This window comes from Alkalisalibacterium limincola (genome assembly GCF_008017755.1).
Taxonomy (GTDB): Bacteria; Pseudomonadota; Gammaproteobacteria; order Xanthomonadales; family Xanthomonadaceae; genus Alkalisalibacterium; species Alkalisalibacterium limincola.
This window is the reverse complement of sequence record NZ_VRTS01000001.1, coordinates 1-57,671: the sequence shown is the minus strand read 5'-3', so window position 1 is coordinate 57,671 and position 57,671 is coordinate 1. Positions and strand designations below refer to the sequence as shown.

Genomic DNA, 57,671 nt, shown 5'->3' with positions numbered 1-57,671 from the left:
GCGTTCCGGGCACCGGGCTGGCACACTGCCATGCATCGCCCGCCGCCCGCTGAAGCCGTGTCCAGACGCTGGTTCTACCTTCGTGATGATCAGGCGCACGGCCCCTTCGCCGAGTCGGAGATCCGTGCCCGGCTTCGCCGTGGCCAGCTGGCCACCGACACCCGCGGCTGGCACGAGGACGCCGAGGGCTGGCTGCCCCTGCCACGGTTGCTCGAACACGCCGCCCAGGACACGGCGCCGGGGCAGGGTGCCCGTCGCCGCTGGGACGATGCCGCGCCGCATCCGGTGCGCCGCTACCTGGCGCGGCTGGTGGACATCGGCGCGTTCGGGCTGCTGGCCATGTCGGCGCTGTTTTTGGTGCTGTATGCCGCGGCTCCGGAAACCGGCGTGCGTTTCACCGAGGCGCTGGGCTCCACCGGCGGCCGCACCGTGGACCTGCTGCTGACCGTCGTGCTCAGCAGCCTGCTGGCCGCGCTGCCGCTGGGCCTCACCGGCAGCACGCTGGGGAAATGGCTGTTCGGCATCCGCGTGGTCGATGCGACGGGCACCCCATCGGCGTGGCCCTGGCCTTGAAGCGGGAGCTGCGGGTGTTGTGCCAGGGGCTGGCCGCTGGCCTGCCGGTGGTGTCGCTGATCACGCTGGGCCTGGCCTACCGCCGCCTGGTGCGGGTCGGGCGGACGCGCTGGGACGAGGACCTCGACCTGCACGTCAGGCACGGCCACTGGGCCTGGCGCAGGGACTGCTGGCCGTGGCCGGGCTGGTGGCGGTGGCGGCGCTGTTCGTGGTGCAGCGCGGATGAGCGAGCCCTGCTGGCACGTGCGATCGCCGCGCGGCCGCTGGGGCCCGCTGCGCGATGGCGATGTCCGCGAGGGCGTGCGCCTGGGCCGCTTCGGTCCCGGTGCGCTGGCCTGGCGGCGTGGCCTGCCCAGCTGGCAGCCGCTGGTCATGCACTTCCCGCCGTTGCCGCGGCGCTCGGACACCTGGAAGCTGGTGGCCGGGCTGGCCGGCGTCGGCGTTCTGGGCGCGGCCAGCGTGGGCCTGCACCTCACCGGCCTGGAGCGCTTCGGCAGCCTGCGGCTCGGGCTGGCGGTGTGGGGCGCCACCTTGCTGGTGCTGCTGCCGCTGGCGTTCTGGGTGGCGTGGCGCGGCTGGCGTCGGCCCGTCGCCTGCAACCCTTCCGGCCACTGGCGGCGCGCCCCAGCGCATGGCCTCGCTGGTGGTGCTGATGCTGGCCGCCGGTGTCGCCCTGGTGCAGGCGGTCACCATGCCGGTGCTCTATCCCACCTTGCTGCTGCGCGAGGGATTCCGCGACTACCGCATCGAGGTGGTCGACGACGGCGATGGCCGGCAACTGCAGGTAGCCGGATTGATCGGGCCGGGTTTCAGCCAGTCCCTCTCGCAGGCACTGGCTGCCAGCCCCGGCGTACACACCGTGGTGCTGTCCAGCCCGGGTGGCCTGGTCGACGAAGCCCTGCTGGGCGCGGGCGTGCTGCACGGGGCCGGGGTGACGGCCATCGCCCGGCGCGAATGCGACAGCGCCTGCGTCATCCTGCTGCTGGGTGCCCAGCGGCGCCTGGCCGACTGGGACCTGGCCCTGGGCCTGCACGCGGTCAGCGACCTGCGCCGCGATGTCGCCGATGCCGGCCAGCCGGCGGTGGAAAACATGGCCGAACGCGCCTGGAACTTCATGCGCGCGCAGGGCATACCGCAGGCCGTGCTGGACGAGGCCGAGGGCTACCAGGCCAACGAACTGCTGCCGGTGCCGGCCATCGACCTGGTCGAGGCCGGGGCGCTGCACGGGTTGACCGATGGCGGCCGCCGCGAAGTGCCGGTCGAGGAGGGCAAGTGGCGCTTCCTCGAGGGCCTCTACGCCTGGCGCGACCCCGACGACCCGGTGGCCGCCCTGATGGCCCTGGTGCGCGACTCCCGCCCCGGCCTGATGCAGCGCTGGGCCGAGCCGATCCACTCGGCCTGGGCCGCCCAGGCCATGGGCCAGGCGGGTGAGTTCATCGGCCGCTTCGCCGGCGACGTGTTCACCGACGCGCTGCGCTCCGCCGACGACCATGCCGTCACCGCCTACTACCGCAGCACCCTCGACACCCTGCAGCAACTCGGCAGCGACGGGCGCTGGCAGGACTGCCAGGCGCTGGCCGAGGGCTGGCCGTGGCCGGAGCGCGGCGGTTCCGAGGCCGGGCAGGTGCGTGGGCAGCTGGCGGCGGTGCTGGCGCTGGCGGAATCGGCGGCCGAACAGCAGTGGCAGGTGCGCCCGTTGCCGGAGGGCGCCGAACGCGACGGGCAGGCCCTGCTGGCCGGCACCCTGCACCAGGTGGCCGGCCGCCACGCCAACGACCCGCGCCGCCGCTGCGAGGGCCATGTCGCCGTCTACCGCGCGCTCATGGCGGTGTCGCCGCACGAGGCCGCACCGGTGCTACGCTGGCTCGGGGGCGCGGAGAACTGACGCAGGCTGAATGTAAACCCCCAGTAAACCTAGAAAAATTCAGAGTGAAGAGGCCGACACGGACACAGTTCTGGCCTCTGCCGGGCGTTACCATGCACGCGCCCGCATCCCTTCATGGAACGATCACCCAGGGGTTTCACGTTGTTCGTCACGATTGGTCTCGAGTTCACCGCTGTCCTGGTGCTCACCTCATTGCTGATCTGGCTGTTCAATCCGGTGGCCCACCGGATCGGGTGGCTGGACCGTCCTGCCGGTCGCAAGGACCACGGCACGCCGACCCCGTACCACGGCGGCCTGGCCATGTACGTCGCCCTGGTGGTCGTGGTGCTCACGCTGGTCAACCCGCACCCGCCGATGCGCGCGCTCATGCTCGCCTCGGGCCTGCTGGTGCTGGTCGGCCTGCTGGACGACATGTTCGACGTGCGCTGGTACCTGCGCATCCTCGCCCAGGTCTTCGCCGCGCTGATCCTTGTTTACGTCGGTGGCGTGCAGATCGCCCAGATCGGTCCGGTGTTCGGCCTGCAGCCCATGTCGCTGGGCGTGCTGTCGGTGCCGTTCACCGTGTTCGCCACGGTCGGCCTCATCAACGCGCTCAACATGTCCGACGGCGTCGACGGCCTGGCCGGCATGCTGTCGCTGGCGGCGCTGCTGATGCTGGCCGCCGCGGCCTACTACGCCGGCAACGAGCGCCTGGTGCATGGCCTGGTCATGATCTCCGCGGCGGTCACCGCTTTCCTCGTGTTCAACCTTCGCCGCCCCGGCCAACGCCGGGCCAAGGTGTTCATGGGCAATGCCGGCAGCGCCTTCCTGGGCCTGGTCATCGCCTGGGCCGCCTTCCGCCTCACCCAGAATCCGGGGCACCCGGTCAGCCCGGTGCTGGCCCCGTTCCTGATCGCGCCGCCGGTCATCGACTGCCTGGTGCTGATGCTGCGCCGCCTGGTCAACGGCCGCTCGCCGTTCTCGGCCGACCGCGGCCACATGCACCACTACATGGTCGATGCGGGTTTCAGCGTCACCACCGCGGTGTTCGTCATCACCGCGTTCTCGTTGCTGCTCGGCGGCGTGGCCGCGCTGGCCCTCAAGGCGGACCTGCCCTATCCCCTGTTCGTGGTGGCGTTCCTGTCGATGACGGTGGGCTGGTACTGGCTGACCGCCCGCCGCGAACGCGCGGTGCGCGCACTGCATGCGTTGCACGAGGGGCTGGTGGCGTTGCCCGTGCTAGGCCGCGTGATCCCCGCGCTGGAGCAGCCGCGCTCGTCCTGAGCCGCCACTGCCGCTACCCTTGGCGGTCGATGCTGGGCGGGAGAGGACATTGCGAGGATTCATCATCCGCAACGCGGGCCTGTTGATCGCGGCGGCATGCTGGGCGGCGGCCTATGGCTGCTCACCACCGCCGGCACCGCCGGGGCCTGGGGCTGGGTGCTGGTCGTGGCCGGGGGCCTGGGCCTGCTGGTCGGCGCCCGCGATCTGGCCCAGGCGCACCGCTCGGTGCTGCGCAACTATCCGCTGATCGGGCATGCGCGCTACCTGATGGAGGCCATCCGCCCGGAGATGCGCCAGTACTTCATCGAGGACGACCACGACGAGGTGCCGTTCTCGCGCCACCAGCGCGCCATCGTCTACCAGCGCGCCAAGGACGAGTTGCAGACACGCGCCTTCGGCACCGACCGCGACGTGTACGGCGACGACTACGAATGGATCAACCATTCCATGGCGCCGACCCGCATCGAGTCGCGCGACTTCCGCATCACCATCGGCGCCGGCCGCGCCCAGCCCTACGACGCCAGCGTGTTCAACATCTCCGCGATGAGCTTCGGTTCGCTGTCGGCGAACGCCATCCTGGCCCTGAACGCCGGCGCGAAGCGTGGCGGGTTCTACCACGACACCGGCGAGGGCTCGATATCGCGCTTCCACCGCGAGCACGGCGGCGACCTGGTCTGGGAGATCGGCACCGGCTACTTCGGCTGCCGCAACGACGATGGCAGCTTCAACGAGGAGCGCTTCCGCGAGAACGCCTGCGAACCGCAGGTGAAGATGATCGAGCTCAAGCTCAGCCAGGGGGCCAAGCCGGGGCAGGGCGGCATGCTGCCGGGCGCGAAGGTGACCGAAGAGATTGCGCAGGCACGCGGCGTGCCGGTGGGCGAGGACGTCTATTCCCCGGCCTGGCACGGGGAGTTCGACACCCCGATCGGCCTGCTGGAGTTCATCGACCGCCTGCGCCGTCTCTCGGGCGACAAGCCCACCGGCTTCAAGCTGGCCATCGGCCACCCCTGGGAGTGGCTGGCCATCGCCAAGGCCATGGTGCAGACCGGCATCGAGCCGGACTTCATCGTCGTCGACGGCGGCGAGGGCGGCACCGGGGCGTCGCCGCTGGAGTTCAGCGACCACGTCGGCGTGCCGCTCAAGGAAGGCCTGATGCTGGTGCACAACACGCTGGTGGGGCTGGACCTGCGCGGCAGGATCCGCATCGGCGCGGCCGGCAAGGTCATCACCGCCTTCGACATCGCGCGCACGCTGGCCATCGGTGCGGACTGGTGCAACTCCGCGCGTGGCTTCATGTTCGCGCTGGGCTGCATCCAGTCGCGCTCGTGCCACACCGACCATTGCCCCACCGGCGTGGCCACCCAGGACCCCACCCGCCAGCGTTCGCTGGTGGTCACCGACAAGTCCGCCCGGGTGCAGCACTACCACCGCAACACGATGGAGGCGCTGCGCCAGCTGCTGCAGGCCGCCGGCGTGGCCCACCCGGACGACCTGGCGCCGGAGCACATCATCCGCCGGGTGTCGCAGACCGAGGTGCATTCGCTGGCCCGGCTGTACCCGCGGCTGCAGCCCGGCGAGCTGCTGGACGGGCGCGAGAGGCAGACCCGCCACGAGGTCTTCGACCGCTACTGGCGGCATGCGCGGGCGGAGGCCTTCACCGCCCCGGACGGGGTGGTCTCGATCCGGCGGGAGACGGCGGCGCGGGGTGAATGCGAAAAAGTCTGGGGCAGTTCACGTCATTTATTGACCTGAATTTGAAAAGCGTGACGTGGCTCGCAGACTTGCAGGGCAGGAAGGGAGGCAGAAAAACCCCTCGATGTGAATAGTTCCCCAATGGCGATGCTGACTGGCACGTAAATTGCCTTGGTCTGTGGAACTTCAACGCCGTAGGGGGTTCCCGTGTCGCGATCGTTTCTGCTCCGTCCGCTCTTCATTGCCTGCGCCGGTCTGTTCGCGGGTGCCGCCTCCGCCGCCGAGTCCCCCAGCATCATCGGGGTCACCACGCTGCACGACGACAATGCGCTGGTCATCCTGGCCGAGGGCCTGAACGCCTCGCGCATGCACACCCGGGTATGGCTGGGCGCCGACGGCGGGCCGGGTGACATCACCGGCAAGTGCCGCTTCAACGGAACCGGGGAGCAGACGGAAGTGCTGTGCGCGTTCCCCGAGGGGCTGCCGGCCGCCGGCACCTACCTGCTGCGCATCGCGAACCTGCGCAATGGCCTGGAACTCAACCACAGCCTGACGCTGGGCGCGACGGGTCCGCAGGGCCCGGAAGGCCCGATGGGGCCGGAAGGCCCGATGGGCCCGCAGGGCGAGACCGGTCCGGCCGGCCCGCAGGGTCCGCAGGGCCCGGCCGGCGCGCAGGGTCCGCAGGGCGCGCAAGGCCCGCAGGGTCCGGTCGGTCCGCAGGGCGACACCGGCCCGCAGGGTGCTCCGGGTGCGCAGGGCCCCATCGGGCCGATGGGCGCGGCGGGTTCCGCCGGTCGCAGCTCGCTGGTGCGCATGGAGCAGGTCGCAGCCGGCTCCACGTGTCCGCAGGGCGGACTGCGCTTCCTGTCCGGTCGCGATGCCGACGGTGACGGCGTCCTCGACGCGGCCGAGGTCGACCAGAACGTCGTGCTGTGCGGCGGTCGTCCGGCCAGCCTGTGATGAGGACCCCCAACATGAAGACGTCAATGACGAGGGCCTCGCTGGGCCTGGCCTGCGCACTGGCCCTGGCGGCGCCGGGGCTGGCGCTGGCTGCCGATCCGCAGGTCCGGGGCGCGGTGGCGCTGCACGAGTACGACACGCTGGTGGTGTTCGCCAGCGGGCTGGGCGACTACGCCGGCGACATCCAGGTCCGCCTGGGCAGCGTCGATGGCTGGATCGACCTGGACGGCCTGTGCGATGCAGGCACGCTGGTGGCCGGTGAAGCGCAGATCCAGTGCCGCTTCCCCGGTGGCCTGCCGTCGGAAGGTGACTACGTCATCGAAGTGGCGACCCAGTCCGGCCTGGCCACCAGCCAGTTGCCGATGAGCATCGGTGCACCCGGTCCGGTGGGTCCGCAGGGTCCGCAGGGACCGCAGGGCCCCCAGGGTCCGGTCGGTGCCGCAGGTCCGGTGGGTCCGCAGGGCGAGGCCGGTGAAACCGGTGCCCAGGGCCCGCAGGGCGCGCAGGGCGAAATCGGTGCGCAGGGCGCGGCCGGTGTCGACGGTGCGGCTGGCGACATCGGCATCGCCGGCGAGCGCGGCGTGGCGGGTGCCATGGGTGCGCAGGGTGAAGCCGGCGTGGCCGGTGCACCGGGCGCAGAGGGTGCGGCAGGTGAGGCGGGCCCGAAGGGTCCGGCCGGCGCGGCCGGCGCTCCCGGCGAGGCCGGTCCGCAAGGCCCGCAGGGCCCGCAGGGTCCGGCCGGTGCCGACGCGGGCGTGCCGCTGCTGGCCCACTCGGTCATCCCGGCCGGCACCACCTGCAAGCTCGGTGGCACCGCGGTGGCTGCCGGCATCGACCTCAACGGCAACGGCGTGCTGGACCCCGAGGAAGTGCAGTCCACGGGCAACCTGTGCCACGCACCGGGCTGGACGCAGCCGCTGGCCTTCGCCAGTTGCGGCACCACGGGGCGCTTCGGCCCCACGCAGGCGGCCTGCGATGCCGCCTACACCGACACCGACCTGGAAGGCGAGGTGGAAGTGGTCGGTGGCATCCAGCGCTGGACGGTGCCGCACACCGGCACCTACCGCATCCAGGCCGAAGGCGCCCAGGGTGGCTACATGGGCAGCGTCATCGCCGCCGGTGGCCTCGGCGCGCGGGTCAGTGGCGAAGTGGTGCTGGAAGCCGGCGACGTGGTCGAGATCCTGGTCGGCCAGTCGGGCTGGCTGGGCAGCATCACCGAGGCCGGCGCCGGTGGCGGCAGCTTCGTGGTGCTCAACGGCGAGCCCCTGTTCGTTGCCGGTGGCGGTGGTTCGCACGGCGGCTGCGGCACGGACTCCTCGCAGTTCTCGCGCGGCTCCGGCGGGTCGGCCGGCACCAGCGGCCTGATCGGCCGGGCCTTCAGCCCAACGCTTGATGGCGGTGCCGGTGGCAGCGACGGGTCTGGTGGTGCGGCGATGACCGACCAGTTCCCCGGCGGTGCCGGCGGTGGCTTCAGCGGCGACGGCCAGTACGGTACGCGCACCTCGTGGGCCTGCCATGACGTGACCGGCGGACAGGGCTACACCGGCCTGGATGCCAACGGCATGCGCACGGCTGGTGGCAAGTCCTTCCTTGCCGGCGGCGTGGGTGGGCGTGGTTGCTACCACCGCACGCAGGGCCAGGGCGGCTTCGGCGGCGGTGGCGGTGGCGGTGGTTGCGGCGGAGCCGGCGGCGGTGGCTACTCCGGCGGTGGCGGCGGTCGCTCCGACCGCGGCGGCGGCGGTGGTGGCGGCTCGTTCAACATCGACCCGCAGGGCACCACCGAAGCAGCGGTGCGCACCGGCCACGGCCGCGTCAGCATCGACCTCGTCTACTGAGTGGCGTCCCGCGTCCGCGCGGGAACACCCAGGTGATCGAAAGCGCACCCTTCGGGGTGCGTTTTTCGTGGTGGCATCGGCGCAGCAGTGCTAGAGGATCTCCAGCACCTTCTCCGGCGGCCGGCCGATCACGGCGCGCTCGCCGTTGACGAACACCGGCCGCTCGATCAGCTTCGGGTGCGCCACCATCGCCGCCACCAGCGCGGCTTCCGACAGCGATTCGTTGTCGAGTCCCAGGTCGCGGTACTCCGGCTCCTTCGTGCGCATCAGGTCGCGCGGGCCCACGCCCAGCTTCTTGAGCAGCGTGCGCAGCGTGGCGGAATCCGGCGGCGACTCCAGGTACTTCACCACCTCCAGCTCCACGCCCTCGGCTTCCAGCAGCGCCAGTGCCTCGCGCGATTTCGAGCAGCGCGGGTTGTGGTAGATCACGGGCTTGCCCATGGTGCCTCCGTGGCGGGTGGGCCTTCCAGTATACGGCGAGGGCCGGGCCACCCCGTCGCGCTGTTCGGGTGGCGGACAGGTGCACCGGGGGCGGCAGGGCGGCGGGCGTCTCACTTGGTGAGACCCCCGCGGGCCACGCTGCGCTTCCGCCCTTGCTCCGGAGCCCGCATGGCCGCGCCTGCCCCCACGATCCATCCCCCGGCCACCGTCCCGCCCGCCACCACCCCGGCCTGGCCGGTGCCCGGTGCCCACGCGCTGCCGGCGCGGCTCGACGGCCAGGCGCTGGCCACGAAGCTTCAGCGCAAGTACCACGACCGCATCACCGGCGTGATCACCGTGCCCGGCCGCGAGGGGCGCATGGCCCCGCTGCCCACCGACTTGCCCACCCCGCTGGCGCGGGCGCTGGCCAGCCGCGGGGTCGGCCAGCTCTACAGCCACCAGGCCGAGGCCTGGCAGGCGGTGGCCGAGGGCAAGCACGTGGTCGTCGTCACCCCGACCGCCTCGGGCAAGACGCTGTGCTACACGCTGCCGGTGGCCACCGCGGCCATGCGCGACCGCGGCAAGGCGCTGTACCTGTTCCCCACCAAGGCGCTGGCGCAGGACCAGGTGTCGGAGTTGCTGGAGCTCTCGCGTGCCGGCAACCTGGGCCTCAAGGCCTTCACCTTCGACGGCGACACCCCGGGCGACGCGCGCCAGGCCATTCGCCTGCACGGCGACATCGTGGTGTCGAACCCGGACATGCTCCACCAGGCCATCCTGCCGCACCACACCAAGTGGGCGCAGTTCTTCGAGACCCTGAAATACATCGTCATCGACGAGATCCACAGCTACCGCGGCGTGTTCGGCTCGCACCTCACCAATGTGCTGCGGCGCCTGAAGCGCGTGTGCGCGTTCTACGGCGCCAACCCGCAATTCATCCTGTGCTCGGCCACCATCGGCAACCCGCGCGAACACGCCCAGGCGCTGATCGAGGCCGACGTGCATGCCATCACCGAATCCGGCGCGCCCAGCGGCGACAAGCACGTGCTGCTGTGGAACCCGCCGGTGGTGAACCCCGACCTGGGCCTGCGCGCCTCGGCGCGCTCGCAGTCCAACCGCATCGCCCGTCTGGCCATCCGTGCCGGGCTCAAGACCCTGGTGTTCGCCCAGAGCCGCACGATGGTCGAGGTGCTGACCAAGTACCTCAAGGACGTGTTCGATTCCGACCCCCGCAAGCCACCGCGCATCCGCGCCTACCGCGGCGGCTACCTGCCCACCGAGCGCCGCGCGGTCGAGAAGACCATGCGTGCCGGCGACGTCGATGGCATCGTCTCCACCTCGGCGCTGGAACTGGGCGTGGACATCGGCGCGCTCGATGTCGTCATCCTCAACGGCTACCCCGGCTCGGTGGCGGCCACCTGGCAGCGCTTCGGCCGCGCCGGCCGCCGGCAGCAGCCCAGCCTCGGTGTCATGGTGGCGTCCAGCGCGCCGCTGGACCAGTACCTGGTCCGCCATCCCGAATTCTTCGAAGCGGCCAGCCCCGAACACGCCCGCATCGCCCCGGACCAGCCGCTGGTGCTGCTCGACCACATCCGCTGCGCCGCGTTCGAGCTGCCGTTCCTGGAAGGCGAGCGCTTCGGCCCGATCGACAGCGCCCCGTTCCTGGAAGTGCTGGCTGAAAGCGGCGTGCTGCACGGCGAGGGCGGGCGCTGGGAATGGATCGCCGACAGCTACCCGGCCAACGCGGTGAACCTGCGCAGCGTGGCCGACGGCAACTTCGTCGTGGTCGACCGCAGCGACGGCCGCCAGCAGATCATCGCCGAGGTGGACTACTCCGCTGCCGCACTCACCTTGTACGAGGGCGCCATCCACATGATCCAGTCCACCCCCTACCAGGTGGAGCGGCTGGACTGGACCGGGCGCAAGGCCTTCGTCACCCGCACGCACGTGGACTACTACACCGACGCGATCGACTACACCAAGCTCAAGGTGCTCGAGCAGTTCGACGGCACCAATGCCGGCCAGGGCAGCGCCCGGCACGGCGAGGTGCATGTGGTACGGCGGGTGAGTGGTTACAAGAAGATTCGCTTCTATACCCATGAAAACATTGGATATGGTCCGGTGAACCTGCCCGACCAGGAGTTGCATACCACCTCGCTGTGGTGGCAGCTGCCGCAGGACGTGCTGGAGGGCGCCTTCGCCAGCCGCCAGCAGGCGCTGGACGGCTTCCTGGCCGCCGCGCACGCGCTGCACCTGGTGGCCACGGTGTCGGTGATGGCCGAGGCGCGCGACCTGCAGAAGGCGGTCGGCAGCAGCGACGGCGCCTGGTTCGCCAGCGGCGATGCCGGCGGCCGCGGCCAGCTGCGCGGCACCGACGGCCAGCCCGGCGTCCCCGACGCGATGGACAGCTTCAAGCCGACCATCTACCTGTACGACAACTACCCTGGCGGCATCGGCCTGAGCGAGCCGCTGTACGTGCGCCGCGCCGAACTGCTGCAGCGCGGCCGCGAACTGGTCGAGCAGTGCGACTGCCGCGGTGGCTGCCCGGCCTGTGTCGGCCCGGTGCTGGCGGTGGAGGAGGGGCGCGATGCCGCCGACGCCCCGAAGGCGCTGGCCGCGCGCGTGCTCGCACTGCTGGGCGCCTGAGCATGCTGGCGGAAAAGCTACGTCGGCTGAGCCGGCAGGCCGGAGGCGGGGATCGGTCCGTCGCGCAGTCGTTGGGCCCAACGGCTGGTCGACGCGAGCCCTCGGCAGGCACGAGTGGCCATGGATCCGCCGGCGCCGAGGGCGTATCGGGCGGCGTCGTGGGCCGCCCCAACGGGCTGGTCGATATCGATGCGCTGCGCAGGCTGATCGCACAGCGCGAGCGCACGCCGGTCGGCCGGGCAGACGCCCAGGGCAGGGTGCCGCCAGCGCCGGGTTCGGCGTCGTCCACAGGCAGTGCAGCCGGGGTCGGCATCTGCCGCGCGAGACGCATCGATCCGGTCCTGCCCGGCATCGAGCTCAGCCCCGGCCTCCACCTGGTCGAGCGCACCTACGCCTGGCCGGCGCCACCCGAGGCCATCGACACCACGTTCGCGGGCCCGCGCTGGATCGGTCCAGCCGAACTGGCGCCTTCGCAGTTGCTGCACTTCGACACCGAAACCACCGGCCTGGCCGGCGGCACCGGCACCCGCGCCTTCATGATCGGCGCCGGCGACTGGCTGGCGGATGGCCGGCTGCGGATGCGGCAGCTGATGATTACAGCGCTGTCAGCCGAGCGCACGATGCTGGACGTGTTCGCCAGCTGGATCACCCCGGAAACAGTACTGGTCAGCTACAACGGCAAGAGCTACGACGCCCCGCTGCTCAACACCCGGTACCGCCTGGCGCGGCGTCGCAGCCCGTTGCCGGAACTGCTGCACCTGGACCTGCTGCACCCCACCCGGCGCATGTACCGCAGTGTCTGGCCGAACTGCCGCCTGGCCACCGCCGAGCACCGCCTGCTGGGCGTGGTGCGCGAGGACGACCTGCCCGGCAGCGAAGCCCCCGGCGTGTGGCTGCGCTACCTGCGGGCCCGCACCGCACGCCCGGACTCACCCCCGGATGCCACCGACCTCAAGCGCGTGCTGGCGCACAACGACCAGGACATCCGCAGCCTGGCGGGGCTGACATCCCGTCTGGCAGCCCACTGTCACGAGAGCGTCGTCCAGTCGTAATCGAAGCGTCCCGAACAGCGCCTAGCGTAAGCAGTCAACGCACCCCCGCGTTGCGATGCGAGCGCACCATGGACCAGCACAGCGGCGTCACCCTGTTTGGAACCGGCTACGTGGGCCTGGTCACTGGCACGTGCCTGGCCGAGGTGGGGCACCACGTCACCTGCGTCGACGTGGATGCGCAAAAGGTCGAGGGCCTGTGCCGCGGCGAGATCCCGATCCACGAGCCGTGCCTGGCGCCGATGGTGGCGCGCAACCTGCGCGAGGGGCGGCTGGCCTTCACCACCGACGCCCCCGCGGCGCTGCAAGGCGCCGGCATCGTCTTCATCGCCGTCGGCACTCCGCCCAACGAGGACGGCAGTGCCGACCTGGGCCACGTGCTGGACGTGGCGCGCACGATTGGCCAGCAGGTCACGCACCCGGTGATCGTGGTGAACAAGTCGACCGTGCCGGTGGGCACCGCCGATCGCGTGCGTGAAGTCATCCACTTCCACCTGCGCCAGCGCGGGTTGGTGTTCGACGTGGAGGTGGTGTCGAACCCGGAGTTCCTGAAGGAGGGCGCTGCGGTGGCCGACTGCATGAAGCCCGACCGCATCATCCTCGGCACCCGCAGCGGCCTGGCCGCCGCGGCGCTAAAGCGCCTGTACGCGCCGTTCAACCACAAGCACGAGCGCATCCTGGTCATGGACGAGCGCTCGGCCGAACTGACCAAGTACGCCGCCAACGCGATGCTGGCCACGAAGATCAGTTTCATGAACGAGGTGGCGAACATCGCCGAGCGCATGGGGGCGGATGTCGAGGCGGTGCGCCGCGGCATCGGCTCCGACCCGCGCATCGGCTACCAGTTCATCTACCCGGGCATGGGCTACGGCGGCTCGTGCTTCCCGAAGGACGTCAAGGCGCTGGCACACATGGCACGCAGCAACGGCTACGCGCCCGACCTGCTGGCGGCGGTGGACGGCGTGAACCGGCGGCAGAAGTCGCGCCTGTTCCAGCACATCCAGCGCCACTACGACGGCGCACTCGCCGGGCGAACCTTTGCGCTGTGGGGGCTGGCGTTCAAGCCCAACACCGACGACATGCGCGAGGCGCCCAGCCGGGTGCTGATCGAGCGCCTGGTGGCCGCAGGTGCGCGTGTGCGCGCCTACGATCCCCAGGCCGGCGACCACGCACGGACCCTGTTTGCCGACGAGCCGCAGGTGGAGGTGTGCAACAGCGCCGCCGACGCCCTGGAGGGCGCCAACGCTCTCGCGCTGGTCACCGAGTGGAAGCAGTTCTGGCGCCCGCGGCTCGACCACCTGCACGCTGCGCTCTCCGATCGCGTCATCTTCGACGGGCGCAACGTGTTCGAGCCGTGGGAGGTCGAGGCCGCCGGGTTGGCGTACCACGGCATTGGCCGAGGGCGCAGTGTCAGCACCAAGGCACCAGCGGGAGTACCGGTCGCGGGCGCGCCCTGCGCGTCGCGACCGGTCAGGCTCAACAGGGCTTGAGCCATACCGTCAGCGCCCGGGTACGCTAGTGGGTCACTGTCGAGGAGCAGGACTGGCGACCGGCGTTGCACACAGTCCAGGCCGACGTTCCACTACCGCCAAGATTGAGCAAAGTCGTTCGGAACTGTCCAGCGTTTTCTACGGTGGCAACGCGTGCGCCATCCTTCCAAATGTCCACCGAACTGGCTCCGCCGATCCATGCCAGTTCGACACGCGATCTCATGTGCGAACGGAGAGTCGTTGCTTCAAGCATTCGTGGCTTTTCAGGCCCCGACCGCACATCTGGGTTGAACCAGAGCCCGTTGACCGTTGCTGCGTAAAGCCCCGCTTCCGTGGTCCTCAACGCGTTCACCTGATCGCCAACCAATCCAAGCCCCTGATTAAATGGTTGGAACGTCTCGCCAGCATCGAGTGAGCGCAGCATCTCACCAAGTCGATTCCCGACTACGATCGACCCGGGCTCTCCGCCGCATTGCAAAGCAGTGTAGGGGCCTCCGTCCTGCCACGAATTCGGATGGCTCCACCCAGTGGTCACCCAGCTCACTCCGCCGTCGGAACTGCTGAACAGCTTGGTTGTCTGGGAAACGTCGGCAATCAGATAGAGCTCATTGTCTTCGGTTTGACACAGGGCTCCGTGCACGAACGGCGGAGGTCCAGCGGCGGGTTCATCCCAAGTGCGTCCGTCGTCATTGCTCAACACAATCCGCCCGGTGGGGGAGAGGGGCCTGTTCGACCTCTCAAGCGCGATGAATCGAGTAAACCGCGGGTACGAAAGCTTCACCAGGTGATCGATCTGGACTGATTCGGAATCACCTTCGAGAACGGCCTCCCAGCGCAGACCATCGTCACCCGAACGCCAGATGGCAGGCATCCTGGGATGCTGTGAGTTCGATTGGCGATAGCCAGCCAACAAGAGCACTCCAGGCTCCTGACCGAAGTGGACGTCGACCACCTTCCCCAACTCGTCGGAGGGCCATTCAAACCCAACCTCCGACCAACTGCCATCCAACTCGCGTCGAATCAGCACATTTCGCGAAAGCGTATGCATGGTGGCATGGAGTCGTCCCGACGCGTCATACCGCACACGACTTGCCCACAGTTCGTACGCGTGATCCTTGAAGTCCCAGGAGACGCCACCGTCTTGCGAAAGTAGCAGTCGGCTGCGTCCAATCGTCGTCGACTCCGCCGACATCGCCATTCGATGAGGCGCCCCGGCCACCGAGGCGATATCCGTCACAGGCAGCGCGTTGAGCCCCACGCTGCGCCGTTCGAACGAGCCGCCACCGTCTTCACTCACGAAAAGCCCGTCGTTTCCGAGGGCCGCCCACAGTCGCGAGGTGGCTGGATCGAAATGAACCAACCGTATCTGGAGTCCGAACGTGCCGCCGATGCCTGCTGCCCAGGTCAGGCCGGCGTCATCGCTGTAGTGGATTCCCTCGTACTCGGTTGCGATCCAAAGGCGGCGATCATCGTCGGGATCGAAGGTCACGGTGTTGACAGGCGCGTGACTGCTGCCCGCCCACAAGGCTTGAAAAGTCAGTCCCACGTCGTTGCTTGCGAAGAGGCCGGAGTGACTGGAGCAGCAGCGTGGCCCCATGGCAAGAAGCAGTCGACCGTTCTGCCATTTCAAGTCCGAGACGTTGCCGAGCGGCAGGCCACTGCCACCCATGGTCCAAGTGGCGCCATCGTCGGTGGTGATCCATACCCGGGTTTGTTGGCCAGAGTTGCTGGTGGCCGCCACCGCAACGGTTCCCAGTTCCTGATGGGAGACTGCAATCCGATGGATGTAGAAGCCCTCCGGCATCGGGGGCGTGACATCGTTCCATTCACTGAAGTCCTGGGCGACCCGTAGGACTTCGCTTTCGGGAAAACGCCCGGTCCGAATCCACAGGTCGCCTTGTCCGTCATCACGGAAATCGACCTGGCTGTAGTGATACATGAAGCTGCCAATGGGATCCATCGAATGACTCGACCAGGTCTGGCCGCCGTCCTCGCTGTACTCAACCCTTCGGACGCCCAGCGCCAGCAGGTTGCCCTGAGGCGTATAGGCCACATGCAATGTCGGAGCTCGGAACGGCGTGTGCGTCCATTCCTCACCGTCGTTTACCGACAGGTAGGCCGTGTACGCGACCGGGATCTCATCCAGCCCATCGATCGACGCCAGCAAAGCTTCGGGGTTCTGGGGTGAAACAGCGAGCGCGGAAACCGGGGCATAGTCTGGTCCCAGGTAAACCCACGGGCTGTAGCTGTCACCGTCGCCAAGCACCGGGAGTTCCACCGCCGGTGTTGCTTGTTCGATCGACCTCGAGCGCCTCTCGGTCTCGGACGCCGCCTGCGTAGGCCCAAGCAGCAAAGCTGTTCCAGCTGCAAGTACGAGAAAGGTCGGGATCCTGCGAAAGAGTGATGACTGCACGTGGGAATTCCCTGTTTTTGATCGAACAGATCATCCCATGCCCGATATGCGCGAACCGGGACGTAGACCTTGAATCTTTCTCGTTGACCCAAGGCCAAAAGCATCTTTCCGATGCGCCCGACTACGTGACTGCTATCCTCTGCCTCCGAATCACACCGGAGGCTCACGGATGAGCGCGCAGTACCCGCACCTGCAACACCACGGCGCCGTTCGCGGCGTTACCGGTTCCGCCCACCACCTGCACACCGACGCGCGCAACAGCCTGCTGATCGACTGCGGCCTGTTCCAGGGCGAGGACGGCTCGCCCGGCGGTGATGCGAATGCCGATGCGCTGCAGATCGACTTCGATATTTCCACGCTGCGTGCGCTCGTCGCCACGCACGTGCACATCGACCATGTCGGCCGCATCCCGTGGCTGCTGGCGGCGGGTTTTAAAGGCCCGATCCTGTGCAGCGAACCCTCGGCCAAGCTGCTGCCGATCGTGCTGGAGGACGCGTTCAAGCTCAGCTTCACGCGCCAGGCCGCCACGGTGGAACGCTTCGTCGACCTGGTGCAGCAGCGCATCGTGGCGCTGCCCTACGGCAAGTGGCACGAGGTGGCGGGCGAGGGCGGGGCGATGGCGCGCGTGCGGCTGAAGCCGGCCGGGCACATCCTCGGTTCGGCCTACGTGGAAGTCGACGCGCCGACGCCCGATGGCAGCCGCCACCGCTACGTGTTCTCCGGCGACCTCGGCGCGCCGCACTCGCCGATCCTGGCCGCCCCAAAGGCACCGCACGGCTGCGACACGCTGGTCATCGAATCGACCTATGGCGACCGCAACCACGAAGACCGCCGCACGCGACGCCAGCGGCTGGAAGCGGTGCTCGAGCGCGCCCTGCAGGACCAGGGCACGGTCATGGTGCCGGCCTTCAGCATCGGCCGCACGCAGGAGCTGCTGTACGAACTCGAGGACATCATCCACCGCCGCGCCGGCGCGAAGATCCGCGACGGCCTGGCCTGGGACAACCTGCCCGTGGTGCTGGACTCACCGCTGGCCAGCCGCTTCACTGGCGTCTATCGCGAGCTCAAGCCGTTCTGGGATGTCGAGGCGCTCAAGCGGGTCAGCCAGGGCCGCCGGCCGCTGGCCTTCGAGCAACTCATCACCGTCGACAGCCACGCCGACCACCAGCGCATGGTCACCCACCTGGCCCACAGCGGCCGCCCGGCCATCGTCATCGCCGGCAGCGGCATGTGCACCAGCGGCCGCATCGTGAACCATCTCAAGGCGATGCTGGGCGATGCCCGCCACGACGTGCTGTTCGTCGGCTACCAGGGCCGCGGCACGCCCGGGCGCGCGATCCAGCAGCGCGGGCAGGGCGGCTGGGTGGACCTGGACGGCGAGCGCTTCAACATCCACGCCAACGTGGACACGATCGGCGGCTATTCCGCGCACGCCGACCAGAAGGGCCTGCTCAAGTTCGTCACCGGCATGCGCCGTTGGCCTTCCGAGATCCGGGTGGTGCACGGCGACCCGGGGGCGAAGCGGGCGCTGGTTGCGTCCCTACGGAATCGCTACAGCAAGAAGTGCGCGTCGTGTAATTTGATTGTGCCGGACCATTGATGTCTGGATCCGAACAGCCGGCCGATACTTTGATTGGTCCAGAGGGAGAACAGGGCAGAAGGGGAAGCCGGTGCGCTGGTCATCGAGCCGGTGCCAGCGAACCCCTGAACGGCGAGGCTAGATTGATCGCGTGCTCCTGACGCGCCCTGGCGCTCGGGTGTCGGACCACAGGACGAAGCGGGGGCTCTATGACGCGTTGGGGATTTCTGGTTCTTTCGGCTCTGTTGCTGGTGGCGGACATTCCCGCTGCGGCGGGCCTGACGCACGCACCCGACCGGGAGTCCTCCGGCAGGGTCGAAGGCGACATGTCGCCGGCTTCGCCAGTGCGCGCCCACTACGATACCTTTGGTCTGCCGGGTCAGGGATGGGGCGGGAAGTTGGGCGTCATCGTATTCGAGACGGAGGGGCAATACTTCTCGGGTAGTCATGTCGAGCCCCTCCGCCGCTGTCCGGAGGAACCTGCGCTGGAATGCATTGCGTTCGAGGACGTGGAGTTCGCGGTGCCCAGGCAGGGGTTCGAGGTGGGCGCAGAGTGGCAGTTCAATGGCCGGCGCTACGCGGCCAGCGCTCAAACGCATCTGCAAATCCTCGGGGCTGGTTTCGACGTGGTCATCATTGATGCCAGTCGAAACGCTCGTGTTGAGAACGTCTTCTTTTTCAGCCTCGAGCACGGCCTGTTGGCCTACAGCTTCTATCGCGAGAGCATTGCCGTGCCGACCCAGACGTGGTTCCTGCGCAGCCTTCCCGGCCTCCTGGCGACCCGCGTGGACTAAAGAGCACGGCCGGCGGGCCTTCCAGGTCAGTGCGACACCACGTCCGAACACTCCTCGGTGCCCGCATTGCATATCTGCCACTGCAGTTCGAGCGGGCGCAGCGGTGTCAGCATGGAATCGATGAAGCGGCCGGTGTTGGACACCTCGGCGACGCTCGCGCCATTGCGCCGGATCTCCACGCGAGAGCGGCCGCCCTCCCAGGCCAGCCTGGCCAAGGAGCGCATCCGCCCGCTCTCCATCGTCACGCCCAGGCTCGTTGGCGCCTGGCTCGGGCGTGCCAGCGCTGTGTTCACCCACAGGCCGCTGCTGGTGGCCACGTACAGCCCCACGATGGAGGACCGGACGTCGTTGGGCACCACCGGCCCCCAGGTTTCCGTGTCGCCAACCAGTGCATCGAAGCTGTCGCCGCCATCGGTCGACTGCCACAGATTCCCCTGCTGGTCGCCTAGGAAGACCTGTTGAGTGTCCTCGGGGCAGTGGATGCTGGTGAAGGGGGTGCCTGCGGCCTGCAGTGCCGTGGCAGTCCAGGCGCTACGCGACCAGGTGCTACCGGCGTCTTCACTGCGGTAAAGCCGGGGTACGCCGGCTTCCTCCAGCAACAGCCTCACCCGGCCCTCGTCGCCCAGGCAGAGCAGGCCTTCATTCCAGGCCGGAAGGCCGTCGTGCAGTCCGCTCCAGGTCAGGCCGTCATCGTCACTGCCGAACAAACGGCTGTGGCCCTGGCCAAGCGTGCTGGTTTCGTGGGCCAGCAGGCGTACGCCCGTAGCGGTCTCGATTCGCTCCAGTTGGTTGAAGCCCCTGCCGTCGGTCATACCCTCCAGTACGAGGGACCACGCCCCATGGCTTGGATTGTAACGATGGATCCCTGGTTCTCGGGGAGAGAGCTCGTCATCGAAGCGTCGCGCCGACAGCAGCAACGTGCCTGGGTCGCGCCCCAGGGCGAGGTCGAGTGCATCCGTGTAGGCCGCACCGCTGTCCCACGCATGGACCTGCCTTGGCCAGTTGTAGAACGTGCCGGCTGGTCGCCGATAGACACTGAGCGTCTGGCCACTGGCGAAGGCCATGTACATCGCGCCATCGTCGCCGTAGATGGCGCGTGTGGCCGTCCGACCGCTTGGATGGAATGGCAGATGCCAACCCAGCCCGCCGTTGGGCGAGGTCATCGCGTACTTGGCCCGGTTGGGCTCCCGGGCAATCATCAACGCGATCCCTGCCGGATCGCGCGGATCAATGGAAACGGAGGCGCTCGACAGGGTGTTGAGGCCTCGGCTGTGGCGCTCGAACGTCTCGCCACCGTCCTCGCTCATCCACACGCCATAGAACTGGATCGCAACCCACAAGCGCTCCCGCGAGGCGTCGAAGACAACCTTTCCGGCCGAGGAGCGAACCACCCGGTGGTCGCCTCGTTCCAGCGTGTCGCCACCGTCGGTGCTGTGCCACACGCCGGACGGCGTGGCCACCCACAGCCTCGAAGTGTCTCGCGGATCGAAGGCGAGATCGAACGCGCTGGGCCCGCTGTCCCAGTGCAGGAACTTCCATGACGCACCGAGATCGTCGCTGCGGTAGAGCGAGTGGCTGGTGGTGTGGAAGGACGCAACCAGATACAACGAGTCCCCCTGCATCTCGAAGGCGCGCACGTCCGTGTTCCCGATGCCGGTTACCGTCTCGTTCTCCTGCCAGGTGTTCCCTCCGTCCGTGGACACTGCCGTGCGCATGCCGTCGTGTCCCGGCCTTGAGAACACCATGGCCACCAGGCCTGGGGTCGTGGGCGAGGGCGCTATTGCGTGTACGCCTCCGCGGTCGAGCCGGCGGGCGTGACATCGGTCCAGGTCGCATCGAGGTCGTCGATGCGGAACACGCGTAGTTGGAAGTTCTCCTCGCCAGCCACCCAGACCGTGCCGTCAGGGCGGCTGATGGCCATGTGATAGGTGGAAAACGCGGTTCCCGCGCCGGGACGGGGGTGATGGGTCCAGGTGGATGCGCCAGGTGCTTGTGAAAACACGCCGTTACGAGCCACCACGGCGCGACCATCGGCCATGAATCCGACCAGCCCCTGCACATCACGAAGCGGCTCGATGGGCTGCCACTGCTCACCACCCGAGCGTGTTTCGAGCATCTGGCTGTTGTGCGGGATGGTGGAGAACGGTGTGTTTGCGACCAGCATGTGGTCCGGGTCCGTCGGCGAGATCTCGAATTCGACGATCGTTGCCATGTCCGGGCCCAGGTAGGTCCACTGCGAAGCTTCCGCGGCCATGCGCGGCGTGTCCTCCTGCGCCACCACCACCTGCGGGGCAGCAGGCCCGGCTGCCAGGCGTGCGCGGGCATTCGCCCCGTCCGTTGCGGCGGCCAGGGCCAGCACCATCATCCATGTCGTCATCGTTGGTCTCTGTAGTGTTCGGGTTTCAGCGCGAAGCCGTGGCCGGCGCGCTGCAGCCTTCGGTGAACGCATTGCACACCTGGTAGGCAGGCGTGGATCCGTCCAGCAGGCGGCGCTCGGAGAAGCTGCCCGCATTGGGGCCCACGAAGACTTCCTCGCCGTCGCGCAGCACCCGCACCCAGGACGCTTGCGCCTGGAACGTCACCTCGATGGAGCGCGCCATCCGGCTGCGCTGCTCGCTCACCTGCAGCGAGTGCGGCGCGGGCGCGTGCACCGGTGCGCGGTTTCGGAACAGGCCGTTCTCGCTGCCCAGGAACAGGCCGGCCGGGGTCAGGATCATTCGCGTGGCACGGTGGGGCGGCCTGAGCGGGAAGTTCTCGTCATAGGCCTCGAACTGCTCTCCCGCCACCTTGCGCAGCACGGGATCGTGGAACTCGACGACGCGCTGCTCGGAGCCCACGAAAAGCTCCTCGGTGGCCGGATCGCCACAGGTAAAGCCGGCATTGGCCTGGCCCGCGCTTCCCGACTCGTGCTGCCATTCGTCGGCGCCACTCCCCAGGCCATAGGTGAACAGGTCACCGAAGCCGTTGACGTTGCGGGTGTAGGCGAACACGGTCTGGCTGCCGTCGTGGCGGCACAACTGGATGTGGCGGTCCCTGCGCGGGAAACCCATGATCGTTTCGGCCCAGGTCGCGCCCTCGTCGTGGCTGATGGCGATGACACCGGCGGCGTCGGCCCGGCTGGCGGTGGGCACCAGCAGCCAATCGCCGTTGTCATCGGCAAAGCCCAGGATCTGTGTGGCTACGTGGTCCTGCGGGCCCTGCCAATCCAGTTCCCAATCCACGCCGCCGTTGCGGCTGCTCCAGGTCATCGCGCGTGCGCCGGGGGCCGTCGACGCTGCACCGGCCACGCGGATGACACCGGCCTGGCCTGCGTCGAAGTGAACGGCCTGGATGTCCGCACCGCGCAACGGCGCACGCAGCGCCTGCCAGGCGCGTCCGTCCTGCAGCCGGTACAGCGTGGCGGCCGAGCCGGCATTGGCTCGGGCCAGCGCATGCAGCTGACCCTGGTGGTCGAAGTGCAGCGAACGGGTGTGGCGGGGCAGGGAGAAACCCACCCGCCAGGTGGTGCCGGCATCGAAGGACTCCATCAGCCGGGCCGCGGCCGTGGTCTGCACGATGGCGGCCATGCGGCGCGGGTCGCTCGGCGCGGCGGCGACGTCACGCACGTCCAGGTTCTGGATGCCGTCGGTGGACAGCACGAACGATTGCCCGCCGTCGAGCGAGGACAGCACGCCCCAATGAGCCGTGCCAATCAGCACCAGCTCGGGGTCGGTCGGGCTCGGCGCGATGTCGTGCACGTTCAGTCCCCGCGTTCCGGGCACTTGGTGCTGCCAGTTCACGCCGCCATCGTGGCTGCGGCTCAGCCCGCCCCGGGTGGCCACCCAAAGGGTCTGCGTGTCGTGGGGAGACACCACGATGCGGGTGGCCGCGCGCAGTGGGCCCTGTGCGGACGTGATCGCCGACCAGGCGGTCTGCCCCGGCTGGATGGCGAAGACGCCATGGCCCTCGACGACCGCCACCACGCGCACGCCCTGATAGGCCATGGACGCCACCGGGGCTGCCGGCAAGCCGGCGGAGCGTTCAAGCCACGTGGTGCCGCCATCGCTGGTGAGGAATACCCGGGCATTGCCTTGGGCGCCGCGGAAGGCCGCGGCACGGTTGTCGGTCAGCTGCGGGTGCATGGCCACGGCGGACCCGTCCAGGCCCACCGCGGGTGCCGGGGTGGTGTCCTGGTACATCCCGATCGTCGCGTTCGCCATGGCCAGGCCACCGGTACCCAGTTCGGTGCGGGCGACTGCGATCATGCCCGGCCCGTCCAGCTGCGCGCTAACGGCCAGGTCGACCGGTTCGCCATAGCGGATGGGCGCGGGATAGAAGATGGCCCTGGACCAGGTCCCAATGGGGTGGCGGAAGCGCACGCCCGATCGGTCGGCCAGCAGCAGGTAGCCCTCCTGGGTGACCACCGCACGCTTGGACAGGGAATTCTCATAAAACCAGGTCGGGAACGTGTCCCATGTCGCCCCCAGGTCGGCAGTCCGGTAGACCGGAAGTTCGCAGCCGTCGACGAACAGGCAGCGCACTGCGGCGAATGCCTCGCCGGGCTCGGTGGGGGAAATGGCAAGCGCCGTGACGTCACCGCCGGACAGGCCTCCTGTCTCCCAGCCGGGTGAGTCCGCCAATGCGGCTTCCGCGGGAACCGGACGCGGCGAAGCCTGCCTTGGTTCTGAGACGAGTCCCGATCCGCCCAGGATCGTGGCCAAGGCAAGTGCTTCCAGCATGTCGTTCCCCTATGAATGTCCCGGGCTCATGTCGGCCCGCAGGGCACCTTACCCGAGGGGTGTCGTCATGGGTGGGATCCAGCGCCCAAACCAGAAATTTTCCAGTTCCGGCGGGCGCGCGGGTGCGCCGCCCTTTCCGCGTGCGGCAGAGGAATGGCCCGCATGCACGGGGCCATTCCTTGCGCGTGCCCAAGTCGTCAGCGGCGTGCCGCAGCCGCCCCCGTACAGTGGCTGCCATCGGCGTTGCACACCTGGTAGCTGGCGGGCATGTCGCGCGGGGCGGGGCGGTCCTGGAAGCTGCCGGTGTTCGCAACCACGGCCAGCAGCGCGCCATTGCGGCGCACCATCACCTGCTCCTGGCCACCGTCCCATTCCAGCGTCATCCAGGGGCGGGCGTGCGAACCGGTGGCGGTCACCACCAAGTTGCCGGGGCCGACAGGCGCATCGTCGGGCAGCTCCACCGCCCAGCTGCCTTCATTGGTGGCGGCATACAGCAGCCCCGCCGGCGAGGCCGCGAAGTCATTGATCCGATGGGTGCGTTGGGCCAGGTCGTCGCCCAGCAGCGCGAAGCTGTCGCCGGCGTCGGTCGAGCGCAGCACGGTGCCGTACTCGCCGCCCATCACCACCACGTCGGCCCGGTCCGGGTCGCACCGCAGGGCCGTCACCCGGCCGATGTGCGCGCCCGGCCAGCCGGGCTGCCATGCGGTGGGCTGCCAGGTCAGACCGTCGTCGCTGCTGCGGAACAGGCGCTGCTGGTTGTTTTCGCGCGCGGCCAGGTAGGCCCGCGGGGCACCGGCACCGGTGGTGCACACCTGCGCACCCCGCAGCCCCTGGGGCAGCCCGCGCGCCGGGTTCCAGACCTGCCCGCCATCGGTGCTCAGCACCAGCATCGGATCGTGCAGCACGGTGTCGGCCAGCAGCGTCAGGAAGCGTCCACCCGACGGCCCGGAGCCATTGAGCACCACGCTCACGTCGCGCGCTGGCGTCGACGATGCATGCACCACCGACCACGTCGCACCGCCATCGGTGCTGCGGCGGATCTGGTTCTCGGAACCCGAGCCCGTCGAAATCCTTGCCGACACCAGCATGTGCTGCGCGCTGGCGCCAAAGGCCAGCGAGTGCAGGTCGGAGAGGGTGCCCACGTGTGGCATCAGTCCGCTCCAGTTGCCGTCGGCGTCACGCACCAACAGCGAGCTGTTGTGGTTGCGACCGGCCAGGTACAGGCGTCCGTCGGGTCCGAAGCGCACCTGGCGCGCATGGTAGGGCGCCACGCCCCCGGGCCCCCATGTCAGGCCGCCATCCCCGGACGTGGCAACGCTGTACATGCTGGTGTGGCCCAGCGCCGCCACATCGACCGGGTCCGCCGGATTGATCGCCACCGACGTGGTGGCCATCGCCCCGAGCTGCGGGGCGATGCGCTGCAGTGTGTGCAGCGAGGCATCGGCATGGAACAGGCCGCCTTGCAGGAACTCGGTGACGTACACGCCGCCGCCCGGCGCGAACTGCACGCTGGAGAAATGGCGCCCGGTGGTGCCGGCCATGCCGGACTGCCAATTCAAGCCGCCGTCCTCGCTCAGGTGCAGACCGTCCTCGCCCGTCACCACCAGCCGCTGCGGATCGGTGGGGTCCTGCGCGGCGTCGGTGGCCAGGTCAGGCAGGTACGGTGCCAGTGCGATCCAGCTCTGGCCCTGGTCCAGGCTGCGGTACACGCCCGGCTCGCCGCCGGTGTTGTCGAAGGTGAAGGTCGCCAGCCAGCCGGTGTCGGTGAAGCTCAGACTGGAGAGTTCGCGCGAGGGCATCGTGGCGGTGCGGTCCGACCACGACAGGCCACCGTCGGTGCTCACCCACAGGCGCGGGTCCTGCGGCCACGGGCTGTTCCACACGTCGCTGACCGCCACCACCACGCCGGCCTGGTCCGGGTCGGCCTCCAGCAGCTTGATGCCCTGGTGCTCGGGCGGCAGTGGCGGGTTGCGCGGATGCAGCTGGTCACCGTCCAGCTCGAGCTCGTACACGCCCCAGTGCAGATACGGGCCGCTCATCTCCGCCGCGGTGGCATAGACCACGTCGCCGGCGCCGACGGATACGTCCTCGAACACCATCCAGGGCTGGGCAGGCACCCACGGCTGCCACCACAGGCCGTCCATCTGGCTGATGTGCACCACGCCCTCGTCGGCGGCCAGGCCACGGCCGTCGCTGGTGAAGGCCAGCTGGCCGCGAACCAGATGCCGGCGTCCTCCACCGGCCGCCAGTTGGTGCCGCCATCAGGCGACATCCACAGAGTGCGCGCCACCGGGAGCGCGCTGTCGCGGCTCACGCGCGCCAGCACGAAATCGGGGTTCGTCGGTGAGGTCACCAGCGAGGTGACATCGGGCTGGGCCGCACCCAGATAGGTCCATTCCGGTGCCGGCTGCGACTGCGCCTGAAGCGCCCCCGTGCACAGCATCCCCAGCGTCGCCATCGCGGCGACGCGCCACGTCCTTGTGATCATTGTGTTCCCCAGTTGTGTTCCCCAATGGAACCCGGAGCGTAGCCCGCTGCCGGGTTCCTGCCAAATCGCCGACGCTCAGGGCGCCAGCGTCACCGTCTCGCTGCAGCCCTCACCAAACCGATTGCACACCTGGTATTCCGGCGCACTGCCATCGCGCAGCAGGCGCTCGGAGAAGCTGCCGCTGTTGCGCAGCGAGGCCACCACTTCGCCATCGCGCAGCACGTCGACCCACTCGCCGCCCGCGGTCCAGGCCAGGCTGACGATGCGCTGGGCGCGGCCGTCGACCGAGCTGGCGTTGGTGAACTGCGGCGCATCGGCCTGCACCGGCGCGGTATTGCGGAACAGCCCGCGGTTGCTGGCCAGGTAGACGCCGGAATCGTTGAAGGCCAGCGCATGGGCCCGGGAGGGCCGCTTGGCGTCGAAGTCCCACTCGCCGTAGGCGGCCAGGTTGCCGGCGGACGTCGGGCGCAAGACCACCATGCCGCTGTCGTTCGACCCTTCCAGCAGCGTGTACACCTGCAGCGTGTCGCCTTCCTGGTGGCACACCGGCGCCCCCAGCAGGCCCTGGTAGAGGCCTCCTTCATAGACCCACTCGCCGCCACTGGCGATCTGCTCCAGGTCCTGGCCGCGCAGCGTGTAGGGCGGCTCGCCGTCCGGCTCCATGCGGAAGTGCAGCACCGCCGTGCCGCCGTTGCCCGCGTGCGTGCACATCTCGATGGACGACCAGTCACCGGCCGGCGTGCCCTCGATGCTCTGGTATCCACCCCCGCCATTGAGCGAGATCCGCAACTGGGCCGGCATGCCCCCGCCCAGGTTGCGGGTGGACACCAGCAACTGCTGGCCCGAGGTGCCGGGCATCAGGCCGATGCTGGCCACGGCATGGAACGCCGGCCCGATCCACTCCAGCCACCAGGCGTCGCCGCCGTCGGTGCTGCTCCACGTCACTGCGCGTCTCATCCCGTGCACCGAGCCCACGCCGCCGGCCCACACCAGCCCCGGCGTGCCCGGATCGAAGGCGAGGGTGTGCACCGCGTGCAGGGAATGCAGCTCCACCCGCCGCCACTGTCCCGAGGCCAGGCGCCGGTGCAGCGGCCGGGCGTCGTCGGGGCCGTGCGTGGTGGCCCACAGACCCCCTTCCGGATCGAACCACAGCTGCGCGATATCGCCCGGCGCCCCGCGCGCCATCACCCAGCCCTCGCCACCATCAAAGCTTTCCACCAGGCGCCAGCGCCCGTTGTGCTGCACCGTGGCCGCCAGCTGCAGCGGTCGCGTGGGATGCGCGGCCACCTGGTCCACCACCGCGTCGGCGATGCCCTGCGCGTTGGCCTCGAAGCTGGCCCCGCCATCGACCGAGGCCATCGTGCCCACGCCGGCCACGGCCAGCAGCACCAGGTCCGGATCCAGCGGCGTGGTGTCCACGCCGCGCACGTCCAGCCCGGCCGTGCCGATGGCCGCGTGGCGCCAGCTCAGCCCGCCGTCGTGGCTGGTGCTGAGCCCACTGGCGGTGGCGGCGAACACGCGCTGCGGGTTGGCGTGGGCCACATGCAGCCGGTGCACCCGGTGCAGCACCGCCGAAGCACCGCCCACCTGCGTCCAGGCCGTGCCCGCGCCGGAGGCGCGCGAGTACACGCCGCGGCCGTCCACGGCCGCCAGCAGCCGGTCACCCACATAGGTCAGCGCCGTCACCTGGCCCCCGGCCGGCAGGCCCGAAGTCAGGTTCTGCCAGCTGCCGCCGCCGTCCAGCGACTGCATCACCGACACCACGCCGAGGGGCGACACCAGCGCCGCGGCCATGCGGTCGATATTGGTGGCATGCATCGCCACCGCAGTGCCGTCGTGATCGTCGAAACCGGTCGGGGTGATGTCGATGAAGCCGATGCCGAACTGCCCGCCGCGCACGATGCCGCCCGGCCAGCCGTGGGCGGCGCGCACCGCCACGATCAGCGGCGTGCCGTCCACGCGGGAGGAGGCGATCTGATGGGCATGGCTGTCCTGGAAGCCGATCCCCGAGCCGCTCCAGGTTGAGGAGGGCGAGGTCTTGCGATTCACCACGCCGACGCCGCCGGACACCAGCCGGCCGTTGGGCAGGAAGTGCAGGGCGCCCGGGCTGGGGGTGCCGCGCTGGTCGTTGATACGGGCCCAGTCCCACTGGGCGCCGAAGTCGTCGGAGAAATACACCGCCGCGTGCTGGTCCCAGGCCAGCTGGTGGTCCACCGTGGCGGCGGCCCAGCCGGGCAGCGTGGGGCTCAGCGCCACCGCCATGCCTTCACCGCGCCACAGCGACACACCCTGCCAGGGGGTGGTTTCCGTCTCCTGCGGCTGCGGCCCGGCGGCACGCTCGCTCGCGTCGCCGTGCGGCGCCGACCGGTCCATGCGCTGGGCCTGTGCGGTGCCGGCCACCAGCAGCACACCCAACAGCCCGATGAAGCAACCGCCGCGCGTGGCGGCCCCGCGAGTCCATGCGTTCATATACAGCGTCCCCGGTGTTCCCCAAAGATGCCTGGCAGTTTACGACACCATCCAAGGCAGGTTCGTTACCGGCCGCGCAAACCGGTAACGCGTTGATTCTCCCCAGAAGGCGCGTCGAGTGGATTGGGCGCCCGTGGAGGGGCCGCGGAAGCCTACCCGAGTTCGGCGAATAACGCGCCAACTCCCTTGCACCGTGTGAACCGGCCCACAAACCAGACTTTTTCCGGGCTGTTCACGTCACATCGACGTGTCAGAATGTCCCCCGACCCTTGGAACGCCCGTTTGAGCGGCCAAGCGCGTCCCGAAGACCTCCCTCGCGCCGACCCCGGCGCCGTGCGTGCTTTGGGGCGCCCCAGCCTTCCGGTAAAGGAAAACCACCCACATGAGCGCCACCCTTCCCACCCTGGACACCACCCGCATCGCCATCATCGGCCTGGGCTATGTCGGCCTGCCGCTGGCGGTGGAGTTCGGCAAGCAGTTCGATACGCTGGGCTTCGACATCAACACCGGCCGCGTGGATGAGCTCAAGCAGGGCAGGGACCACACCCTGGAAGTGGAGCCCGACGAGCTGGCCCAGGCCAAGCAGCTGACCTACACCACTAGCGGCGACGACTTGGCCCAAGCCAACGTGTACATCGTCACCGTGCCCACCCCGATCGACAGCGCCAAGCGGCCCGACCTGACCCCGCTGATCAAGGCCAGCGAGACGATCGGCAAGACGCTCAAGCGCGGCGACGTGGTGATCTACGAATCCACCGTGTACCCCGGCGCCACCGAAGAGGTGTGCGTGCCGGTGCTGGAGCGCGAGTCGGGCCTGACGTTCAACGAAGACTTCAGCTGCGGCTACAGTCCCGAGCGCATCAACCCCGGCGACAAGGAACACCGCGTCACCAACATCCTGAAGGTGACCTCAGGCTCGACGCCGGAAGCGGCCGACTTCGTGGACGCGCTGTACCGCCGCGTGATCACCGCCGGCACCCACAAGGCGCCCAGCATCAAGGTGGCCGAGGCCGCCAAGGTGATCGAGAACACCCAGCGCGACCTGAATATCGCGCTGGTGAACGACCTGGCCATCCTGTTCAACAAGCTGGGCATCGACACGCTGGACGTGCTGGAAGCGGCCGGAACAAAGTGGAACTTTCTGCCGTTCCGACCCGGCCTGGTGGGCGGGCACTGCATTGGCGTGGACCCGTACTACCTGACGCACAAGGCGCAGGAGGTGGGGCACCATCCGGATGTGATCCTGGCGGGACGGCGTACCAACGACGGCATGGGCGCCTATGTGGCCGACCAGGTGATCAAGCTGATGGTGCGCAAGGGCATCAACCCTGTGGGCGCGCGAATCCTGATGCTGGGCCTGGCCTTCAAGGAAAATTGCCCGGACCTTCGCAACACCCGCGTCACGGACATCGTGCAGGCGCTGCAGAGCTACAACGCGCGGGTCGAGGTGTTCGATCCGTGGGTGGATGCCGACGAGACGCGGCACGAATACGGCCTGAGCCCAATCGACCAGCCGGAGCAGGGCGTGTACGACGCCATCGTTCTGGCGGTCGGGCATGACGAGTTCCGCACGTTGGGCGGGGACGGTGTGCGGGCGTTCGGCAGTGCGGCGGGCAACGTGGTGTATGACGTGAAGTGCCTATTGCCCCGCGATGCCGTCGACGGCCGGCTGTAACGCCTCCATGCGCAACCCCCACGCCCTTGACATGCGCGAGGCCTCCAACCGCCGCCTGCTGCAGCAGTTGTGGGAAGCGGGCGCCAGCTCCGTGCCTACGACCCGCAAGCGATGGACGAGGCCCGTCGGATCTTTGGCGATCGCGACGACCTGGTGCTCTGCGATTCGGCGGGCGACGCACTGCAGGGTGCCGACGCTATGGTAACGGTGACCGAGTGGAAGCAGTTCCGCAGCCCGGACTTCACCAGAGTCAAGGCCGCGCTGGCCGATGGCGTGGCGTTCGACGGTCGCAACGTCTACGAGCCGGCGGATGTCGAAGCGGCTGGGCTGGCCGAGTACGGCATCGGGCGCGGGCGTTCGGTGCGGGGCAGAGTTGGCGCGGAGTCGTTCTTGTGAGAATTCTTGTCACTGGCGGCGCTGGCTACATCGGCAGCCACACCTGCGTGGTTCTGCTGGAAGCCGGCCACACCGTCACCGTCATCGACAATCTCTGCAACAGTTCCGCCATCGCGCTGGAGCGCGTGCAGGAACTGGCCGGCAAACCGCTGCGCTTCGTGGAAGGCGACATCCGCAACCGCGCGGACCTGGACCGCGTCTTCGAAGGCGGTATCGATGCCGTCATCCATTTCGCCGCACTGAAAGCGGTGGGCGAAAGCTGCGAACAGCCGCTCCGCTACTTCGACAACAACATCGGCGGCACCATCACCCTGATGCAGGCTATGGAAGCACATGGTGTGCAGCGCCTCATCTTCTCCTCGTCCGCCACGGTATACGGTCAACCGGACAGTGTTCCGATCAAGGAAAACGCGCCGCTGCGCGCGACCAACCCCTACGGCCGGACCAAGCTGGTGATGGAACAGCTCATCCAGGACTGGTGTGCTGCGCGGCCGGAAGTGAGCGCGGTACTGCTGCGCTATTTCAACCCGGTGGGTGCCCATTCCAGCGGGCGCATTGGCGAAGATCCACGTGGCGAACCCAACAACCTCATGCCCTATATCGCGCAGGTGGCGGTGGGCAAGCGAGAGTTCCTGCGCATCTACGGTGACGACTACCCGACGCCAGACGGCACCGGCATTCGGGATTACCTGCATGTAGTGGACCTGGCCGTGGCACATCTAAAGTCGCTGGACTACACGGCGGCCCACTCCGGATGCGAAGCGTTCAATCTGGGTACGGGGCGCGGCTATTCCGTACGAGAGATGGTAAACGCGTTCCAAATCGCGGCTGGGCGACCAGTTCCTTCGCAGGTGGAAGACCGGCGGTCCGGCGACGTGTCCGAGTTAACTGCCGATCCGTTCGAGGCGAATGCACGACTGTCCTGGCACGCGAAGCTTGAACTCAGTGCGATGTGCGCAGATGTCTGGCGTTGGCAGCAGCAGAATCCAAACGGGTTTATAAATGAAGCCTGATGTCTGGTCGAAACCGGAGCACAGTTGGATGAACGTAAACAACGATCCTTACCTATCCCGAGGCGCAATCAAAGTAGTCGAAATCACCGCAGACGATATCCAGCGGTTTGTGGAACTTTCGGGCGACCGAAATCCCATCCACTCCGATGAATTTATTGCCCGAAAAAGTATTTTTGGCAAGCGGATTGCCCCTGGGATGATGGTAGCCAGCTATATCAGCGCCGTAATCGCCAATGATCTGCCTGGGCCCGGTGCCATCTACTTGCAACAGGAATTGAAATTTGAGGCGCCTGTCTTCATTGGCGACAGAATCACAGTTATGGCCCGAGTAATTGAAACACCCCGTCCCGGGAGATTGGTTCTGGAGACCACGTGCACGAATCAGGAAGCCGTGGTGGTCATCAGCGGAAAGGCTCTAGTAAAAACACCTCAAGGTTTTGAAGTTCATGGATGAATCGAAGGTTGATCGTGCCCCGGTGATCCGCAAGGCGGCTAGGATAGTAGGGGATACGCTCGTATTCCGCGACGCCAAGGTGTCCGATGCCGAGTTCATCCTCTCATTGAGAACTGATTCCGAAAAATCTCGCTTTCTCAGTGTAACCACGAAGGATCTCGGCGCGCAGCGCGCGTGGCTCCAACGCTACGCCGCATCAGAAGGCCAAGCTTATTTCATTATCGAGTGTGAAAATAAGCCGATCGGCACCGTCCGCCTCTATGACGCGCAAGGCAAAAGCTTTTGCTGGGGCTCTTGGATACTGATAGATGGGCGGCCTCGGCGCGCGGCGATGGAGTCCGCACTCATGGTATATGCCTACGCCTTGCGTCATCTCGGTTTTCACGAGTGCCATTTCTCGGTTAAAGCAGGGAACGAAAAGGTCGTCAGTTTTCACGAGCGCTTTGGCGCAAATAAGATTATTGCGGTAGAGGACGACTTGCACTTCGTTATCAGTAATGAACGTATACGTTTTGCATTGCAGAGCTATCCGGAATTTCTTTCAAAATCGGTCCGAGTGGAGGGCCTGCATGCATGAATAACGAATTCCAGCTCATAGAGTTACCGAACGTAATTGATGAGCGAGGGAACTTGACGGTTGGTGAGTTTCAGCGGCAAATCCCATTCGCCGTTGCCAGATACTTCATCGTCTATCAAGTGCCGTTGGTGGAGAGGCGTGGTGAACATGCGCACCGCGAATGCCATCAATTTCTGGTTTGTGTTCGTGGCCGAATCTCGGTGATTGGTGATGATGGTCAGCGCCAAGAAGAGTTTGTACTAGATCGGCCCAATGTCGGCTTTTACATGCCCCCGATGACCTGGGGCACGCAGTACAAATATTCCCCCGATGCCGTGCTGCTGGTTTTCGCCTCGCACTACTACGACGCGAACGACTACATCCGCGATTACAGCGAATTCCTGCAACTGGTGGGCGCCAAGCCATGATCCCGTTCCTCGACCTAAAAGCTCCGCATGTGGAACTGCGCGAGGAGATCGCTGAGGCGATAGCCCGCGTAGTCGATTCGGGCTGGTACATCCTCGGGCCCGAAGTCGATGCATTCGAAGCGGAATACGCCCAATGGTGCGGCGCGGCTCATTGCGTCAGCGTGGCCAATGGGCTGGATGCGCTGCACTTGGCGTTACGCGCCATGGAAGTCGGCCCGGGCGATGAGGTTATCGTCCCGTCTAACACTTACATCGCCACTTGGCTCGCAGTCAGCCAGTGCGGTGCGACGCCGGTGCCGGTGGAGCCAGTCGAGGGCACCTACAATCTCGATCCGTCGCTGATCGAAGCCGCCATTACGCCACGCACGAGGGTCATCCTGCCGGTGCACCTGTATGGCCAGCCTGCGGACATGGATGCGATTCTCGTCATCGCCCGCAAGCGCGGTTTGCGTGTGCTGGAAGACGGCGCGCAGGCTCATGGCGCGCGTTACAAGGGCACGCGCATCGGCGGGCATGGTGATGCGGTTGCATGGAGCTTCTATCCCGGCAAGAACCTGGGCGCGCTGGGCGACGGTGGCGCGGTCACCACCAACGATCCCACTATCGCCGACCGTCTGCGCGTCCTACGCAACTACGGTTCGCGGGTGAAGTATGTCAACGAAGTGCAGGGCTGGAACAGCCGTCTGGATCCAGTTCAGGCGGCGGTGCTGCGCGTCAAGTTGAAGCATCTCGATGCATGGAACGTGAGGCGTGCGGCCATCGCGCGCCAGTATCTAGACGGGCTGGCAGCGACGGATTTGGTTCTGCCTGAAGTGCCCGCGTGGGCGGAGCCCGTTTGGCACCTGTTCGTGGTGCGGCATGCGCAGCGCGATGCCTTGCAGGCGAAGTTGACCGAGGCGGGCGTGGGTTCGCTGATCCATTACCCGATTCCACCGCACAGGCAGGCCGCATACGCGGAGGCGGGGTTTGCGCCGGACGCGTTTCCGGTTGCGTCGCGCATGGCGGATGCAGTGTTGAGTTTGCCGATGGGGCCGCATTTGCATATGGATGATGCGGCGCGGGTGATGGAGGCGGTGCGGGCAGCCGCTTGATCCCATGTCCCAAGGCAATTCCTACGGCCAGATCCTGCGCTCGTCTTCCATCATTGGCGGCGCGCAGGCGATCAACTATTTGGTGGCTTTGCTCCGCGTAAAGGTGGTTGCGGTGCTGCTGGGGCCGGCAGGCGTGGGTGTGATCGGCTTGTACACCTCGGCTACCAGCCTGCTGGGCACCGTCACCGGTCTTGGCTTGCAGGGCAGCGCGGTGCGCGCGATCGCCCAGGCGCAGGGCAAGAACGATCCGCAGGCCGTGGCACGCACCGTCCGCATGTTGCGACGGCTGGTCTGGGCCACCGGCGCATTGGGGTGGCTGGCCAGCATCGCGCTGGCGATCCCTCTGAGCCGCCTGATGTTCGAGTCCACGCAGCATGCCTGGGCGCTGGCGGTGCTGGGCGGCATGTTGCTGCTGACTGCAGTAAGCAACGGGCAATTGGGTTTGTTGCAGGGGTTGCGCCGGATCGGCGATATCGCCCGCGTGCAGGTGGCTGCGGCGGTACTTAACACCGCCATCACCATCGCCCTGTACTCCTGGCTGCGCGAGGACGGCATCGTGCCGGTGCTGCTGGCAAATGCGGCGGCGACCTTGCTGTGCAGTTGGTGGTTTGCACGCCGCGTGGAAGTGCCAGCGGTGGCGATGGACTGGAGTGTAGCCATCGCCGAAGCCAAGCCGCTTCTGGGGCTCGGCGCTGCGATGATGTGGGGCGGTGTGCTCACCCTTGCGCTTGACCTGTACACGCGCACGTTGATCGCGCGCACCTTGGGCGTGGACGCGGCGGGCATCTACCAGGCCGCTTGGGCTCTGTCCGGCCTGTTTGCGGGCTTCGTGCTGGGCGCGATGGGCGCCGACTTCTATCCGCGCTTGACGTCCGTGATTCATGACCGCGCGGCCGCGATGCGCGCGGTCAACGAACAGACCGAAATCGGCATACTCCTGGCCCTGCCGGGGTTGCTGGGCACGTTGGCATCGCGAAGTGGGTGGTGTGGGCGCTCTATTCGGCCGAGTTCGCGCCTGCGGCGGATGTGCTGGTGTGGATGGTGCTGGGCGTGTTCGGACGGGTACTGTCCTGGCCGATGGGGTTCATCCAGCTCTCGATGGGCGCGGGGCGTTGGTTCATGGCGACGGAGGCTATCTTCCTGTCCCTTCAGGCATTGCTGGCAACTTGGCTGGTGCCACGGCACGGTGTGGTAGGCGCGGCGTATGCTTTCGCCCTTTGCTATCTGTTCTATACAGCGGGCATGGCGTGGGTTGGATACCGGCTGATCGGCTTCCATTGGTCACGTGCAGTTATTCGCATGGTGGTGTCGGCGGCAAGTCTAATTACATTGGCTTTCGTCGGTCAGCACTTCCTTGACGGAGCAATGGCGCTGATATCCGGTGCGACGATCTGCGTTAGTGGTGCACTCTGGAGCATGCGCGGTCTTGCTCATAGACTCCCGGCAGAAAACCCTCTAATCACAATAGCAAAGCGGATCCCTGGGATGCGCTACCTTCTATTTCTTGGGGAAAGCAAGTGAAAACGAAGCCGCGAATCTTTCACGGGCTGGTTAATTACGGAACTCAGTCCGGCGTTCTCGCCATGTACCTTCGTCGGTTCGGCTATGAGGCGGTATCGGTAACCAGACCAGATTCATTTTGCAGGGTGACAGACGTCTCATTGCCTCATGGAGGGAATCTGTTTCAAAAAATTACAAGGCATGCATGGACGCGCATCTACCTTGGGTATTGTTTTTTTGCCTATGATATATTCCATTTCTACTTTGGAATAACGCTGGCCAAGGGTCAATGGGATTTGCCGCTTTATCGAATGCTTGGAAAGAAGGTGGTGATGGAATATCTAGGTAGTGACGTTCAAAAATATGGAGTGAGTGTTGGCAAGTATAAGTGGACAAATGTTCGTTACAAGCAGACGCCAGAGGAAGGCGTGGTCACTGATCGTATGATTGATAAGCGTCTGGCGCGCGAGCGTAAATACGTAGATAAGTTGTTGGTCTGCGCCCCTTGCTATTCGGAGTTTGTTACTGACTCAGAATTGCTGCCGTTGGCAATCGACATGGAGCAATACGACTTCACGCCTTTGCCGGAATTCGATGGATCCTTTAGGCTAATGCACGCCCCCACCCATCGGGGGAATAAGGGTACATCGTACATACTTGATGCAGTTGAGCGATTAAAAGACGAAGGTTATGCGATAGAACTTGACCTTGTTGAAGGCGTGTCGCATGAGGAATTGAAAAGTCGATACCGGAAATGTCACATCTTCATCGATCAAATCGTTGGAGGCTGGTACGGAACTGCATCCATCGAGGCCCTTGCTATTGGTCGTCCCACTGTGGTTTCCATTCGAGATTCCTATCTAGAGCATTTCCCCGTTGGACCCGAGCTGCCGTTCTTTAACGCGGATCCAGATTCGATATACGAAGTCCTCAAAAGCGTACTTGGGTTGACGCCGATGCAGCTCCAGGAATCGGCGCAACAGGGGCGCGAATTTGTCGAGAGTGTCCATGATGCCTCGGTGGTTGTCAGAAAACTCGTTTCAATTTACGAAGATCTCTGACGTGCGGGATCTCAGAAGTCATCTGGTCGCTCAGCGATCTCTAACGGGTCAGTGTAGCGATGGCTAAAAGGTACTTGCTTGTCAGCCGCTCGTTCCACCCGGGCAACTCTCCTCGTGCTAACCGCACAACGGAACTGGCCAAGGAACTGTGCAGGCAGGGTCACCTGGTGACCGTGCTGACGCCTCGTCATCCAGAACAGGAGGCCCTTGCGCGCCAGTATGGAATGACGATGGTCGATCTGGCTCAGGAGTCGTGGCCCGAGATTCCCACTTCGTTCCGTGGCAAGCAGAACTTGGTGCTGCGCGCGGTGCGGCGAGCGCTGCTCCTGGCATTCGATTATCCCTCTATTCAGCTGCTCTGGCGGACGGCCAAGGCTTTGGAATCGTTGCCTCGGCATGACGTACTGATTTCAATCGCCGCGCCGCATCCTGTCCACTGGGGGGTGGCGCGCGCGCATCGCCGCGGACGCCTACCTGCGGATGTGTGGCTCGCAGATTGTGGTGACCCTTACATGGGCGCGGAGAATGACTCTTTTCCTGTTATGCCCTACTTCCGGTTTCCGGAGAAGTCATTCTGCCGGCGTGCCGACGCCATCGTGGTGCCTGTGGAGGGGGCCAGGGTCGCTTACTACCCCGAATTCCGCGACAAGATCCACGTGATACCGCAGGGTTTTCGCATTGCCGATTACGCGCACCTCAAGGCGATCTCGCCGCGAAGTGATGGAGTGGTGCGGTTTGCCTACGCCGGACTGTTCATACCGGGGCGACGCGACCCTAGTGGCTTTCTCCAGCATCTGGTTGAGCGGAAGGGAGCTTTCGAGTTTCACGTATTCACCAAGAGCCCGGAGCTGGTGGCCCCATTTGCTAAGCGAGATCCGCGGATCATTCTACGTGGGGTCCTTCCACGACCGCAGGTGATGGAGGCTCTCGCATCCATGGACTTCGTTGTCAACTTCGAAAACGTTGGTGCCCGACAAACGCCCAGCAAGTTGATCGACTACTGGCTGTGCGGGCGACCGATCCTCAATGTTCACGGCAATAAGCTGGGGGTCAAGGTTATCGAACAGTTCCTGTCCGGCCAATACGACGAGGCACTGCAGATCGAGCGGCCGGAGCAATATGACATCTCTAACGTGGTCCGGGAGTTTGATCGCTTGGCGGATGACGCGTTGGCGTGCGGGCTGCGGCGCTGAGCATGATGGATATGCAGACTACGGCGGAGTCAGCGCGATGCAGCGCGTAGTCTTGAGATCGACACCAGGTCGATCCGCGCGCCTGTACCTGCTGGCGCTGCTGGCACCCTTCGTGGCAGTCGTGTTGGCGCTCATGCGTCCGCGAGATCCAGCGTCGCGCAATCTGGTGTGGATATTCACCGTCTACTTCGGCGCGGTTTTCTATATTGCAGCGAACTCAGCATCTGATTCCGTCAGGTATGCTGAGTGGCTGCGGGAGTTTCACCAGGCTGACCTTAGGCTGAGCGAACTCCTTGGTTTGTTTTTCGCGCAAGGCAGCCACTACCAAGACCTCTACCAGCCCTTGCTTACCTATGTCATCTCGCGAGTGACCGACGAGCAGTGGGTGCTCTTCGCTTCATTCGGGATACTTTTTGGCTATGTATACACACGCAACGTATGGTTCTTGATTGATCGGATCCCCGGACGGATTGGCGCCCTGCTGGTTTTCCTACTTGTGGCGTATGCCTTCCATGTCAACATCGGCATGGGTCTTAACGGGGTGCGAATGTGGACTGCGCTTCACGTCTTCGTGTTTGGTTTCCTGCACTACCATGCGACCGGGAGGGGCAAGTATCTGCTCGTTATTTTGGCTACTCCCTTCATCCACTTCTCATTCTGGCTTGCTTGCGCCGTCACGGCCATTTACTTCCTGGTTCGTCGCTTTGGGATCGCCGTCTATGTTTTCTTCCTGGTGTCGATGGTGGGTTCGGCGCTTGACCTGGCTGCTGTGCAGACCTTGATGGGCTATCTTCCCTTGCCGATCGAGGAGCGCGCATCCAGCTATATCGGCGCCGTAGACACCAACCCAGACGTAATGGAGGACCGCAAGAACTCTGCGATCTGGTTCCTGCAAATAAACCACTGGCTCACGGCCGCTTTCTTCACCGTCAGCGCCAGCTGGATGGTCTGGCGCGGCGGCCTGCGCGATCAGGGCCTGGTGCGCAGCCTGCTTGTGTTCGGAATGCTCCTCTACGGGGTGGTCAACTTCGTTAGCTACATTCCGTCGCTGGGCCGCTTTTATGCCTTGGCTGAGATGCTGCTGTTGGCTGCCCTAATCCTGTTTGTTGCGGTTGGGGCCGGGCGCAAGCGTCTAGATCGTCAGGTCATTGGAGCAGCTTCAATGATGCTGGTGCTCAACCTGGTCTTGGGTGTGCGCTTCGTTCTCGGCTTCGCGTCTATCTGGCTGGTGTCGGGGAATTTCTTCCTCGCACCGTTCGTCAATGCCGATCAAAGCCTATATGAACTGATTTTCTACGTGATGCGGGGAATGCGGGGGATTCTGGGTTGAATGGAATCATGACTCCTCAATCGCTCAAAGAAAGGGGCCTCTGGCTGTATTCGAATCTGCGCGGATGGCGTACGCGGCGCAAACTAGTCGTCTTCGAAAGTGACGACTGGGGCGCCATCCGAATGCCGAGCCGGAGCGCCTACAACGCGCTTCTGACGGCCGGCATTCGCGTGGATCGTTCACCCTACGATCGCCTGGACTGCCTCGAAAACCGCAGCGACTTCGATGCGCTAATGAACGTTATCGATGCTCATCGCGACGCAAACGGCCGTCCCGCGGTGTTCACGTTTAACACGATCTTGGGCAATCCCGACTTCGATGCCATCGAACGCGACGACTTCCAGCGATTTCATCACCAACACCTCTGGGATTCGTATCAGCACTATCATGGTGAAAGCATGGCAGACAGCTGGCGACAGGCGATGGAACAAGGGTTGATTCGGCCTCAGTTCCATGGGCGCGAACATCTGAACGTGCCACGGTGGATGTCTGACCTACGCCACGAGCGCCTGGAGACCAGGATCGCGTTTCAGTACCGATTCTATGGACTCACGACGTCCACCTCGTCGCCGCGGCAGCGCGACTACCTTGCGGCTTTCTGGGCCGAGAATCCCGATGAAGTCGAGGATGCCCGCTCGCGCCTGAAGGCGGGTCTCGATCTGTTCGGCCAAACCTTCGGCTTTGGATCAAAGACATTTATTCCCTGCAACTACACGTTTCCGGATCAATTGCGTATGACCCTGGCGGATTCGGGGGTCCGCCTCATTCAGGCGCAGAGGGGCCAGTACGTCCCGGCGGGCGACCGGCCCGAAGGGCGGGTACGACGCTACTACACGGGCATGAAGAGCCCCGAAGGATTGCTGTACTCGGTGCGAAATGTCTCGTTCGAGCCTTTCGAAAGCCAGAATGTCGACTGGCTGGCCAGCACGCTCCGCGGCGTTCAGGAAGCCTTCGCGGTGGGCAAGCCCGCGATTGTGTCCACGCACCGCGTCAATTATGTCTCCGGAATGGATCGCGTCCATGCGGCACGGAGCGTTCGGCTGCTCGACGAACTGTTAGAGAACATTCGAAGGCTCTGGCCGTCCGTCGAATTCCTGTCTTCCGATGATTTGTTGACGCAAATGGAGTCAAGTTGATGTGCGGAATCGCGGGATTCGTCGACTTTGCCGGCCGGCTGGGTGAGCCTGACGTGCGATCTATGGTGGCCAGCTTGCGGCACCGGGGGCCGGACGACGAAGACGTTCTGGTGATTGATGGCCTTGCGACAAGGGTCGGTTTGGGACACGCGCGGCTGTCTATTCTGGACCTCACCGTAGCCGGTCGTCAGCCGATGTGCCGCGGGCCGCTTTCAATCGTCTTCAATGGAGAGATCTATAACTACCGCGAGATTCGAAAGGAATTGATTGCACGCGGCCACGCATTCCAAACGGAATCAGATACCGAAGTGATTCTTCATTCATTCTCAGAATGGGGGATCAGGTGCCTTGATCGCTTCATAGGCATGTTTGCGTTTGTCCTGTGCGACGCGCGAAGCGAGCAGGTATATTTCGTCCGGGATCGGGTGGGCGTAAAACCTCTCTATGTCTATCAACACCAAGATTGCTGGCTGTTCGGCTCCGAATTAAAGGCGCTCAGGGCCAACCAGGCGTTCGATGCCCAAGTGAGTCAGTCGGGCCTGAGGTCATTCTTCGAGAATGGTTATGTCGCGGACGACGGCTGCATCTATGAGAACTGCAACAAGGTGGATGCGGGAACTTACTGGGTTCTTAGCCTGAAGACGCGGCGATGTGAACGTGTTCTTTGGTGGGATTACGCGCGTCTCCATGAAGCGCCCAAGCTGGCACTAGAATTCGAGGACGCAGCCGACGCATTGGAAGCGTTGTTGAAGTCCGCTTGTGACTATCGGATGGTGGCAGACGTGCCGGTAGGAGTTTTTCTGAGCGGCGGCTACGACAGCACGGCTGTCGTCTCCCTGTTGCAGTCCGCTGCATCATCGAGGATCAAGACGTTTACCATCGGTTTTACCGAGGGAAACGACGAGGCCCCGCATGCCCGCGCAACGGCGCGCTTGCTGGGCACGGATCATCATGAATTGTACTGCTCGCCGGCCGACGCATTGCAGACGATTAGCCAGCTGCCCGAAGTGTACGACGAACCATTTGCGGACAGTTCTGCAATCCCGACACTTCTGGTTAGCCGCCTGGCGCGGAATAGTGTGAAAGTCGCCTTGTCGGCTGATGGGGGTGACGAACTGTTCTGCGGCTACGACTCGTATCCGACCACAGCACGCCGGATCGCGCGCATGAGCCTGATTCCCCCGGGGCTGCGCGGTGTCGCAAGTCGATCGTTGAAGGTGGCCGAGCATCTTCTTCCAAAGTCAAGACACGCATTGCGACACCAGATACTTGGGTTGGGGGAGAGTCTCGTGCCCAACAACGCCCTGATGGCTCAACGCCTCCATGAGCGTTCAAAGAAAGTTCCGCGGTCTATGCTCGACCAGCTTCTACCCGGTGATCGTGAGTCGCGAATCCCAAGTCAGCAACGCTGGCCTCGTGGGATGGACCCGGTGGAGGCAGCGATGGGTCTGGACTACCAGACCTATCTCAAAGACGACATTCTCACCAAGGTTGACCGGGCTACGATGTCCGTAGGATTGGAGGGAAGGGAACCTCTCCTCGACCATCGCGTCGCGGAATTTGCGGCTCGTCTTCCCTTCGATTTCAAGTATGACGGTTACACGACGAAGCGCATCCTTAAGCATATCGTGCATCGTCATGTCCCGAAGGAGATGATGACGCGACCTAAGGCAGGGTTCTCGCTTCCGATCATGAAATGGCTCCGAGGCGAGCTGAGCGAGCTTTTGTCTGAAACATGCTCACCCGATCAGCTTCGTAACTCAAACATCCTAGATCCGCACGTCGCCGAGTCTTGGATCAAGAGCTTCAAAGACGGTCGCTTTCACTATTCGCCGCTCATATGGCGCATCTTCATCTATCAACTGTGGGCAGTTAGGTGGTCTAAACCTTTGCCATAGTAAGTCGTAAGAAGTTGATCAGCGATAGAAGCGGATGGCATCAAGCAAAACAGAGATAAATCCTTGAAAACGATCTTGATCGGTCTCCATTCGCTATGCACTGGTGGCACCGAACGTGTGGCATCGACGTTACTGAATGATTTTTCAGAATTACCCAACTTAGAGGTGCACTGCATTCTGTACGGCAACAATCCTGAGGTTTACTACGAAATTTCGCCAAAAGTTAAGATGCATACCCCAGATTTCAAATTTTCCGGGCGACAAAGAATATTATCAACACTCAGGACCATGGTCTTCATTCGCCGCGTTGTCCGTCAAACCCAGCCCTCAGTATTTCTTAATTTTGGAGAATACTGGAACAATCTAGCCTTGCTTTCCGTCAAGGGTCTTGGTGTCGAAACCGTTGTGGCCGATCGCTCTAACCCGAAGAAATCGCTAGGCGCTCTTCACGAATTCTTGCGGACGTGGCTGTATGGAGCCGCATCGTGTGTCATTGTCCAAACAGGCCGTGCAGCACGCGTACTCAAAGAGAAGATCCCAAAGCACCGCAAGATCGAGATCATACCCAACCCGCTCGTATCTTGGCCAAACGCGTCAGGGATGCCCAGGAGGCGGGAAGTTCTCTTCGTCGGACGCCTCATCCCTTCCAAGAATGTCGATCGACTGGTGCGCATGTTTGCTGCCGCGCGGACTGCCGACTGGCGACTCATCATCGTCGGTGATGACGCCCAAGGGTTCTCCGAGATGGAAAAGCTCAGGCAAATAGTGTCGACACTCAAGATCGATCGATGGGTAAGCTTGGAAGGAAAACAAAGGAAGGTAGCTGATTATTATAGCCGCGCTTCGATTTTCGCTTTTGCCTCGGATTCCGAAGGATTTCCAAATGCGCTATCTGAAGCATTATCTTTTGGTTTGCCTTGCATTGCATATGACTGCGACGCCGGCCCCGGAGATCTCGTGATCGACGGATTCAATGGCTATCTGGTGAAGACGCATGACGAGCAGAAATTCACGCAAAGATTAACTCAGCTCATGGCTGATCAAGACCTGCGCGCGAAGTTGGCAACGAATGCCAGGTCGTCCGTGGGGCATCTGGCCAGTGCCCGGATCGCGAGTGAGTTCCTGCGCGTATGCGAAGGCGCGTAATGACTGCATCGACAGAATTCAACGGGACCGCGTCATTGCCGATGGCCATAGACGGCAATACTGCGGAGAGCTTTCGATCTTGAGAATTGTACAGGTCAACTCGGTCTACAACACGGGCAGCACCGGCCGTATCGTCGAAGGGATCGCCATGGCGGCCCGTTTGCGTGGTCACCGCACCTGGGTTGCCTACGGGAGACCATCAAACCCCGGCCCGACCGAAGCGTATCGAATTTCTGGACCCTTGGATCATGCGATGCACGGCCTATATTCGCTTGCATTGGATGGTCACGGCTTGGGTTCAGCGACGTCGACGCAGCGGATGATTCATTGGTTGGACAGTCTTAATCCGGACCTGGTGTGTTTGCACAATGTGCATGGCTACTATCTGAACATTCCGATCCTGTTTGATTGGTTGCGGAGAACACGCACGGCCGTTGTGTGGACGCTTCATGACTGCTGGCCGCTCACAGGGCACTGTGCCAACTTTGATCGTTTCGGTTGCGAGAAATGGCGGAATGGTTGCGGGGGTTGCCCGATGACTTCCTTCTATCCACGCAGCCTTACAGACAGGAGCGCGCAAAATTGGGTTTGGAAGCGGGATCTTTTCACGCAGCTTGATAACGTGACGATCATTACGCCAAGCCGGTGGCTGCAGAGCATCGCTCGACAGTCTTTTCTTGGCAGTTTCCGGATCGACTGCATTCCGAATGGAATTGATCTGGATGTCTTTGTTCCGAGAGCCAACGATCCGAGACCCAACGATGATAACCGCCCGGTCGTGTTGGGCGTTGCAAACCATTGGAGCGACGCCAAGGGTTTGGCAGACTTTTCTGCATTGCGCAAGCTGCTGCCTGACTTCTACCGAGTGGTGCTGGTGGGTGTTGAGGCCAAACATCGGAGTCGTCTTGCCGAAGGCGTGGAGGGTCTCCCCCGAACCCAGGACATCCATGCTCTGGCTAAACTTTACGCAGACGCTCGGGTTTTCGTGAATCCGACTTACAGCGACAACTTTCCGACAACTAACCTCGAAGCCCTGGCGAGCGGTACGCCGGTGGTTACCTACGACACCGGAGGCAGTCCGGAGTCATTGGAGCCTCATGTAGGAAAAGTCGTCGAGAAAGGAAATGTTCGTGCGATGGCTGAAGCAATCATCGATGTTTGTGCGATGAATCGAGAGAAGATGCGTCAGGATTGTCGGGTGCATGCGGTAAAGCATTTCAACCGCGACGAGCGATTCTTCGACTATGCCATCCTTTTCGAACAACTGCTGTCGGAAGGCGGCTCTTCGCATTGAATTGTCGGCATTGCGTTATGCCGTTCAATGCATCTTCCTATTTGCCAGAAGGCATGCTAAGCGTATGAACCCAAAGCCTTTGGCCACTATTCGGCGCCTGGTTATCGTCAATCAGGCCGCCAACTACCTTACTATCGGCTTCGCCAATGCGTTCAACCGCCGATTCGAATCGGTCACGCTGATCGCGGGTAGCGTACATGTTCAGGGCGAATCTTTGGCTCCGGACATCAAGGTGCGGCACATCAACCGCTGGCACGAGCGGCCTGCGCTAAGAAAAGCGGTCTCGTTCGCTGGGGCGCTGGCACGCATGTGGTGGTTGCTGATGACGCGCTATCGCGGGCATGAGGTCCTGTTCGTCTCGGTCCCGCCCATGGGCTACCTATTGAACCTGGTCTTGCCGCACCGATTCAGCATGGTGATCTGGGACATCTACCCTGACACGCTGAAGATCACGGGAATGCGAGATTCTCACCCCTTGTACCGCGCATGGGCTTGGTTGAACCGTCGCTCATTCCGCAAGGCCCACCGGATCTTCACCATCAGCGAGGTGATGGCGGACGCACTGGCTGTCTATGTGCGGCGCGAACGCCTCCTGATCCAGCCGATCTGGGCCATGTTCCAGGGCGGCGAGCGAATTGCTAGGGAAGAGAATCCTTTCCTCAGGGATCAGGCTGTAGGAGGGCGATTCGTGGTGCAGTATTCGGGCAACATCGGCGTGACGCACAACGTCGAATTGCTCATAGACGTAGCCGAGCGACTGAAGGGCGATACGCGTATCCTGTTCCAGATCATCGGTCGAGGTCCACGTGAGCCCGCAATCCGTCGCCGTGTTGAGCAAGCCGGTCTGGCCAATGTGCAGATGTTGCCGTTTCAGTCCGATGACATGTTCCCTTACTCGTTGTCCGCGGCCGACTTGGGCGTTGTCGTGCTGGACGCGCGTGTAGCCCAAGGCTCGGTGCCGAGCAAGGCCTATAATTTGATGAGCATGGGCGTTCCGTCGCTCTATGTTGCGCCACCCGAAAGCCAATTGGCGCGTGATGCCGAGCGGTTCGGGCACGCCCGCTGCATCGATGCGGCGAACATAGACGAGATCGTCCGCTGGATAGAGCATCTGGCCTCTCGCCCGCCCGAACTGGACCAGATGGCGGAGAACGCCAGGGCGGCTGCAGCCCGGTTTTCACGGGCCAATGCCGATCGTTTCGCCGACCTCTACTTCGAGCCCGACCACGAGCCATGATCAAGCAGAAGCTGCTCGACAACCTAAAGAACCTGCGCGGTTGGCGCAGCAATCGCAAGCTCGTGGCATTAGCGGTGGACGACTATTGCAATGTGCGAGTGGCCTCGCGCGTAGCGCGCGACCGCTTGGCGGCCTCTGGCCTCGACCTGTCGTCGCACTTCGACCAGTTCGACGCGATGGAAACCCGGCAAGACCTGGAAGCGCTCTTCGAAGTGCTGGATAGCGTTCGTGACGGCACAGGCGACCCGCGGTTTTCACGGCCTATGCGGTCTCCGCCAATCCTGATTTCGCCCGAATCCGATCTACTAGGCGAGGCTACGAGTATGAGTCCGTTCCTGTCACGTTCGCCCGTCTAGCGGCTGAGCAGCCCGCCGCCTATGAAGGCGCCTGGGCACTGTGGCAGGAAGGGCGCGATCGCGGTCTGATCCGGCCGCAGTTCCATGGCCGCGAACACCTGAATGTCGAGTTGTTCGAGCGGAAGTTGCGGTCGGGTGCGTCAGACTTGAGAACTAACCTGGAGAACGGTTGCATGGCGGCGCTTGCCGACGATCCGGAAATGCCGGGCGTTGGCTTCACCGAGGCATTTGCGTTCCATGACGTCGGCGAACTCGACAGCCATGCACGGATCATCCGGGATGGCCTCGACGTCTTTGCAAGGAACTGGGGCTTCCGCTCGGAGACGTTCACTCCGCCCGCACAGACGCTGCATCCCTCATTGTTCGACGTGGCCGGGTCGGCTGGCGTGCTGGCGATCGACAAGCCGTTCCGATGCACCCGACCCATGGGCAACGGTACAAGCCGCCGTGAGTTCAACTGTAGTGGTCGGCAATCCGGTCAAGGCCACGTTACCGTGGTCAGGAATGTCGTGTTCGAGCCGGCCAGCGAACGGGGCTATGAGCCCGTGGCGCACGCCGTGCAACAGGTGTCCGCGGCTTTTCGCTGGCGACGGCCCGCCATCATAAGCTCGCATCGGGTCAACTTCTGCGGTCACTTGAGCGAGTCGCATCGCAAGAACAGTCTGTCTGCGTTGCGCGCTCTCTTGTCGGACATTGTGCAGCGCTGGCCGGACGCCGAGTTCGTCAGTGTCGATCATCTGGTGCGAGAAATGGATTGCAGCGCATGAGCTTTGTCCGAAGGATCGCCTACCTTGGCTACTATCTGCGTCGAATGCAGTGGGCGACGCTGTGGCGATTCATGGGTCACGTCAATACACGCCATGGCATCGGCCATGTTCGGCAAGCCCTGGCTGTCGTGCGAGACTCGCTGCGATACAACATTGCCCCGCTCGAGTGGTACCAATTCGGATTCTTCGGGATGGATTCCGCCGCCAAGTCTCTCTGGGCGGGAACTGGCACCATGTACGAGTTCCAGTTGCTGTCCAACCCCCGGCCAAGCCGGGGCGTACTCAGCGACAAGCGACACTTCTACCTGGCCTATCGCGAGTTCTTCCGACATCCGCTGTGGAGTATCGACGAGTTCAGGCAAGACCCCGGTCTGGCGGATCGCGTTCTCGCCCAGCAAGATCGACTGGTATTCAAGGATGCTACCGGCAACTGCGGGGCCAGTGTCCGGATCCACCACAGTTCGGAGCTGCAGGCGGAGCATTTGGCCGAATGGATGCAGCAACATGGGTTCGACATGGTCGAGGCATTCGTCGAACAACATTCGCTGCTCAGCGCGCTGTCGCCCTCGGGCGTGAATACGGTTCGCGTCTTCACGCTCGTCGACCGCGCGGGCCAGTATCGCGTTCTGGGCTGCCGACTGAGGATTTCGGTGAACTCGCCGGTTGACAACATGGCCGCAGGTAATCTCGCCGCGCCGATCGACGAAGCGACGGGCATTGTCAATGGCCCTGGCGTCTACTCGGACATCACCAAGGCGCCGGAGTCCCTCCATCCCATCACCCGGACACCGATCGTTGGCTTCCAGGTTCCGTTCTGGCCGGAGACATTGGACATGGTTCGTCGCGCCAGTCTGCTTCATCCGCAGAACCGCTCGATCGGCTGGGACATCGTGATCACACCGGAGGGGCCCGGGCTGATTGAAGGGAATCACGACTGGTGCAAGCTCGTGTGGCAGCTGCCGGTGCAGCGAGGACTTAAACATTTGCTGGCTGCGTCATGATCACCCGCGTTCTGCTAGTGATAAAACACCGATTGCCTTGGCTTTGGGCAGTCGTAGAGAGGCTCAATACACTGGTGTACGGGCTGCTCTGTCGTAGAGACATGCAGCTGCAGGTTAAACGAGCCTTTGCCAACTTTGAGTTGAGGGGGTTCGAATTCAGACCATTGAGTGACACAGACCTGCACGATCTTCAATCCCTGATTCGATCACAGGGTGAGGAGCGACTTCGCTACTTCCGACCTCATGGCTTTGATATGGCGAGTCTGAAGCGCATGCACACAAACTCAGCGTTCCTGATGTTTGGCGTATTCTGCGGGGAGCGACTCGTGGGCTACTTCTTTCTTCGTTGCTTCTGGAACCGCAAGTGCTTTGTCGGGCGTTTGATTGATGAGCCGTACGAGGGACGGGGGATCGGCAGAGTGATGAACCAGATCCTGTACCACTGTGCCTGGTGGTCCGGCTTCAAGTGCTTGACAACGATATCGAAGCACAATGCAGCCATCATGCGGTCTCACCAGAGGAACCCTCATGCCCGCGTAGTGGGTTCGTTGGCAAACGATTATCTGCTCGTGGAGTTCGTACCCTTGGCTGCTGGTGATGGTACGGGACTGTGAGTCCTTTGGGTCCCGATTTGTGAGCAGTGTGATGTACGAGTTCGTGAAGTCGATCTCGCTAATTTTCTATCCGTTGGGCCTGGGGTTGTCGCTCGCTGGGGTCGCGTTGGCGCTTTGGCATCTTGGGCGGCAGCGGCCCGGCGCTGTCGCACTGGGGGCGGCGATCCTGGTCCTGTGGGTCTTCTCGATGCCTGCGGTGGCCGACCGCATGATGGCAGCGCTTGAGCGTGGTTGGTCTGATGTGCCAGTGGAGTCGCTGCCCGAGGCAGACGCGGTTCTGGTACTTGGCGGGGCGTTCGGCACCGGCAACGGCCAGTTCCTTTACCCCTCTGCCGGCGGGGCGGTCGACAGATACTGGCATGGGGCCAGGATCTACCATGCAGGCCGGGCGCCGCAGGTCATCCTCAGCGGAGGTCGACAGCCTCATCGCACCGGTGGGCTTACCGAGGCCGAGGCCGGGGCGATGTTCCTGGCCGATATGGGTGTGCCGCGGGAGGCCATGATCCTTGAAGCACGGGCGCAGACCACCCGGGGTCATGTGGAGGAACTGGCGCCGCTGCTGGCCGAGCATGGGATCAGCTCGCTGCTGGTCGTCACCTCGGCCGCGCACATGCGGCGCTCGATCGCCACGCTTTCCGCGCTGGAAGTGACCCTTGTGCCGGTCGCTACCGGTTTCTCTGTGTCAGACGAGCCGGAATTCCGGCTGCGACGGCTGCTGCCAAGCGCTGACGCACTCTCACGCAGTACGCGCGCCATGCACGAGCACATCGGACTGGCCTACTACCGGATTCGCGGCTGGGCCTGAGGGCTGCCGGCACCTACCATTCACGATTGAAGAACGGAAGCGACAACCAGATGACCAAGAAAGCATTGTTGACCGGAGTCACCGGCCAGGACGGGGCCTACCTGGCCGAGTTCCTGCTCGAGAAGGGCTATCAGGTGCACGGCATCAAGCGCCGCGCATCCCAGTTCAACACGCAGCGCATCGACCATATCTATCAGGACCCGCATGAGCCCGATCAGCGCCTGGTGCTGCACTACGGGGATCTGACCGACTCCACTAACTTGATCCGGGTAGTGCAGGAAGTCCAGCCGGATGAGATCTACAACCTGGGTGCTCAAAGCCACGTGGCGGTATCTTTCGAGAGCCCGGAGTACACCGCCAACAGCGACGCCATGGGCACGCTGCGGCTGCTGGAGGCGATCCGGATCCTGAAGATGGAAGACCGGGTGAAGTTCTACCAGGCATCCACGTCGGAGATGTTCGGCGAGGTGCAGGAAGTCCCTCAGCGGGAAAGCACGCCGTTCTATCCACGCTCACCCTACGGGGTCGCCAAGCTTTACGCCCATTGGATCACGGTCAACTACCGGGAGTCCTACGGCTTGTTTGCGTGCAGCGGTATCTTGTTCAACCACGAGTCGCCCCTGCGTGGCGAGACGTTCGTGACCCGGAAGATCACCCGGGCCCTGGCGCGGATCTTTCTGGGCCTGGACGACTGTCTGTATCTGGGCAATCTCAACGCCCTGCGCGACTGGGGCCACGCGCGCGACTACGTGGAGGCGCAGTGGCTGATGCTGCAGCAGGAGCAGCCCGAGGACTTCGTGATCGCCACGGGTAAGCAGAATTCAGTGCGCGACTTTGTGGTGGCCGCCGCAAGGCGCCTTGGTATGGAGATCGAGTGGAAGGGCGAAGGCGCCGACGAGCATGGCGTGCTGGCTGCTGCTCCCGATGAATGCAAGGCCCGACCGGGTGCCCGGATTGTGGTGGTGGACAAGCGCTACTTCCGCCCGGCGGAAGTTGAAACGCTGCTGGGTGATGCGAGCAAGGCGAAGGCGAAGCTGGGCTGGGAGCCCCGCATCAGCTTTGACGAGCTGGTCTCGGAGATGGTGGAGAAGGATCTGGAGTGGGCACGGCGTGACGCGCTGATCGAGAAGAGTGGCTACCGCTCCTACCGGTTCCGGGAATGAGCATGGAGTCCAACAGCAGCATTTTCGTGGCCGGCGGCCGCGGCATGGTGGGCAGTGCGATTGTCCGGGCCCTTGCCGCGCAGGGTTTTGGCAACGTGGTGGCACCCGCGCGCTCCGAGTTCGACCTCATGGATCAGGCGGGGGTGGCGGCCTGGTTCCAGGCCCATCGCCCGGAGTACGTGTTCCTGGCCGCTGCAAAGGTGGGCGGGATCCATGCCAACGACACCTATCCGGCCGATTTCCTCCACGACAATCTGGTGATCGAGGCCAACGTGATTCATTCGGCCTGGAAGAACGGCGCGAAGAAGCTCTGCTTCCTGGGGTCGTCGTGCATCTACCCAAAGCACGCGCCGCAGCCGATGAACGAGGACCACCTGCTCACCGGCCCGCTGGAGCCCACCAACGAGTGGTATGCGATAGCGAAGATCGCGGGGATCAAGATGTGCCAGGCCTATCGCCGCCAGCACGGTTTCGACGCGATCAGCCTGATGCCGACCAATCTGTACGGGCCGGGCGACAACTACCACCCCGAGAACTCGCACGTGCTGCCGGCGCTGATCCGGCGGTTCCACGAGGCCAGGGAGGAGGGGCGCGCCAACGTGGTGATCTGGGGCACCGGTATGCCGCGGCGTGAATTCCTGCACGTGGACGACCTGGCGGACGCCTGCGTGTTCCTGATGCGACGCTATTCGGGCGAGCAGTTCGTCAACGTGGGCGTGGGCAAGGACATCTCCATCCTCGAATTGGCTCAGCTGGTTGCGGACGTGGTGGGCTACGAGGGAGGGATCCTGACCGACCCGGACAAGCCGGATGGCACCCCGCGCAAGCTGCTGGACGTATCGCGGCTCGAGGCACTGGGGTGGCGGGCCTCGATCGGGCTGGAGGAGGGGATTCGCGGTGCGTACCAATGGTTCCTCGACAATCGCGAAACGGCCAGGGTTTAGGGGCGGGCGCCAATGAACGGTGAGGGTGAAAATATCGCGCGGCGGCTCGTGGACATGGTGTCCGGGCTCTATGCGCCCGAACGCAAGGTGTTGCTGCACCGTCCGGTGTTCGAGGGCAATGAGAGACCGTACCTAGTTGACTGCATCGACTCCAACTTTGTTTCCTCCGTGGGGGCAAAGGTGGTGGAGTTCGAGCAGCACATCGCCGCTTACACTGGTGCGAAGTTCGCCATCGCCACCGTCAACGGCACCGCCGCCCTGCACGTGGCCCTGCAGCTGGCCGGCGTGCAGCGCGACGATGAGGTCATCACCCAGGCGCTGACCTTCATCGCCACCTGCAACGCGCTCAGCTACGTGGGCGCACATCCCGTATTTGTGGATGTGGACCTTGACACGCTGGGGCTTGGCCCGGAAGCGCTGAGCCGCTGGCTGTCCGAGCACGCCGAGCTGCGCGACGGACAGGCCTGGAACCGCAGCACCGGCCGGCGCATCTCCGCATGCGTGCCCATGCATACCTTCGGTGTTCCGCTACGAATCGAGGAGATCTGTGCGATCTGCGACGCGCACGGCATTGCCGTGGTCGAAGATGCCGCAGAATCACTTGGCAGTTGGGGGGGTGACCGCCACACCGGCACATTCGGTCGGCTAGCCACCCTCAGTTTCAACGGCAACAAGGTGATCACCACCGGTGGCGGCGGCATGATCATCACCGATGATGAGGCGCTGGCACGCCGGGCCAAGCACCTGACCACCACCGCCAAGGTGCCGCACCCGTACGAGTTCGTGCATGACGAGGCGGGCTACAACTACCGCATGCCCAACCTCAATGCCGCGCTCGGCTGTGCGCAGATGGAGCTGCTGCCGAAGATGCTGGAGATCAAGGCAGAGGTGGCGGCGAGCTATCGCGAATTCTTCACCGGCACCGGCGTGCGCTTCGTCGAGCCACTGCCGGGCACCACCGCCAACTGGTGGTTGAACGCCATCGTGCTGGAGTCGGAGTCCGACCGCGACGCGCTGCTGGAGTACACCAACAGCCGCGACGTGATGACCCGCCCCATCTGGCGCCTGATGTCGCGACTCCCCATGTTCGAGCACTGCCAGCACGACGGTCTGAAGAACTCGCGCTGGCTGGAGGCCCGAGTGGTCAATCTGCCGTCCAGCGTGCCGGAAAGCGAATTCCATAGGTTGAAGCAATGAATATGCTGGAGTTGATCGGGCGGGATCGACCGTTGTTTGAGACTGATATCGCTCGCGAGGAGGACACGCTGACTTCGCGTGTGCGCGACAGCCGCTTCCTGGTGATCGGCGGTGCCGGGTCCATCGGTCAGGCCGTCACACGAGAGATCTTCAAGCGCCACCCGAAGGTGCTCCATGTCGTGGACATCAGCGAAAACAACATGGTCGAGCTGGTGCGCGATATCCGCAGCACGCTGGGCTACATTGAGGGTGACTTCCGCACGTTCGCACTGGACTGCGGCAGCCGCGAGTTCGGTGCGCTGATGAACGCCGGGCAGGGCTACGACTACGTGCTGAATCTGTCGGCGCTGAAGCACGTGCGCAGCGAGAAGGACCCCTTCACGCTGATGCGCCTGGTCGAGGTGAATGTCCTCAATACAATCGCGACGATAGCCCAGGCAAAGGCCAACGGAGCGCGCAAGTACTTCTGCGTGTCCACCGACAAGGCCGCGAACCCGGTCAACATGATGGGGGCCAGCAAGCGCATCATGGAGATGTTCCTGATGCGCGCCAGCCTGGACCTGCCGATCTCCACGGCGCGCTTCGCCAACGTGGCGTTCTCCGACGGTTCGCTCTTGCACGGCTTCAACCAGCGCTTTGCCAAACGCCAGCCGATCTCGGCGCCCAACGACGTGCGCCGCTACTTCGTCACCCCGCAGGAGTCCGGCGAGCTGTGCCTGAGTTCCTGCCTGCTGGGCGAGAACCGTGACATCTTCTTCCCAAAGCTCAGCGAGGCGCTGCACCTCACGCGGTTCTCCGACATCGCCGTGCGCTACCTGGAGTCGCTGGGCTACACACCGCACGAGTGCGACAGCGAGGACGAGGCGCGCGATCGTTCGGCCGAGCTGATCGCCGCCAAGCGCTGGCCGGTGTACTTCTTCGCCAGCGACACGACCGGCGAGAAGGACTTCGAGGAGTTCTTCACCGACGCCGAGGCGCTGGACATGGACCGCTTTGAGACCATCGGCGTGATCAAGAACGAGCCGAAGTTCGATGACGCGATTCTGCAGCATTTTCTGACCCGCATCGTCGAGATCCGCGCACAGCCCACCTGGGAGAAGGCGCCGATCGTCGACCTGTTCAACGAGATGATTCCGGCCTTCCAGCACAAGGAAACCGGCCGCTACCTCGACAGCCGGATGTGACCATGCAGCGTTTTCTCGACATCGTTTTTTCCGGATTGGCCTTGCTGGTGCTGTCGCCGTTGCTGGTGCCGATCGTGCTGGTGCTGCGGTTCTCTGGCGAGGGCGAGATCTTCTACGTGCAACAGCGCATCGGGCAGGGCGGCAAGCTGTTTGGGCTTCTGAAGTTCGCCACGATGCTGAAAGACAGCCCCAACCTGGCCACCGGCACCGTGACGGTGAAGGGCGACCCGCGGGTGTTGCCGGTGGGGCAGTTCCTGCGCAAGACCAAGCTCAACGAGCTGCCGCAGCTGATCAACATCCTGCGCGGTGACATGAGCGTGATTGGCCCGCGCCCGCAGACAACGCGATGCTTCGAGGCATTCCCGGAACAGTCCAAGGCGGAGATCATAAAGGTTCGCCCGGGGCTGTCAGGCATCGGCTCGATCATTTTCCGCGACGAAGAAGAACTGATGCACCAAGCGAACGACCCGGAGCGCTTCTACGACGACGTGATCATGCCGTACAAGGGCGCATTGGAAGAGTGGTACGTGGCGAATCGCGGACTTTGGACCTACTTGGCCTGCATCTTTGTCACCGCCTGGGTGGTGGTGCTACCGGAATCGCGGCTGGCATGGCGGAGCTTTCCGGGCCTGCCGACGCCCCCTGATTCACTGAAGCACCTTCGCTGAGGAGCTTTGCAATGTTAGTTGATGTCATAGCAGGAGCTCGACCCAATTTCATGAAGATCGCCCCGATCCTGCACGCCATGCGGGCGCGCGCGGAAGAGGGCGGTCCGCTGCACTGGCGGCTGGTGCACACCGGGCAGCACTACGACCCGCGCATGTCCGGGGAATTTTTCGAGCAGTTGGGGATTCCCGCGCCGGACGTCAATCTGGAGGTGGGCTCAGGCACCCAGGCGGAACAGACCGCGGGAATCATGGTGGGCTACGAGAAGTTGCTGATGGCAGAACGTAGCGCCTGCTGTCTGGTGGTGGGCGATGTCACTTCGACCATGGCCTGCGCGATCACTGCACAGAAGCTGCATGTTCCGGTGGCGCACGTGGAGGCCGGCATTCGCTCCGGCGACTGGACTATGCCTGAAGAGATAAACCGCTTGGCCACTGATGCGGTGACTGACTGGTTTTTCACCACCAGCGAAGTGGCCAACTCGAATTTGCGCCAGACAAATGTTGGAAACGAGCGCATTTTCTTCGTCGGAAATACAATGATCGACACGCTGCTGGCGAACATGCAACGCCTGCGCGCACCGGCATTCGTTGACGAGCTGGGGTTGGAGTCAGGCGAGTATTTCGTGACCACCCTTCATCGGCCCGCCAACGTGGACAGCGGCAACGGCTTTGCACGATTGCTGGACGCGATTGGCGCAGGCACCCGTGGTTTGCCGGTGGTGTTTCCTGTGCACCCGCGTTCTGCCAAGACGCTGCGTGCGCTGCCAGGTCTCCCGTCGAACATTCACTTGGTCGATCCGCAGCCCTACCTCGAATTCAACTGGCTGGTGAAGCACGCGAAGGCTGTGATAACCGATTCCGGCGGCATCACGGAAGAGACCACAGTCATGGGTGTGCCATGCCTCACCCTTCGCGACAACACAGAACGACCGGAAACAGTGGAGCTCGGGACGAACGAGCTGATCGGTACCGATCCAGTCAGACTGGGGCCGGCCCTCGACCGCCTGTTCGCCGGGCAGTGGAAGCGTGGCAGCGTGCCACCGCTTTGGGATGGACGGACCGGTGAGCGCATCGTCGCTCACCTCGAGCGTCTTCTATGCGAATGACACCTGCCATTTCCGTCACCCGACTCAGCAAGGCAGCATAATGATCCCTGTCATCCTTTGTGGAGGCTCGGGCACCCGCCTGTGGCCACTATCCCGGGAAGCGTTCCCCAAACAATTTCTTCCCCTCGTCGGTGAAGTCTCCATGCTGCAGGCCACGTGGCAGCGTGTGCGGTCGTTGGCATCGGCAGCGCCGCTCGTGGTCGCGGGCGAGGACCACCGATTCATGGTGGCCGAGCAGCTCCGCGAGGCAGGCTGTTCTGGTGCGACTATCCTGTTGGAGCCTGCGGCCCGCAATACGGCACCCGCTATTACCGTAGCGGCTCTGGAGGCGATGCGGGACGGCGACGATCCACTGCTGTTGGTGCTGCCGTCTGACCATGTGATCGCAAATGTGGATGCCTTTACCACTGCCGTCGCGCAGGCCGTCCCAGTGGCCGAGGGTGGGGTGCTGGTGACGTTCGGCATCATCCCCTCCGGCCCAGAGACCGGCTACGGGTACATCAAAGCGGAGGCCGGGCAGGGTGTCCGCAAGGTTGCTCGCTTTGTAGAGAAGCCGAATGCAGCGACCGCCGAAGTCTACGTGTCCAGCGGCGATCATTTCTGGAACAGCGGGATGTTCCTCTTTCGCGCTTCCGTCTTCCTGGCGGAGCTCGAGCCCGAGCAGCCGGCAATGTTCGCGGCTTGCCGCGAAGCGCTGGAAAAGGCTCGACGCGATGAAGATTTCGTCCGCCTTGACAAGGTGGCATTTGAAGCCTCCCCTTCGAACTCCATCGACTACGCGGTGATGGAGCACACGCAGGCCGCTGCCGTGCTGCCGGTTGAGATGGGCTGGAATGATGTGGGCAGTTGGGCCGCGTTGTGGCAGGTGGCCCAGCAGGATGGCGAGGGCAATGCCCACCACGGTGACGTCATCGCTCTGGGCTGCCGTGACACTCTGGCCTGGGGCAACGGCAGGCTTGTGGCGCTATTGGGGCTGCAGGACGTCATCGTGGTGGATACTGACGATGCTGTGCTCGTGGCTCATAAGGACAAGGTGCAGGATGTCAAAGAGATCGTATCCGCATTGAAGGCTCAGGGTCGCAGTGAACCCACCTGGCACCGTAAGGTCTACCGTCCCTGGGGTAGTTATGATTCCATCGACATGGGCGAGCGTTTCCAGGTCAAGCGCATCACCGTCAAACCAGGCGCCGCGTTGAGCCTTCAGATGCACCACCATCGTGCAGAGCACTGGATCGTAGTCAGTGGTACTGGTCGCATCACCCGCGGCGACGAGGTGATCTTGCTCGCTGAGAACCAGAGCACCTACATTCCCCTTGGTGTGAAGCACCGCCTCGAAAACCCTGGGCGCGTCCCGCTGGAGCTGATCGAAGTGCAGTCGGGCAGCTACCTTGGTGAGGATGATATCGTCCGCTTCGAAGATGTTTATGGGCGAGGGTGACTCAACCGCTGCACTGGTACTCAAGAAGCTTAATTTTTCGAAGTATTGGATTTGAAATGAGTACTTGGCTAGTCACCGGCGGCGCCGGCTTCATCGGCGGCAACTTCGTGCTGGGTGCGCGGCAGCGCGGGCAGGCGAAGATCGTCAACCTCGACGCGCTGACCTATGCCGGCAACCGACACTCGCTGGAGGCCCTGGCCGAGGACGCCGACCATGTCTTCGTGCACGGCGACATCGGCGACCGCGCGCTGGTCGACCAGTTGCTGGCCGAGCACCAGCCCGATGCGGTCGTGAACTTCGCCGCCGAAAGCCACGTCGACCGTTCCATCGACGGCCCGGCCGCGTTCGTGCAGACCAACGTGGTCGGCACGCTGAGCCTGCTGGAGGCCGCGCGAGACTACTGGCGTGCCCTTCCGGACGACCGCCGCGCAGCGTTCCGCTTCCTGCACGTGTCCACCGACGAGGTCTACGGCAGCCTGGGCGAGACCGGCAAGTTCACCGAGGAGACGCCGTTTGCCCCGAACTCGCCGTACTCGGCGTCGAAGGCGGCGTCCGACCACCTGGTGCGTGCCTTCCACCACACCTACGGGCTGCCGGTGCTGACGACGAACTGCTCGAACAACTACGGCCCGCTGCAGTTCCCCGAGAAGCTGATCCCGCTGGTGATCCAGAAGGCGCTGGCCGGCGAGCCGCTGCCGGTCTACGGCGACGGCAGCAACGTGCGCGACTGGCTGTTCGTCGGCGAC

The 57,671-nt window shown here is 64.6% G+C and carries 46 protein-coding genes and 1 pseudogene (1 of these 47 running past the window's edge); 40 read left to right on the top strand and 7 right to left on the bottom strand.

Going from position 1 to position 57,671, the window contains the following annotated elements; all coding sequences use genetic code 11:
- From FU658_RS00240 to FU658_RS14200, 7 genes are all read left to right on the top strand, one after another.
- A protein-coding gene (locus FU658_RS00240) for an O-antigen ligase family protein (RefSeq protein WP_147890276.1) crosses the window boundary here: on the top strand, positions 1–53 show its 3' end. The gene continues 1,444 nt to the left of window position 1, outside the view; 53 of the gene's 1,497 nt are visible here — the last part of the coding sequence; the start codon falls outside the window, past its left edge; its stop codon occupies positions 51–53.
- The gene (locus FU658_RS00235; RefSeq protein WP_147890275.1) at positions 31–573 is read left to right on the top strand and encodes an RDD family protein; all 543 of its coding nucleotides are present in this window, start codon (positions 31–33) and stop codon (positions 571–573) included. The genes FU658_RS00240 and FU658_RS00235 overlap by 23 nt, the downstream gene beginning before the upstream one ends.
- Before the next feature lie 631 nt (positions 574–1,204).
- Positions 1,205–2,458: a hypothetical protein gene (locus FU658_RS00230; RefSeq protein WP_147890274.1), complete on the top strand. Its 1,254-nt coding sequence runs from the start codon at positions 1,205–1,207 to the stop codon at positions 2,456–2,458.
- Positions 2,459–2,572: 114 nt separating this feature from the next.
- Positions 2,573–3,721, top strand: a complete 1,149-nt coding sequence (locus tag FU658_RS00225; protein ID WP_147890273.1) for an MraY family glycosyltransferase — start codon at positions 2,573–2,575, stop codon at positions 3,719–3,721.
- Positions 3,722–3,817: 96 nt separating this feature from the next.
- Positions 3,818–5,473 carry an FMN-binding glutamate synthase family protein gene (locus FU658_RS00220; protein WP_147890272.1) on the top strand — a complete coding sequence of 552 codons (1,656 nt, stop codon included), beginning with the start codon at positions 3,818–3,820 and terminating at the stop codon, positions 5,471–5,473.
- A gap of 147 nt (positions 5,474–5,620) precedes the next feature.
- Positions 5,621–6,373 carry a collagen-like protein gene (locus FU658_RS00215; RefSeq protein WP_222708320.1) on the top strand — a complete coding sequence of 251 codons (753 nt, stop codon included), beginning with the start codon at positions 5,621–5,623 and terminating at the stop codon, positions 6,371–6,373.
- Positions 6,374–6,387: 14 nt separating this feature from the next.
- Complete coding sequence (locus tag FU658_RS14200; protein WP_187265832.1) at positions 6,388–8,208, top strand: DUF7151 family protein; 1,821 nt, start codon at positions 6,388–6,390, stop codon at positions 8,206–8,208.
- A gap of 90 nt (positions 8,209–8,298) precedes the next feature.
- Here FU658_RS14200 and arsC read toward each other — a convergent pair whose 3' ends face one another.
- Complete coding sequence (gene arsC / locus FU658_RS00205) at positions 8,299–8,649, bottom strand: arsenate reductase (glutaredoxin) (RefSeq protein WP_147890271.1); 351 nt, start codon at positions 8,647–8,649, stop codon at positions 8,299–8,301.
- 168 nt (positions 8,650–8,817) lie between these two features.
- Here arsC and FU658_RS00200 point away from each other — a divergent pair, with 168 nt between their 5' ends.
- The 3 genes from FU658_RS00200 (at position 8,818) to FU658_RS00190 (ending at position 13,813) form a co-directional block, all read left to right on the top strand.
- Positions 8,818–11,274 (top strand): DEAD/DEAH box helicase, encoded by a 2,457-nt coding sequence (locus FU658_RS00200; protein WP_147890270.1) that lies wholly within the window; start codon positions 8,818–8,820, stop codon positions 11,272–11,274.
- A gap of 158 nt (positions 11,275–11,432) precedes the next feature.
- Positions 11,433–12,326 (top strand): ribonuclease H-like domain-containing protein, encoded by an 894-nt coding sequence (locus FU658_RS00195; RefSeq protein ID WP_255505331.1) that lies wholly within the window; start codon positions 11,433–11,435, stop codon positions 12,324–12,326.
- 68 nt (positions 12,327–12,394) lie between these two features.
- Positions 12,395–13,813 (top strand): UDP-glucose dehydrogenase family protein, encoded by a 1,419-nt coding sequence (locus FU658_RS00190; protein ID WP_147890268.1) that lies wholly within the window; start codon positions 12,395–12,397, stop codon positions 13,811–13,813.
- Between the two features lie 25 nt (positions 13,814–13,838).
- Here FU658_RS00190 and FU658_RS00185 read toward each other — a convergent pair whose 3' ends face one another.
- The gene (locus tag FU658_RS00185; protein WP_222708319.1) at positions 13,839–16,091 is read right to left on the bottom strand and encodes a YCF48-related protein; all 2,253 of its coding nucleotides are present in this window, start codon (positions 16,089–16,091) and stop codon (positions 13,839–13,841) included.
- 304 nt (positions 16,092–16,395) lie between these two features.
- Between FU658_RS00185 and FU658_RS00180 the strand changes: the two genes are divergently transcribed.
- Together FU658_RS00180 and FU658_RS00175 are read left to right on the top strand one after the other, a co-directional pair.
- Positions 16,396–17,826 carry an MBL fold metallo-hydrolase RNA specificity domain-containing protein gene (locus FU658_RS00180; RefSeq protein WP_147890266.1) on the top strand — a complete coding sequence of 477 codons (1,431 nt, stop codon included), beginning with the start codon at positions 16,396–16,398 and terminating at the stop codon, positions 17,824–17,826.
- Positions 17,827–18,014: 188 nt separating this feature from the next.
- Positions 18,015–18,599: a hypothetical protein gene (locus FU658_RS00175; RefSeq protein ID WP_147890265.1), complete on the top strand. Its 585-nt coding sequence runs from the start codon at positions 18,015–18,017 to the stop codon at positions 18,597–18,599.
- Between the two features lie 26 nt (positions 18,600–18,625).
- On the opposite strand, the gene FU658_RS00170 is transcribed toward FU658_RS00175, so the two are convergent.
- The 5 genes from FU658_RS00170 to FU658_RS00150 all read right to left on the bottom strand — a co-directional run bounded on the left by FU658_RS00170 (position 18,626) and on the right by FU658_RS00150 (position 28,274).
- Positions 18,626–20,236 (bottom strand): beta propeller repeat protein, encoded by a 1,611-nt coding sequence (locus tag FU658_RS00170; protein WP_147890264.1) that lies wholly within the window; start codon positions 20,234–20,236, stop codon positions 18,626–18,628.
- A gap of 140 nt (positions 20,237–20,376) precedes the next feature.
- Positions 20,377–20,964 (bottom strand): hypothetical protein, encoded by a 588-nt coding sequence (locus FU658_RS00165; protein WP_187265831.1) that lies wholly within the window; start codon positions 20,962–20,964, stop codon positions 20,377–20,379.
- A 37-nt stretch (positions 20,965–21,001) separates the two neighbouring features.
- Positions 21,002–23,218 carry a beta propeller repeat protein gene (locus tag FU658_RS00160; protein ID WP_147890262.1) on the bottom strand — a complete coding sequence of 739 codons (2,217 nt, stop codon included), beginning with the start codon at positions 23,216–23,218 and terminating at the stop codon, positions 21,002–21,004.
- A 296-nt stretch (positions 23,219–23,514) separates the two neighbouring features.
- On the bottom strand, positions 23,515–25,476 hold the full coding sequence (locus tag FU658_RS00155; RefSeq protein WP_147890261.1) for a beta propeller repeat protein: 1,962 nt from the start codon (positions 25,474–25,476) through the stop codon (positions 23,515–23,517).
- Between the two features lie 404 nt (positions 25,477–25,880).
- Positions 25,881–28,274: a beta propeller repeat protein gene (locus tag FU658_RS00150; protein ID WP_147890260.1), complete on the bottom strand. Its 2,394-nt coding sequence runs from the start codon at positions 28,272–28,274 to the stop codon at positions 25,881–25,883.
- Between the two features lie 382 nt (positions 28,275–28,656).
- On the opposite strand from FU658_RS00150, the gene tviB reads away from it, so the two are divergent.
- The 28 genes and pseudogenes from tviB to FU658_RS00005 form a co-directional block, all read left to right on the top strand.
- The gene (tviB, locus tag FU658_RS00145) at positions 28,657–29,949 is read left to right on the top strand and encodes a Vi polysaccharide biosynthesis UDP-N-acetylglucosamine C-6 dehydrogenase TviB (RefSeq protein WP_147890259.1); all 1,293 of its coding nucleotides are present in this window, start codon (positions 28,657–28,659) and stop codon (positions 29,947–29,949) included.
- Positions 29,950–29,965: 16 nt separating this feature from the next.
- A pseudogene (locus FU658_RS00140) lies at positions 29,966–30,345 on the top strand (UDP binding domain-containing protein); the annotation flags it as partial.
- A complete protein-coding gene (gene galE / locus FU658_RS00135; protein ID WP_147890258.1) occupies positions 30,342–31,358 on the top strand; it encodes a UDP-glucose 4-epimerase GalE in 1,017 nt (338 codons plus the stop codon). The pseudogene FU658_RS00140 and the gene galE, both read left to right, overlap by 4 nt.
- Positions 31,348–31,812: a MaoC family dehydratase gene (locus tag FU658_RS00130; protein ID WP_222708318.1), complete on the top strand. Its 465-nt coding sequence runs from the start codon at positions 31,348–31,350 to the stop codon at positions 31,810–31,812. The genes galE and FU658_RS00130 overlap by 11 nt, the downstream gene beginning before the upstream one ends.
- Positions 31,805–32,389: a GNAT family N-acetyltransferase gene (locus FU658_RS00125; protein ID WP_147890257.1), complete on the top strand. Its 585-nt coding sequence runs from the start codon at positions 31,805–31,807 to the stop codon at positions 32,387–32,389. The genes FU658_RS00130 and FU658_RS00125 overlap by 8 nt, the downstream gene beginning before the upstream one ends.
- Positions 32,386–32,796, top strand: coding sequence for a sugar 3,4-ketoisomerase (locus tag FU658_RS00120; protein WP_147890256.1), 411 nt, complete (start codon positions 32,386–32,388; stop codon positions 32,794–32,796). Before FU658_RS00125 ends, FU658_RS00120 begins: the two co-directional genes overlap by 4 nt.
- Entirely contained in the window at positions 32,793–33,887 is a 1,095-nt protein-coding gene (locus tag FU658_RS00115) for a DegT/DnrJ/EryC1/StrS family aminotransferase (RefSeq protein WP_147890255.1), read from the top strand. The genes FU658_RS00120 and FU658_RS00115 overlap by 4 nt, the downstream gene beginning before the upstream one ends.
- A gap of 4 nt (positions 33,888–33,891) precedes the next feature.
- Positions 33,892–35,082 carry an oligosaccharide flippase family protein gene (locus tag FU658_RS00110; RefSeq protein ID WP_147890254.1) on the top strand — a complete coding sequence of 397 codons (1,191 nt, stop codon included), beginning with the start codon at positions 33,892–33,894 and terminating at the stop codon, positions 35,080–35,082.
- 322 nt (positions 35,083–35,404) lie between these two features.
- Positions 35,405–36,448, top strand: a complete 1,044-nt coding sequence (locus tag FU658_RS00100; RefSeq protein ID WP_147890252.1) for a glycosyltransferase family protein — start codon at positions 35,405–35,407, stop codon at positions 36,446–36,448.
- A gap of 59 nt (positions 36,449–36,507) precedes the next feature.
- Positions 36,508–37,641, top strand: coding sequence for a glycosyltransferase (locus FU658_RS00095; protein ID WP_147890251.1), 1,134 nt, complete (start codon positions 36,508–36,510; stop codon positions 37,639–37,641).
- Positions 37,642–37,678: 37 nt separating this feature from the next.
- Positions 37,679–38,971 (top strand): hypothetical protein, encoded by a 1,293-nt coding sequence (locus tag FU658_RS00090; RefSeq protein ID WP_147890250.1) that lies wholly within the window; start codon positions 37,679–37,681, stop codon positions 38,969–38,971.
- Positions 38,972–38,979: 8 nt separating this feature from the next.
- Entirely contained in the window at positions 38,980–40,107 is a 1,128-nt protein-coding gene (locus tag FU658_RS00085; RefSeq protein ID WP_147890249.1) for a hypothetical protein, read from the top strand.
- The gene (gene asnB / locus FU658_RS00080) at positions 40,107–42,005 is read left to right on the top strand and encodes an asparagine synthase (glutamine-hydrolyzing) (protein WP_147890248.1); all 1,899 of its coding nucleotides are present in this window, start codon (positions 40,107–40,109) and stop codon (positions 42,003–42,005) included. The genes FU658_RS00085 and asnB overlap by 1 nt, the downstream gene beginning before the upstream one ends.
- A 63-nt stretch (positions 42,006–42,068) precedes the next feature.
- Positions 42,069–43,151 carry a glycosyltransferase gene (locus FU658_RS00075; protein ID WP_147890247.1) on the top strand — a complete coding sequence of 361 codons (1,083 nt, stop codon included), beginning with the start codon at positions 42,069–42,071 and terminating at the stop codon, positions 43,149–43,151.
- Positions 43,120–44,445, top strand: coding sequence for a glycosyltransferase (locus FU658_RS14900; protein ID WP_187265830.1), 1,326 nt, complete (start codon positions 43,120–43,122; stop codon positions 44,443–44,445). The genes FU658_RS00075 and FU658_RS14900 overlap by 32 nt, the downstream gene beginning before the upstream one ends.
- A gap of 64 nt (positions 44,446–44,509) precedes the next feature.
- Complete coding sequence (locus FU658_RS00065) at positions 44,510–45,682, top strand: glycosyltransferase family 4 protein (protein WP_187265829.1); 1,173 nt, start codon at positions 44,510–44,512, stop codon at positions 45,680–45,682.
- Positions 45,679–46,038: a hypothetical protein gene (locus FU658_RS00060; protein WP_147890244.1), complete on the top strand. Its 360-nt coding sequence runs from the start codon at positions 45,679–45,681 to the stop codon at positions 46,036–46,038. Before FU658_RS00065 ends, FU658_RS00060 begins: the two co-directional genes overlap by 4 nt.
- Before the next feature lie 173 nt (positions 46,039–46,211).
- Entirely contained in the window at positions 46,212–46,805 is a 594-nt protein-coding gene (locus FU658_RS00055; protein ID WP_147890243.1) for a hypothetical protein, read from the top strand.
- Entirely contained in the window at positions 46,802–47,806 is a 1,005-nt protein-coding gene (locus FU658_RS00050) for a sugar-transfer associated ATP-grasp domain-containing protein (RefSeq protein WP_147890242.1), read from the top strand. Before FU658_RS00055 ends, FU658_RS00050 begins: the two co-directional genes overlap by 4 nt.
- Before the next feature lie 645 nt (positions 47,807–48,451).
- Complete coding sequence (locus tag FU658_RS00045) at positions 48,452–49,225, top strand: YdcF family protein (protein ID WP_187265828.1); 774 nt, start codon at positions 48,452–48,454, stop codon at positions 49,223–49,225.
- Positions 49,226–49,275: 50 nt separating this feature from the next.
- On the top strand, positions 49,276–50,388 hold the full coding sequence (gene gmd, locus FU658_RS00040) for a GDP-mannose 4,6-dehydratase (protein WP_147890240.1): 1,113 nt from the start codon (positions 49,276–49,278) through the stop codon (positions 50,386–50,388).
- Between the two features lie 2 nt (positions 50,389–50,390).
- The gene (gene fcl, locus FU658_RS00035) at positions 50,391–51,332 is read left to right on the top strand and encodes a GDP-L-fucose synthase (protein WP_147890239.1); all 942 of its coding nucleotides are present in this window, start codon (positions 50,391–50,393) and stop codon (positions 51,330–51,332) included.
- A gap of 12 nt (positions 51,333–51,344) precedes the next feature.
- Positions 51,345–52,529, top strand: coding sequence for a LegC family aminotransferase (locus tag FU658_RS00030; protein WP_255505330.1), 1,185 nt, complete (start codon positions 51,345–51,347; stop codon positions 52,527–52,529).
- 32 nt (positions 52,530–52,561) lie between these two features.
- A complete protein-coding gene (locus FU658_RS00025; RefSeq protein WP_255505329.1) occupies positions 52,562–53,713 on the top strand; it encodes a UDP-N-acetylglucosamine 4,6-dehydratase in 1,152 nt (383 codons plus the stop codon).
- A gap of 2 nt (positions 53,714–53,715) precedes the next feature.
- Positions 53,716–54,381: a sugar transferase gene (locus tag FU658_RS00020; protein WP_147890237.1), complete on the top strand. Its 666-nt coding sequence runs from the start codon at positions 53,716–53,718 to the stop codon at positions 54,379–54,381.
- Positions 54,382–54,431: 50 nt separating this feature from the next.
- Entirely contained in the window at positions 54,432–55,487 is a 1,056-nt protein-coding gene (gene wecB, locus FU658_RS00015) for a non-hydrolyzing UDP-N-acetylglucosamine 2-epimerase (protein ID WP_222708316.1), read from the top strand.
- A gap of 40 nt (positions 55,488–55,527) precedes the next feature.
- Positions 55,528–56,925 (top strand): mannose-1-phosphate guanylyltransferase/mannose-6-phosphate isomerase, encoded by a 1,398-nt coding sequence (locus FU658_RS00010; RefSeq protein ID WP_147890705.1) that lies wholly within the window; start codon positions 55,528–55,530, stop codon positions 56,923–56,925.
- Positions 56,926–56,981: 56 nt separating this feature from the next.
- Positions 56,982–57,671, top strand: a 690-nt coding sequence (locus FU658_RS00005; RefSeq protein WP_147890235.1) for a dTDP-glucose 4,6-dehydratase, incomplete at its 3' end; no start/stop codon positions are given.

What these genes read in the sequence shown, in the direction of transcription:
- FU658_RS00235 (WP_147890275.1), top strand. Translation starts at nt 31, where the DNA reads ATGCATCGCCCGCCGCCCGCTGAAGCCGTGTCCAGACGCTGGTTCTAC.
- FU658_RS00230 (WP_147890274.1), top strand. Translation starts at nt 1,205, where the DNA reads ATGGCCTCGCTGGTGGTGCTGATGCTGGCCGCCGGTGTCGCCCTGGTG.
- FU658_RS00225 (WP_147890273.1), top strand. Translation starts at nt 2,573, where the DNA reads ATGGAACGATCACCCAGGGGTTTCACGTTGTTCGTCACGATTGGTCTC.
- FU658_RS00220 (WP_147890272.1), top strand. Translation starts at nt 3,818, where the DNA reads ATGCTGGGCGGCGGCCTATGGCTGCTCACCACCGCCGGCACCGCCGGG.
- FU658_RS14200 (WP_187265832.1), top strand. Translation starts at nt 6,388, where the DNA reads ATGAAGACGTCAATGACGAGGGCCTCGCTGGGCCTGGCCTGCGCACTG.
- arsC (WP_147890271.1), bottom strand. Translation starts at nt 8,649, where the DNA reads ATGGGCAAGCCCGTGATCTACCACAACCCGCGCTGCTCGAAATCGCGC.
- FU658_RS00200 (WP_147890270.1), top strand. Translation starts at nt 8,818, where the DNA reads ATGGCCGCGCCTGCCCCCACGATCCATCCCCCGGCCACCGTCCCGCCC.
- FU658_RS00190 (WP_147890268.1), top strand. Translation starts at nt 12,395, where the DNA reads ATGGACCAGCACAGCGGCGTCACCCTGTTTGGAACCGGCTACGTGGGC.
- FU658_RS00180 (WP_147890266.1), top strand. Translation starts at nt 16,396, where the DNA reads ATGAGCGCGCAGTACCCGCACCTGCAACACCACGGCGCCGTTCGCGGC.
- FU658_RS00175 (WP_147890265.1), top strand. Translation starts at nt 18,015, where the DNA reads ATGACGCGTTGGGGATTTCTGGTTCTTTCGGCTCTGTTGCTGGTGGCG.
- FU658_RS00165 (WP_187265831.1), bottom strand. Translation starts at nt 20,964, where the DNA reads ATGATGGTGCTGGCCCTGGCCGCCGCAACGGACGGGGCGAATGCCCGC.
- FU658_RS00150 (WP_147890260.1), bottom strand. Translation starts at nt 28,274, where the DNA reads ATGAACGCATGGACTCGCGGGGCCGCCACGCGCGGCGGTTGCTTCATC.
- tviB (WP_147890259.1), top strand. Translation starts at nt 28,657, where the DNA reads ATGAGCGCCACCCTTCCCACCCTGGACACCACCCGCATCGCCATCATC.
- FU658_RS00130 (WP_222708318.1), top strand. Translation starts at nt 31,348, where the DNA reads ATGAAGCCTGATGTCTGGTCGAAACCGGAGCACAGTTGGATGAACGTA.
- FU658_RS00125 (WP_147890257.1), top strand. Translation starts at nt 31,805, where the DNA reads ATGGATGAATCGAAGGTTGATCGTGCCCCGGTGATCCGCAAGGCGGCT.
- FU658_RS00120 (WP_147890256.1), top strand. Translation starts at nt 32,386, where the DNA reads ATGAATAACGAATTCCAGCTCATAGAGTTACCGAACGTAATTGATGAG.
- FU658_RS00115 (WP_147890255.1), top strand. Translation starts at nt 32,793, where the DNA reads ATGATCCCGTTCCTCGACCTAAAAGCTCCGCATGTGGAACTGCGCGAG.
- FU658_RS00110 (WP_147890254.1), top strand. Translation starts at nt 33,892, where the DNA reads ATGTCCCAAGGCAATTCCTACGGCCAGATCCTGCGCTCGTCTTCCATC.
- FU658_RS00095 (WP_147890251.1), top strand. Translation starts at nt 36,508, where the DNA reads ATGGCTAAAAGGTACTTGCTTGTCAGCCGCTCGTTCCACCCGGGCAAC.
- FU658_RS00090 (WP_147890250.1), top strand. Translation starts at nt 37,679, where the DNA reads ATGCAGCGCGTAGTCTTGAGATCGACACCAGGTCGATCCGCGCGCCTG.
- FU658_RS00085 (WP_147890249.1), top strand. Translation starts at nt 38,980, where the DNA reads ATGACTCCTCAATCGCTCAAAGAAAGGGGCCTCTGGCTGTATTCGAAT.
- asnB (WP_147890248.1), top strand. Translation starts at nt 40,107, where the DNA reads ATGTGCGGAATCGCGGGATTCGTCGACTTTGCCGGCCGGCTGGGTGAG.
- FU658_RS00065 (WP_187265829.1), top strand. Translation starts at nt 44,510, where the DNA reads ATGAACCCAAAGCCTTTGGCCACTATTCGGCGCCTGGTTATCGTCAAT.
- FU658_RS00060 (WP_147890244.1), top strand. Translation starts at nt 45,679, where the DNA reads ATGATCAAGCAGAAGCTGCTCGACAACCTAAAGAACCTGCGCGGTTGG.
- FU658_RS00055 (WP_147890243.1), top strand. Translation starts at nt 46,212, where the DNA reads ATGGCGGCGCTTGCCGACGATCCGGAAATGCCGGGCGTTGGCTTCACC.
- FU658_RS00050 (WP_147890242.1), top strand. Translation starts at nt 46,802, where the DNA reads ATGAGCTTTGTCCGAAGGATCGCCTACCTTGGCTACTATCTGCGTCGA.
- FU658_RS00045 (WP_187265828.1), top strand. Translation starts at nt 48,452, where the DNA reads ATGTACGAGTTCGTGAAGTCGATCTCGCTAATTTTCTATCCGTTGGGC.
- gmd (WP_147890240.1), top strand. Translation starts at nt 49,276, where the DNA reads ATGACCAAGAAAGCATTGTTGACCGGAGTCACCGGCCAGGACGGGGCC.
- fcl (WP_147890239.1), top strand. Translation starts at nt 50,391, where the DNA reads ATGGAGTCCAACAGCAGCATTTTCGTGGCCGGCGGCCGCGGCATGGTG.
- FU658_RS00030 (WP_255505330.1), top strand. Translation starts at nt 51,345, where the DNA reads ATGAACGGTGAGGGTGAAAATATCGCGCGGCGGCTCGTGGACATGGTG.
- FU658_RS00020 (WP_147890237.1), top strand. Translation starts at nt 53,716, where the DNA reads ATGCAGCGTTTTCTCGACATCGTTTTTTCCGGATTGGCCTTGCTGGTG.
- wecB (WP_222708316.1), top strand. Translation starts at nt 54,432, where the DNA reads ATGAAGATCGCCCCGATCCTGCACGCCATGCGGGCGCGCGCGGAAGAG.
- FU658_RS00010 (WP_147890705.1), top strand. Translation starts at nt 55,528, where the DNA reads ATGATCCCTGTCATCCTTTGTGGAGGCTCGGGCACCCGCCTGTGGCCA.